The organism is Rhodoferax sp., from assembly GCF_012927445.1.
Taxonomy (GTDB): Bacteria; Pseudomonadota; Gammaproteobacteria; order Burkholderiales; family Burkholderiaceae_C; genus Rhodoferax.
Genome location: NZ_JABBPD010000004.1, coordinates 457,667 through 514,339 on the forward strand (window position 1 = coordinate 457,667; position 56,673 = coordinate 514,339).

Genomic DNA, 56,673 nt, shown 5'->3' on the forward strand with positions numbered 1-56,673 from the left:
TTGGCCAGCACCGCAAACGGATTGCGTTTTTCAGCCGACGCGACTTCAAAACCGGCATCCGCCACTTCCAGCTTAACCTCAACGGGGCACTCTTCATGACGGGGAACCACGGGCATCGCCATCAGCACTTCGTCCTCGATCAGATCCGCCAGGTTAAATTCCTGGCTCAGGGCCAGCACATCTTCTTCCGACTCTTCGTCTTGCGCCTCGGCAGCCTCTTCGCTGCCGACAAAGCGAAACGACTGCTTCACAGACACCGCAATGTCGACAGGCCCCAGACAGCGCTGGCACATCAACGGCAAACTGACCTCCGCCGTCAAATGCAACCAGATTTGTTCTGCGCCCGCTTCATCGGCCCGCAACTCCCCTTGCGCCGACCAATTAAGAACGTGATCGGCACCCAGCCCCTGCACCTCCTGCATTAAACGCTCATATTTTGATAGCAAATCATGTCCAGCGAGGGTACTTGCAGCATGCGCAAACGCCTTGACATCCAAATGGGTGGGGGGAGACTCTTGTTTCATGCACGCAGTGTAAGAGAATCACGGCATGTCTGAACCTACTCACCGAAAACTCATCCTGGGCTCCACCTCGCCCTACCGCCGTGAACTGTTAGCGCGTCTGCGCATTCCGTTTGAAGTCGCCGCGCCTGATGTTGATGAAACAGCCCAGGCGTCCGAGACACCGAAACAGCTGGCATGTCGGCTGGCCATGGCCAAGGCCCGCGCCGTAGCCACACAATTTCCCGCCTGTGTCGTGATCGGATCCGACCAGGTGGCCGAGCTGGACGGCCAAGCCCTCGGCAAACCGGGCAACCACGCACGCGCCACCGCGCAGTTGCAGCAAATGCGCGGAAAAACCGTGATTTTCCAGACGGCCGTCGCCGTGGTCTGCCTGGAAACGGGGTTTGCGCAAATGGACCTGGCCCAGGTCAAAGTGAAGTTTCGCGCGCTTTCTGACGCTGAAATCGAGGCTTACCTGCAAGCAGAGACCCCTTACGACTGCGCGGGCAGCGCCAAAAGTGAAGGCTTGGGCATCGCCCTGCTGGAGTCGATTGACAACGACGACCCGACCGCGCTGGTGGGCCTGCCTTTGATCCGAACCTGCCGCATGATTCAGGCCGCAGGCGTCAAGGTGCTATGACCATGACAACTACATCCACTCACACCGCGCAATCCCATAAGGGCACGCTGTATCTGGTCCCCGCACCGCTCGATTTCGGCTGTGACAGCCAGGTGGACCTGCAAAACACGATGCCCCAGGGCACCCTGATCGTGGCGGCAAAGCTGCAATACTGGGTCTGCGAAAACGCCAAGTCAGCGCGCGCTTATTTAAAACGGGTGAATGACATCACCCCGCTCAGCGGCCCGCTGCAGTCCCTGCAGATTCAGGAACTGCCCCGCGAAGTGCATAAAAAAGGTGACCACACCGGCAACTTTGATGCCCGCCACCTGCTGACGCCCGCGCTCGAAGGCCATGACATGGGGCTGGTCAGCGAAGCTGGCATGCCGGCGGTGGCCGACCCGGGCTCCTCGGTGGTGCGCGCGGCCCATGACTTGGGAATTGAAGTGCTCCCGCTGACCGGCCCGGTCTCGCTGTTGCTGGCGCTGGCCGCCAGTGGACTCAATGGCCAAAATTTTGCGTTTGTGGGCTACTTGCCGCAAGAAGCCACTGAACGCGCCAAGCGCGTGCGCGAGCTGGAATCACTGGCACTGAAAACCGGGCAGACCCAACTCTTTATTGAAACGCCTTACCGCAATGCGGCCATGCTGCAGACGCTGTTGCACACCTTGCAACACACCACCCGGCTGGCCGTGTGCAGCGGGCTAACGCTGGCCCGGGGTGTCTGTCGCAGCGACAGCATCAAAGACTGGCGACAAAAGACGTCGCCACTGGACAACTCGACCCCGGCGGTGTTTGCCCTGGGTCGCTAATTTCATTGTCAATACGGGTCAGCGGACGGCGGGAATCGATTGAATGGCGTGTACCGCGCCAGCACCAATGGAGGCACCAAAACGCTTGACCAAACGCTCCGCCACATTTTCGCGGCGGGTGTAGTCAATGATTTCTTCGGCCTTGACGACTTCGCGCGCCACGAAGTCGAGGTTGCCCAACTGATCGGCCAGCCCCAGTTCAATCGCTTGCTGGCCACTCCAGAACAGGCCACTGAAGGTCTCGGGCGTTTCCTTCAATCGGGAACCCCGGCCGGCCTTGACCACGTCGATGAACTGCTTGTGAATCTGGTCCAGCATGGTCTGGGCAAAAGCCCGTTGTTTTTCGGTTTGCGGGCTGAACGGATCCAGAAACCCCTTGTTTTCACCGGCCGTCATGAGACGGCGCTCCACGCCCAGCTTGTCCATCAGACCGGTAAAGCCAAAACCGTCCATCAACACGCCAATGCTGCCCACAATGCTGGCTTTGTCGACAAAAATCTTGTCGGCCGCCACGGCAATGTAATAGGCTGCCGAGGCACAGGACTCTTCCACCACGGCATACACCGGCTTCTTGTGTTTGGCCTTGAGACGCTTGATCTCGTCGTTGATGATGCCGGCCTGCACCGGACTGCCGCCGGGTGAATTGATCAACAGAACCACCGCCTGGGCGCCTTCGTCTTCAAACGCACCGCGCAAGGCGACCACAATCAATTCAGCACTGGCATCCGCACCTGAGGCGATTTCACCCTTGATTTCGACCACCGCCGTGTGCGGCGTCGAGGCATCCTGCGACGGGCCATTGCGACTGATCAGCACCCAAGCCGTGAGCACAAAAAAGGTTAGCCAGGCCAGCCGCACAAAATTGCGCCAGCGGCGGGCATGCCGTTGTTCGGTCAATGACGCAAACACCAGTTTTTCCAGTGTGGCGCGCTCCCAGCCAGGACTGGCAGAAGCATCCTCTTTTGCTACTTTTTTAGTAGCATTTGCCGCATTATTGACGGGGGCTGCAGCCTGATTTTCTGTTACAGCAGACTCGGGAGTGGCATTCGGTTGTTCGGGAATAAGAGGATCAGTCATTTCAAAACTCAAAAGGTTTCAGGTTATGGGCAGTATGCCAGTGCACGACGCCATCGAGCTCGGACGCCTCAATCTTGATCAAGCCACCCCGGCAGGGGCCACCGCGGCAGGCACCGGTCTGCGGCTGATAGATGGCGCCATGCGTGGCACACATCAGCCAGTGGCCCGTGCTGTCGAAAAAGCGGTTGGGCTGGTAATCCAACTCCATCGGCACATGGGCACAACGGTTCAGGTAGGCATAGGCCTGGCCCTGGTAACGAATGGCAAAAGCCCGGCAGGTCTGACCGCAATACATCACATCGAAGGAAACGGCTTCAGCGCTGTTGACCAGATCGGCGGAATTGCACAGGGGAACGCGTTGCGACATGTGAAAGCTTTCGCCGGTCAGGCGTTGCGCAGCAGCCAGTCGTGCAGTTCACGCACGGAATGGGCCACATAGCGGGGGTTCAGGGCATGGAACGCATCAGGTTCATGGGCGCCATAACTCACCCCCACGCTCGGGCAACCGGCGTTGAGGGCCATCTGCAAGTCGTGCGTGGTGTCGCCAATCATCAGCGTGCGCGCCGGTGTCACGCCAAACTCGCGCATCAGCTCCTGCAACATGCGGGGATGCGGCTTGCCCGCTGTTTCATCCGCCGTGCGCGATCCATCGAACAGGCCTTTGAGCTCGACCGCCTGCAGCGCTTCATCCAGGCCATGGCGGCTTTTGCCGGTGGCCACGGTCAGGCAGTGCTGGCGAGACTTTAAATCGGCCAGCATCAGCAGCACCCCTTCAAACAGGCTGATGTCGTTCTGGTGAGCGCTGTAATGGTGGCGGTAACGCGCACCAAGCTCCGGATACTTATCTTCTGACACGTCGGGCGCGGCATGCGCCAGTGCCTGCATCAAGCTCATGCCAATGACATAGGCCGCCTCCCGGTCACTCGGCACCGTGCCGCCCACGTCCCGCACCGCATTCTGAATGCTGCGCGTGATGATGGCGGTGGAGTCAAACAGCGTGCCATCCCAGTCAAAGGCAATCAAATCAAACTGCCGGGATGGGGACGTGTCAGGAAGGAGAGGGTGCAGCATGGGTCGCAAACGCTTCAAGTTCAGGAGGTAAATGGGCCAGCAATTCCACCCGTTCGCCGCTGGCCGGATGGTTGAACTGCAAGCGCCAGGCATGCAGGAACATTCGCTTGAGGGCGGGCAATTTGCCAGACCGCAGCAGCGTCTTGTTCAGGTCGAAATCGCCGTATTTGTCATCGCCCGCAATCGGATAGCCTTCGCTGGCGAGGTGAACCCGGATTTGATGGGTGCGTCCGGTCTTGATGGTGACTTCGAGCAAGGTAAAAGCGGTGGCTGTGGTGGCCCGGACTTTCACCAGGGTGACGGAAGGCATGCCATTGGGATCGTCCTTGGACACCACTTTGACGCGCCGCTCGCCTTCAGAGCCATCTTTATTGGCAAGCAGGTATTTGTGCAGCGGTTTGTCCAGCACTTTTTTGTTGCCCGGCCAGTGGCCGACCACCAGCGCCAGATAAGTTTTGCCAGTTTCCCGTTCGCGAAACTGGTCTTGCAGGTTGGTCAGGGCGCTTCTCTTCTTGGCAATCAGCAAAATACCGCTGGTGTCGCGGTCCAGGCGGTGCACCAATTCCAGAAATTTGGCTTGGGGCCGGGCCATGCGCAATTGTTCAATCACGCCAAAACTCACACCCGAGCCGCCATGCACCGCCACGCCCGACGGCTTGTCAATGGCGATCAGGTGCTCGTCTTCAAACAGAATGGGAAAGTCCCGGGCCGGGACGCCACGCGCCATGCTTTGCGCCATGGCTTCGGCTTTTTCGGCCACCCGTTCAGAAATCCGCACCGGCGGCAAGCGCACCGTATCGCCGGCCTGCACGCGGGAATCGGCGGACGCCCTGCCTTTGTTGACCCGCACTTCACCACTGCGAATGATGCGGTAGACGTGGGTTTTCGGCACGCCCTTGAGGTGGCGCATGAGGAAGTTATCGAGCCGTTGCCCCGCAGAGTCTTCATCTACAAGGACCGACTTGACCTGGGGAATTTGCGGGGCTGGATTGCCCCCTATAATGTGTTTCACTAGCGATGCGCTGTAAGTGGTTGATTTAACGACAAGTTAACTCATCGTTTAGGTGGAGTTTAGTTCACCCGCCATCACCAGCCCCAATAGTAAGTCGATGCCGCCGGGCGCCATGCACGCAAACCGCAAACCAGATGTTTGGGGTGGCCTGCAAAACGAACGGTCAAGACGACGCGTTGAAATACTGATACGGAATACCCAAAGTTCACAGACAAGTTGTCTGTGAACGGAATAAAGCGAGATGTTTGTGTTGATGAGCCTGATTCAAATATGCCAACGGTGCGTTTTCGTCCCGTTTTTTGGCATGGATCGGCCATCAGCGCCCGCACAACGGGCGCAACCAGCTATTAATTCAATAGCAATTCCACAACCCAAACTCCTCGCTCCCCTCCACGCGCCAACGCCAAGACTTATCACTTAAGTTTCGGTTCTCCGGCAATTCCTCCTCACTTCAAAGCGTCAGTTCTGGTATCAAAAGCTCGTCAAGAGCATGTTTGTTATTTGAATTGAAGGATGCTACCCATGAAACGGATGCTGATTAACGCCACACAGGCTGAAGAACGCCGCTTGGCCATCGTCGACGGACAAAAACTCCTCGACTACGAAATTGAAATTGAAGGGCGCGAACAGCGCAAGGGCAACATCTACAAGGCCGTCGTCACGCGCGTCGAGCCTTCGCTGGAAGCCTGTTTTGTCGACTACGGCGAAGACCGCCACGGCTTCTTGCCATTCAAAGAAATCTCACGCCAGTATTTCCAGCAAGGCGTGGCTGTGGGCCAAGCCCGCATCCAGGACGCCATCCGCGAAGGCCAGGAACTGCTGGTTCAGGTCGAAAAAGAAGAACGCGGTAACAAGGGCGCTGCCCTGACCACGTTCGTGTCGCTGGCTGGCCGCTATGTGGTGCTGATGCCCAACAACCCACGGGGTGGTGGTGTGTCGCGCCGCATTGAAGGTGAAGACCGCGCCGAACTCAAAGAAGCGCTGGAACAGCTCGAATACCCGAATGGCATGAGCATCATTGCCCGCACCGCCGGCATTGGCCGTAGCGCGCCGGAACTGCAATGGGACTTGAACTACCTGCTCAAACTGTGGAGCGCCATTGACGGGGCCGCCAAGGGTGGCAAGGGCGCTTACCTGATTTACCAGGAATCATCGCTGGTGATTCGCGCCATTCGCGATTACTTCAACAACGACATCGGCGACATCCTGATCGACACCGACGACGTGTACGAGCAGGCCCAGCAGTTCATGGCCCACGTCATGCCCGAGCACGCCGCCCGCGTCAAGCGCTACCGCGATGACGCGCCGCTGTTCAGCCGCTTCCAGATCGAACACCAGATCGAATCGGCCTATGCCCGCACCGTGCAGTTGCCGTCAGGCGGCGCGATTGTGATTGACCATACCGAAGCGCTGGTGTCGGTGGACGTCAACTCGGCCCGCGCCATCAAGGGCGGCGACATCGAAGAAACCGCCACCCGCACCAACCTGGAAGCTGCTGACGAAGTGGCGCGCCAGATGCGTCTGCGCGATTTGGGTGGCCTGATCGTGATCGACTTTATCGACATGGAAGAAAGCCGCAACCGCCGCGACGTCGAAAACCGCCTGCGCGATGCGCTGCGGCAAGACCGCGCCCGGGTGCAGTTCGGCACCATCAGCAAGTTTGGCCTGATGGAAATGAGCCGCCAGCGCCTGCGTCCCGCTTTGAGCGAAGGCGCGTCCATCCCCTGCCCACGTTGCGGCGGCTCCGGCCACATCCGTGACACCGAATCCAGTGCGCTGCAAATCCTGCGCATCATCCAGGAAGAGTCCTTGAAAGACAACACGGCCTCGGTGCTGTGCCAGGTCCCGGTCGAAGTGGCCTCGTTCCTGTTGAATGAAAAGCGTACCGAGATCGCCAAAATCGAACTCAAACAGCGCATCAACGTGCTGATGGTGCCCAACAAGACGCTGGAAACGCCGAACTACAAGCTGGAACGCCTGAAACACGACGATCCGCGTCTGGACAACATTGAAGCCAGCTACAAAATGGCTGAAGAAATGGAAGATCCGACTTCAGTGACGCGTCGTTCGCAAGAGCCCACCAACAAGCAGACCCCGATCATCAAGGGCGTATTGCCCGATGCACCGGCACCTGTCGCCATCCCCAAGCCAGAGCCTGTCAAGCCTGTGGCGACGGCCCCGCGCGCTGCGCCGAGACATGCCCACGCTGTGCCAGCGACTGCCCCGGCAGAAAAAGGCTTGTTTGGCTGGATCAAGCAATTGTTTGCGCCCGCGCCAGCACCTGCGCTGAAACCCAAGCCAGTGGAAGAAGTCAGCAAAGACGACAAACGCGAAGGTCGCGGTGGCCGTGATGGCGCGCGTCGCAATGAACCGCGCGGCGAAGCTCGTCCCGAAGGGCGCGATGAAGCGCGTGGTGGCCGTGGTGGTCGTGGCGAAGGTCGCGGTGATGGCCGTGGCGGTCGGGGTGGTCGAGGTGGTCGTGGTGACCGTCCGGCGCAAGGCCAACGTGAACGTTTCGATGCCGAAGGTAAACCCGTCATGGCGGAGGCTGGCAACGGCTTCTCACAGGCCCCTATGAATGGCCCAGGTCAAGATGCCCAAAGAAATGAGCCAGGGCAAGACCGCCCAGCCCGCAATGCCGAACGCGGCGGGCGTGGTGAGCGCAACCCCCGTGGTGACCGTGGCCGCAACGAACGCACTGACAACGTCGAACAGGGCGCGCCGGCAGAACGCGGTGAGCCTCGAGCAGACGGACGCAATGAGCGCCGGCCTGACCGCAATCGTCGTCCAGATGAAAATGCGCGCAATGAATCCGCCAACGCTGACACCATGGCAGCGCCGGTCGATCGCATGGCCCCTTCCGCACAGGCGATGGCAGCTAACACCGACCTGGGCAACGGCCCTGTTGCTGGTGAACAAGAAGCCCGTCCTGACGGCGTCGAGACCCGTGAAAAACGCTCTCGCGACCGCTATGGTCGTGAGCGTGGACCCCGTGGTGACCGCGCTGAGCAAGGTGATCGCCAGGAACGACCTGCGCGTGACGTGCAGCCGGTAGCGGAAGAGTCGGCTGAAGAACCCCGCCGCTCCTACTTCGCGACCAGCACGGAAGCCCCCGCAACGATGGCCGTTGCGCCAGCAGTGGCGCCGGTCGCAGAGGCAGCGCCAGTGGTTGTGCCCGTCGCCGTTGCGCCAGTAGTGACACCCGCACCCGCTCCAGCACCGGTCATTGCAAAACCTGTGGCGGCGCCTGAAGCAGTGCCCGTTGCAGCGACCACCGGCATGCCCAAACTGCAGCCGTTTGCGTTGCCTCTGGCCGAATTGGCGCAGGTGGCTCAGAGCTCCGGCTTAAGCTGGGTGAACTCGGACGCTGAGAAAATTGCAGCCGTCCAGGCCGCTATCGCGGCTGAGCCGAAACCAGTTCGTGTGCCACGCGTGCGCCCAGCGGCGGTGCAAGTGGACGCAGGACCGCTGGTTCTGGTGGAAACAAAGCGCGATTTGCGCAACATGACCCTGCCGTTTGAGGAAAAAGACGCGCAGTAAGTCAAGCCGGTGTCCTCACGGACACCCGCAAAAAAGGGCACCGAGGTGCCCTTTTTTTATATTCCGCGATGACTCAAGTGAGATCAATCTCAGCGGCAAGAATGGGTTCAGCGAAGAACCCGCGGCGTACCAAACCAAGGTGGCTGCTCACTTTGTTGTGACCGCTGCGCTGGACAAAATCAACCGCACTCAACGTTTTTACCAGTGCGCTGTCAGGGGAATCATCTGCCATCACGCTGGTAAAACCACAACTGACCGTGACATGCCCGACCTGCGGAAAAATGGTTTTTTCAACATTCGTGCGAAAACGCTCAAACGCAGCCAGCACCAAGGCTTCATCCGGGCAGTGCATCAACACCCCGAAATGTTCATCATTGAAATGATAAAGACGGTCATAGGTACGAAACGTGTTGTTCATCACCCGCGTCACCAGCACCAGCACTTCTTCGGCGATCTGACGCCCATGCTTCTCCTTGATGAGGGCAAAGTTGTCAATCAACGCCGAGCCCAGCCAGTAATTGGCGGGGACCCGGTGGCGACGTTCCTGGGCCATGCCGTTGGGCGTCGACGCAATGAGCGGATCACTGCTGACACCGTCAAGCTCTTCCAGAACCGCACTGTAAAAAGCATCGTCCAGCGACTTGCGATTCAACAGGCCGGTCAGGGCGTCACGGTCGCTGTATTCCAGCAGGGAATACATGTTGCGGTAAATGCGGCGTAACTGCTCGATGGTCAGAAGCTCGTCCTGGGTCAAGCTTGCATTCGTATGCACCTCGATCACGCCTTCGTCGTCCTTGCGTGAATCAGAGAACAAGGGGAGCATGTTGATACGGGGTCCCTCTTCCCCGGCCCAGGCAATTTCAATTATTTCACGCCGCTGCAGACACTTCAGCCGATCGGGCGCGTCGTCCAGATGCGGCAGCGTCATGAAGTCCACCCGCATCGGGTCCACGACTTTGCCACCGCCCTTGGCATCCAGCCGGGCCACTTCGAGCCAGCGTTTTTCACCCTCAAAACTCATGACGCGTGAAATACTGATGCGCTGGATGGGCAGCAGATCAATCAGCGCTTTGGAGAGCGTGAGCTCCAGTAAATCCCGATCCCGATGGTCGGTCAGCTTCAGGATATGTTCGATCAAGGTACTCATAGGCTCTTGATAATAGCCCCGAATCTCACGCCAGTCGCGTTGTTCCCGTCTTGGCTGCGTTTTGCCAGGCTTGCGTTGAAGCCGCAACATCACCGCGCTGCTCGGCCAATTCGGCCAGCGCAGCCCAGGCATTTCGCGCCAGCCCCGCATCCTGCAAGCGGGTCAATGACTGCTTGAGCAGTTGCTGCGCCTTGCCCCACAACTGCAAGCGCATGCAGGTGATGCCGGCCAGGTATTGCAAAGCGGAGTCACCGGGATTGGCCATCTGCGCCTGCTCGATCCGGATCAGCCAAGCCGCTTCGGGCGCACCCGACGCCAGCGCAAAACCATTTTCCAGCGCATGAATGAGACTGATGCGCTGGGCCTCGGTCAAAGCCCCGGCTTGTCCGACCATGCGCTCCCAGATGGGCAGCAACCAGCTGCGGGCCAGATCGACATCGCCGTCCAGCTGCAGCATCCGGTTGGCGGCTTCAATCGCGACTTCCGGCGTCAAGCGTTCCGAGGCTTCCAGCTGGTGCCACACGGCCTGCAACTGGTCCGGGTCATAGGCGGTTGACACCAACTCCAGGGCCAGACCACGCAACAGTCCCTGCGCGGCCACCTCGGAGAAGGCACGGTGCTTGGCCAACAGACGCGCCGTTTCCAGCGCCAATGGCGTTTGCCGCGCCATCCGCGCTGCCTTCAAGCGCAAGCGCAAGGCAATCGTGCGGCGGGCAGCACCTTGCGGCATGTCGTCCAGCCACTGCAGGGCCCCCTGCGCATCATGGTCTTCCAGCGCCCAGCGGGCTGCCCGTAACTGCAAACCCTCGCGGGTTCCTTGCGCGTCATGATGCAAAGCCTGATCCAGGGCCTGTTGAAAATGTTCCTCGCGCGCCGCTTTGTCCTGCAAGGCTTGCGCACTTTCGGCCGCCAACAAATGCGACAGGGCACGCAGCCGTCCCGCATAAACCAGGGTTTCGCCACCCCGCGTCATGGCACTCTCGCGCGCCAGCACGACTTCGGCCGCTTTTCTGGCCCGAATAAAGCGACCGGCCACCAAATGGGACAAGGAGTCAAGCAAGGCGAGGTGCATTGCGCGCTCCTGGTGCTGCAGGCGCCAGGAATGCGCGTGGCCCGGAATGGCAAACAGTGCCGCCAATGCACGCAAAGCCACATGCAGAACCAAAAACAACAGCGCCAGCAACAGCAGCACCAGATTGAGCGACAGGTCGACCCGGTAAGGTGGCCAGAAGACGGTGATCGTGCCCTGGTTATTGCCTGCGAACAGGGCAATGGCCACTGCCATGGCGAACAATCCTAAAAACCATAAAGCAGCCCGCATGTCTACTTTCCAGCGGCCGCGGTAGCGAGGGCGGCAAAGGTTTCATCCACGCGGGGCAGTTGCAAGGTCTTCATCTGCGCCTGCACCTGCTGCAACAAGGTCGCGGCCGTCTGCGTTTTGCGCGAGGTGACATCAAAGTATTTATTGAGCGACTGCGAAGCATCCGCTAGATCCGCCCGTGACGACTCCAGCTGTCGAGCCAGCAGCCCCATCCGGGCGTTCAGCAACTTGAGTTTGAAGTTTTCCCGCAGGAAAAAAGACTGCTCCGGTGACAGCAATGCCGCCTCCGGTCGTTCGATCCGGCTGACCCGCAACAGGCTTTGCGCCTCGTCGCGCACCAGCTGCAAACTGCGTTGCCACCATTTCGGCAATACCTCGGCGCTCTGCTTCTTCACCAAACTGAGACCATTCGCGGATGCGACCGCATTCGCCAGCACCAGCTCATCCGCCATGTGCAGCAGTTCATCCAGCTTGACCAACAAGCCCGGGGTATCGCTCACCGCGGCCGACTTGATGCGGTCGATGTCCCGCGCAATGGCGCGCTGCAACAATGTGAGTCGGGGCTGCGCTGCGCGTGTCACCCGCAGGTCCGCACTTTTCAGTGCGGCCAGCAAAGGCTCGACACTGCCCGTCAGTTGGGCCTGCTGCTGTGCCAGACGAATGGCGGCTTCAATATCCACCACCAGATTTTCATCACGGGAGCGCGACAAACTTTTCATTAACTCGTCAAGTTGCGTGCGTTGCAGGGAGACCTCGCTCAAACGCGCCTCAAAGACCGCCACCCGGCCCGCTGTCTCGCGCGCCAGTTCCTGCGCCTGTTTGGCAACGCTGCGGGCCTCCACCGACTGGGCGCCGGCATCGGCACTTTGGCGAGCCAACTGTTCCTGAATCGATGACAACTTTTGCCACAGAAAACCACTGGCCAGCAAGGCAGCGACCGCCACGGTACCCGGACTCAGGACAAACCCGCGCGACACGCTTTTGGTCTTGACCGGGATCACAGAGTCATCCGCTGGCGTGGGCAGGGCCGGCGCCGCCAAGGGAACGTCTCCTCCCGTGGGGGTCGGTGTTTCGGCGTTGGGATCGGAGTTCATGGAAGGATTCTAAAGTGTTGGAGATGGCGCTGGTCTGCCGCTCAGGCTGCAGTCTGTTCCATCGCGTGCAGCGCAGCCACGACGTCGGGCAGCGTGGGGCGAGACTGACAAACCACACCAAACCCGGCTTTTTGCGCGGCCAGGGCAATGCGCGGATGGGTCGCCAGCGCGCGCGCGGTAGCCCAGTTTTGCGCGGGTAGCCAGGCGCTCAGGTTGGCCACCGCCTCCGTGCTGCTGAACAGCCAAACCGAGCCATCACTGGCCGCCTGCTGTGCCAAATCCGATGCCTGCGCGCTGAAGTCGGGCGCGCAGCGCTGGTAGGCGACGACAAACTCAGCCAGGGCGCCCGCTTGGCGCAAGCGGTTGGCAAACCACTCGCGCCCAACCCCTGGCCCGGCAGGCGTGCTGCCGGCGCGATCGCAGCCGCGCACGATCAGGACCCGGTCACCGGGTTGCACCTGCGTGCCCACCACCTGCCACAAGGCTTCCGAATCAAATTGACCGGCGTCCAGTGATGGCACATCCAGCCGGTCAGGCGCAACGCCCGCCCGCAACAAGGCCCGGGCGGTTCCGGGACCGGTCGCCCATGCTCTTGTTTTAATAGCTTCTTGCGCAATGAATTCGGGGGCTAGAGGCGGTTTTGATGCAAAGAAATAGTCGACGGCATTGCCGCTGACAAACATCACACCGACATAGTCAGCCAGCTGTTTCCAGACGCGAACCAGGTCGGCCGGGTCGGCCACCGGGCCTACTTCAATCAGCGGCAGCGCCAGCGCTTCCAGGCCGAGCGCGGTTAAATCCAGCACCCATCGTTGCGCCTCGCGTTGGGGGCGGGTAACGATGACCCGCATGCTCAGGTCGTGCCCAGGGGCTCACCCGGCGCCAGAATTGAGCCACCTTTTGCCACCACCCCGGCCCGCAGATCGACCGCCAGCCGTGTGCCCAATGCGGCAGCGCTGGCCAGATCCGTCACCGGCGCACTCAGCCGCACGCACACCAGTTCCAGTACACCGTCCGGGTCGCCCCAGGCAGCATCAATGGTCAGCGTGTCGCCGCTGAGGGTGGCGAAGGCCGCCAGCGGCATGGAGCAGCTGCCGCCCATGGCCCGGCTGACCGCCCGCTCGGCCGCCACCGCCAGCCAGCTGGTGGAATGCGCCAGTGGCGCCAGGGCATCGATCACTTCCTGGCGGTTGGAACGAACCTCAATCCCCAGTGCCCCTTGCCCGGCGGCGGGCAGCATGATGGTCGGCTCAAAAATTTCACGAATCCGTTCGCCCAAACCCAGACGCTTGAGACCGGCCGCCGCCAGCACGATCCCGTCATACAGTCCGTCATCCAGCTTGCGCAGCCGCGTGTCCAGATTGCCCCGCAAGGGCTCAATCTTCAGGTCAGGGCGCCGGGCGCGCAGCAGGGCCATTCGGCGCAGGCTGGAGGTGCCGACGACAGCCCCCTGCGGCAGACTGGCCAGCGTCGGGTAGCGGGTCGACACAAACGCATCGCGCGGGTCTTCGCGCTCCATCACGCAGGCCAGCACAAACCCTTCCGGCAGCTCCATTGGCACGTCTTTCAGCGAGTGCACGGCCAGGTCCGCGCGGCCTTCTTCCAGCGCTGTTTCCAATTCTTTGACAAACAGGCCCTTACCGCCGACCTTGCTCAAAGAGCGGTCCAGAATCTGGTCGCCCTTGGTGGTCATGCCCAGCAGGCTCACCTGGTGCCCGCGCTGCTCCAGCAAGGCCTTGACGTGCTCGGCCTGCCACATCGCCAGGCGGCTCTCTCGGGTTGCGATGGTGATTGTCAAATTGCTCATACGCTTTGGTTCAAGGCCGTAACCTGTTGGTAATCGATAGATAGCCGGGAATGCTAGCATGGCCGACGTCGCCAACGTGAGTAACCTCTTCTTAAGAACGCCATGATCCAAGCTCCCAAATCTGCACTGCCCGTGCGCGCCAAAGACAACGAACGCCCGCTGGTGGAGGACATCCGGCTGCTGGGCCGGATTCTGGGCGATGTCATCCGCGAGCAGGAGGGAGTGGCGGCGTTTGAGTTGATTGAGCAAATCCGCAAGCTGTCGGTGGCGTTCCGGCGCGATGCCGACCACGAGGCCGACAAGGCGCTCAAGAAGCTGCTCAAAGGGCTGAGCGGTGATCAAACCGTGAGCGTGATTCGGGCCTTCACCTACTTCAGCCACCTGGCCAATCTGGCGGAAGACCGGCACCACATCCGCCGCCGCGCCATCCACGAACGCGCCGGCGACACGCAGGAAGGCAGCATTGAAGTCGCGCTGGCCCGCTTGCGCTGGGCCGGCATCTCGACCAAAACCATCGCCGACACCCTGGCCACCAGCTTTGTCTCGCCCGTGCTCACGGCCCACCCGACCGAAGTACAGCGTAAAAGCATTCTGGATGCCGAGCGCGACCTCGCCCAGTTGTTGACCGCCCGCGACGACATCAAGATCAAGGCGGCCTCGGTCAACGCCAACAAAGACGCCCTGACGCCGCGCGAACTGGCCGCCAACGAGGAACAGATGCGCGCCCGTGTCCTGCAGCTTTGGCACACCCGCCTGTTGCGCTTCACCAAACTCACGGTCGCCGACGAGGTCGAGAACGCCTTGAGTTATTACGAAACCACGTTTTTGCGCGAAATCCCCAAGCTCTATGCCGACCTGGAACGCGAACTGGGCCAGCACCCGGTGCACAGCTTTCTGCGCATGGGCCAGTGGATTGGCGGCGACCGCGACGGCAACCCCAATGTCAATGCCCAAACGCTGATCCACGCCCTGAGCCGCCAGGCCGACGTGGCGCTGCGCCACTACCTGACCGAGGTGCACTACCTGGGCGGCGAGTTGTCACTCTCGGCCCTGCTGGTCGACTGCCTGCCCGCCATGCAGGCGCTGGCCGACCGCTCGCCCGACACCAACGAGCACCGCAAGGACGAGCCATACCGGCGCGCCCTGATCGGCATCTACGCCCGGCTGGCCGCCGCCCTGACCGACCTGACCGGTGGCGAAGCCGCGCGCCACGCCGTCGCGCCCCAAAACGCCTATGCCAACGCCGAAGAATTTCTGGCCGACCTGCGCACCATCGAGGCCTCGCTGCTGGCGCAGCATGGCGCGGCGCTGGTGGCGCAACGCCTGCATCCGCTGATCCGGGCGGTCGAAGTCTTTGGCTTTCACCTGGCCACCGTGGATTTGCGCCAGAGCTCGGACAAACATGAATTGGTGGTGGCCGAGCTGCTGGCGGTGGCACGCATCGAGCCCGCCTATGCGCAGCTGGATGAAATGGCCAAACGCAGCCTGCTCCTTAAGTTGCTGAACGATGCCCGACCCTTGCGCGTGATGGGCACGGTCTACTCGGAGCACGCCCAGAGCGAACTGGCCATCTTCGAGACCGCCAAAGTCATGCGCGAGCGCTTTGGCGCCCAAGCGATTCGCCACTACATCATCAGCCACACCGAAACCGTGAGCGACTTGCTGGAAGTGCTGCTGCTGCAAAAAGAGGTCGGTTTGATGCGTGGCACGCTGGACACCCAATCCATCTGCGACCTGATCGTAGTGCCGCTGTTCGAGACCATTGAAGACCTGCGCAATGCCGCGCCCATCATGCGTGAGTTTTATGCCCTGCCCGGCGTCACCCAGCTGGTGCAGCGCAGCGGTGCGGAGCAAGACATCATGCTGGGCTACTCCGACAGCAACAAGGACGGCGGCATTTTCACCAGCAACTGGGAGCTGTACCGCGCCGAGATTGCCCTGGTGGAACTGTTTGACCAACTGGCACAAGACGCCAAAAAAATTCCGGGCACCAAAGCGATTCAACTCAGGATGTTTCACGGCCGCGGCGGCACTGTCGGCCGCGGCGGTGGCCCGAGCTACCAGGCCATCCTGGCGCAGCCCCCCGGCACCGTGCGCGGGCAGATTCGCCTGACCGAACAGGGCGAAGTCATCGGCTCCAAATACGCCAACCCCGAGATTGGCCGGCGCAACCTCGAAACGCTGGTCGCTGCCACGCTGGAAGCCACACTCTTGCAGCCCACCAAATCAGCGACCAAGCCCTTTTTGCTGGCCGCCGCCGAGCTGTCGCAAAACAGCATGGCGGCCTACCGCAAGCTGGTCTATGAGACCCCCGGTTTCACCGAGTATTTCTTTGATTCAACGCCGATCCGCGAGATTGCCGAGCTCAACATCGGCTCGCGCCCCGCTTCGCGCAAACCGTCACAAAAAATTGAAGACCTGCGCGCCATTCCGTGGGGCTTCAGCTGGGGCCAGTGCCGCCTGACGCTGCCGGGCTGGTACGGTTTTGGCTCGGCCATCGACCTGTTCTTGAGCCAGGACAACGCCGGCTCCAGCAAAAGCACGCACAAAGACAAACTGGCACTGCTGCAGCAGATGTACAAGCAATGGCCGTTCTTCAAAACGCTGCTCTCCAACATGGACATGGTGATGGCGAAAAGCGATCTGGCGCTGGCGGCGCGCTATTCCGAACTGGTGGCGGACGCCCGTTTGCGCAAGAAAATCTTCACCGCCATCGAAGCCGAATGGCAGCGCACCACCAGTGCGCTGGGCCTGATCACCGGCGACAAACAGCGCCTCACCACCAACGCGGCGCTGCAACGCTCCATCCGCCACCGCTTTCCCTACATCGACCCGCTGCACCACCTGCAGGTGGAGCTGGTGCGCCGTTACCGCGCCGGCCAGACCGACGAACGGGTGCAGCGCGGCATTCACATCTCGATCAACGGCATTGCGGCCGGGCTGCGCAACACCGGTTAGGCCCACTATTTATGCCATTTAGGCTTCTAGCCCCCGTCGCATAAGCGCAAGCAGCTATTTAATTAATAGCTGCTTGCTCAACTGGCCACCAGCGCCCGCACCGCCGCCAGTTGCCGGCGCGACACAAACAGCCGCTCCTCAATGCCGTCCAGCCGCACCGCCCAGCCCTCGCCTTCTTCCGCGTCGTAGTGCTTTTCCAGCGCCCGCACCGCCGGCTTGGCGATCAGGGCGTTGCGGTGAATGCGCATGAAGCGGGTGGGGTACTTTTCTTCCAGTTCGTTCAATGAACCTTCCAGGATATAGCTCTTGGCTTGCGTGCGCACCGTGATGTATTTGAGCTCGGCCTTGAGGTACAGCACTTGCGCCAGCGGCACCCGCTCGGTCCGGCCACGGTCCTGAATAATCAAAACTTCTTGCGGCAAATCAGGCGCTAGCCGCCGTTCTGACTGCATCAACCGCTCTACTTTTTGTAGCGCAGCCTGCAGCCGTTCCAGCCGCACCGGTTTGGTCAGATAGTCCACAGCGTCCAGCTCGAAAGCCTGCACCGCATGCTCGGCATGGGCCGTCACAAACACCACGGCGGGCGGATTCGGCAGCGTGCGCAGGGTTTGGGCCAAGCTCAGGCCGTCGGCGCCAGGCATGTGAATATCGATCAGCGCCACATCCACCGGCTGGCGCTGCAGCCACGCCACCGCCTGCGCGGCGTTGGCGGCCTCGGCCTCGACACTGGCCGTCGGCGCGCTGCAGTCGCCCAGCAGGGTGCGCAGACGCGAGCGCGCCAGAAGCTCATCGTCAACGATCAGCACCTTCAGACGCATGGGGAAAACTCGTTGGCCGTCATACGGGCACCTCGATCCTGACTTGAAAAATACCGTTCTTGAGACCGTACTGGAATTGGCCTTGCACATCGTGCAGCAGATGCAGCCGGTCCCGCACGTTGTCCAGCGCCACCCCGTTGCCGCGCTCGCCATGCCCGGCCGGCACCGTGTTGGTGACCTTGATCACCACACTGGCGCCCCGCCGTTGCGTGGAGATCCTGATTTGCGCCCCGGTCAGGCTAGGCTCCACGCCGTGCCGCACCGCGTTTTCCACCAGCGGCTGCAACAGCAAGGGCGGCAATTTGGCGGTGGAGGCGTCGGGGTCCAGGGCCCACTCCACCTGGATGCGCTCGCCAAAACGCACGGTTTCGATCGCCAGATAACGCTGCGCCAGGGCAATTTCATCGGCCAGCGTGACGAACTCGCCCTGCTCAATCAGCGCATGACGAAACAAATCACTCAAATCTTCCAGCAGGGCCTCGGCCTTGGCCGGCTCGGCCCGCACCAGCGCAATGGCGCTGTTGAGCGTATTGAACAAAAAATGGGGCCGGATACGCGCCTGCAGCTCACTCAAACGCGCCGCCGTCGCCGCCGGTGCGGTGCCCTTGGCCCGCAACACCAGCGCCGCCACCAGCAGCGCCGACATCAGGGCGCCGCTGAAAGCACAGGCCAGCCAGGGTGCCGGCTCCAGCAAACCCACCATGAACAAGACGCCGCAACCATACAGGCCGGCCCCGGCGCCCAAGGCCACACCGGCCAACTGCTGGACCACGGGATTCAGGCGCGCCAGTACTTTTTTCAGACTGCAAGCCGCAATCAACCACACCAGCGTCGCCGGCAAGGCGCCGCCGGTGAGCAAGGCCAGGCGGCTCAACCAATCCACAAAGCTGGACGCGCCAAACATGGCGCTCACCGCCACCACCGCCTCGACAAACAGCACGGCGCGCAACACCACGCCCACCTGGCAGGCGTCAAACAGCAACCGCCGTGGCAACCCCAGCGCGGGCGGCGCGGGGGCCAGATCCTGGAAGGCCGATAAAATTTGGGTGTCTCTCATTAATAGTGGTTCCGTGTGGACCCGATTATTGATGATCTGTTGCCTCAAAAGCATAACCCCAACACCCAGCCCGGCCCTCGAAAGCTGACGCTCATTTACATGCCACACAACCAATTCGATAAAAAATCAGAAGCCTGGTCTGCCCTCTTCTCCGAGCCCATGAGCGATTTGGTCAAGCGCTACACCTCCAGCGTCTTTTTTGACAAGCGTCTGTGGCAGGCCGACATTGCCGGCTCGCTGGCCCATGCCGAGATGCTGGCCGCGCAAAAAATCATCACACTGGAGGACCACCGTGCGATCCAAAACGGGATGGCGACGATTGCGGCGGAAATTGAATCCGGCGATTTTGAATGGAAACTGGATCTGGAAGACGTCCACCTCAACATCGAAGCGCGCCTGACGCAGTTGGTCGGCATTGCCGGCAAACGCCTGCACACAGGCCGCTCGCGCAACGACCAGGTGGCGACCGACGTGCGGCTGTGGCTGCGCGGCGAGATTGATTTGATCAGCGGCCTGCTGACCGACCTGCAAAAAGCGCTGATTGAAGTGGCCGAGAAAAATATCGAAGTGATCCTGCCGGGCTTCACCCACCTGCAGGTAGCGCAACCGATCAGCTTCGGCCACCACATGCTGGCCTATGTCGAAATGTTCAGCCGCGATGCGGAGCGCATGAGCGACGTGCGCCGCCGCACCAACCGCCTGCCACTGGGCGCCGCTGCGCTGGCCGGCACCAGCTACCCGCTGGACCGGGAGCGTGTCGCCAAAACACTGGGCATGGTCGATGACAAAGGCCTGCCCTGTGTCTGCCAGAACTCGCTGGACGCCGTGAGCGACCGCGACTTTGCCATCGAATTCACCGCCGCTGCCTCGCTCTGCATGGTGCACATCAGCCGCTTCAGCGAAGAACTGATTCTGTGGATGAGCCAAAACTTCGGTTTCATCCAGATTGCCGACCGCTTCACTACCGGCAGTTCCATCATGCCGCAGAAGAAAAACCCCGACGTGCCTGAACTGGCACGCGGCAAAACCGGCCGCGTGGTCGGCCACCTGATGGGCCTGATCACACTGATGAAGGGCCAGCCGCTGGCCTACAACAAGGACAACCAGGAAGACAAGGAGCCGTTGTTCGACACGGTCGACACGCTGAAAGACACGCTGCGCATCTTTGCCGAAATGGTCGGCGGGCAGCTCAACCCGTCAACCGGGGCGAAAGAAGGCGGCATCACCGTCAAACCCGAAGCGATGGAGCGCGCCGCCCTCAAAGGCTACGCCACCGCCACCGATCTGGCCGACTACCTGGTGAAAAAAGGCCTGCCGTTCCGTGACGCCCACGAGACCGTGGCCCATGCCGTGAAGGCCGCCATTGCGCATCAAGTGGATCTGTCGGAATTGCCATTAACGGTGTTGCAGCAGTTCAACCCGACCATTGAAAAGGATGTGTATGAGGTGCTGAGTCTGCGTGGTTCGCTCAATGCGCGCGACATTCTGGGTGGCACGGCACCGAATCAGGTGCGGGCGCAGATTGCACGGCATCGGGTGCGACTGGGCTGAGGTGATCGGGATTCGGGTTTTCCATGAGTTGAATTGCCCGACTCACTGCTAAAGTCGCCCTGGGCTTTAAGCCCCTGCGCTTCACCTCCCTGAGCGTAGCCCGAAAGGGATTGCACCCAGCCTCCGCGCTGGGTTTTTTTTGGCCGTGCCTAATAGTCAGTTAACTCGTGTGCCACGGTGCGGTGGTCTGAGGTCTTCATTCGCACTTATGGCGCCAACACAGCCTTCGACAGATGACACCAAACAGTACACGCGTGTTGGTAAAGTTGATTTCCCCCCCTGAAGCTAGACCAAACCCTCTAATAATTGCTGCATTGCAACAAAACAACTTCCACTTTCTCAGATTCTCCCTATAATTTGCTCAATGTTGCACTGCAGCATTAATTGGCCAACTTGGCATTCGCTGATGCAGGCCTCCGATTCGTCCATTAATGAAGGAAACCGAAATGAACAACACCGCCGCACAATTCGCCGAAACCAACAAAGCCAACCTGCAAGCCCTGGAAGGCTTCACCACGCAGGCTTTTGCCGGTGTCGAGAAGCTGGTCGAACTGAACCTGGCTGCAACCAAGTCCCTCTTGGGCGAGTCTTTCAGCCATGTCCAGGCTGTTCTGGGTGCCAAAGATGCACAAGAACTGCTGGCGCTGCAATCTGGCTTGGCCAAACCTTTGGCTGACAAAACTGCAGCCTACGCTCAACACGTTCAAACCATCGTGACCGGCAGCGGTGCAGAATTGGCCAAGGCTTTTGAAGCCAAGACCGCCGAAGCTCAAAAAGCTTTCGCTGGTGCCGTTGAAAACCTGACCAAGAACGCACCTGCTGGCAGCGAATCCGCTGTGGCCGCTTTCAAGAACGCTTTGACCGCTGGTCAAAACGCTATCGAGTCCGCTCAGACTCAAGCTAAAAAAGCGGTGGAAACGGCTCAGACCAACTTCACGGCAGCCGCTACCCAAGCCGCTGATGCGGTCAAGAAAGCTACTAAAACAGCTTAATTGCCCATTGCCCTGCGGGGCAGTCAGCAACAAACGGCACCTTCGGGTGCCGTTTGTGTTTTAGCCGCGGATCAAGCCTTGTTGATCGGGATGTAGATTTCCCCGCCGGCCTTTTTGAACTCCTCCGACATGCTGTCCATGCCCGATTGAAGCGCCTGCTCGTCGCTCACGCCCTTGATCTTGGCGTACTCGCGCACCTCCTGCGAAATCTTCATCGAACAGAACTTCGGCCCGCACATCGAACAGAAATGCGCCACCTTGGACGAGTCTTTCGGCAAGGTCTCATCGTGGAAGTTGCGCGCCGTGTCGGGGTCAAGTGACAGGTTGAACTGGTCCATCCAGCGGAACTCGAAACGCGCTTTCGACAACGCGTCATCGCGCGCCCGCACACCGGGGTGACCCTTGGCCACGTCGGCCACATGGGCGGCAATCTTGTAGGTGATGATGCCGACCTTCACGTCGTCGCGGTCCGGCAGCCCCAGATGTTCCTTGGGCGTGACGTAGCACAGCATGGCGGTGCCGAACCAGCCAATCATGGCGGCACCGATGCCGCTGGTGATGTGGTCGTAGCCGGGCGCAATGTCGGTGGTCAGCGGTCCCAGTGTGTAGAACGGCGCTTCGTGGCAATGCTTGAGCTGCTCGGTCATGTTGGCCTGCACCATGTGCATCGGCACATGGCCGGGCCCTTCAATCATCACCTGCACATCCTGCTGCCAGGCTTGCTGCGTCAGCTCACCCAGCGTGCGCAATTCGGCGAATTGCGCTTCGTCGTTGGCATCGGCGCCGGAGCCGGGGCGCAGGCCGTCGCCCAGCGAATAGCTGACGTCGTAGGCCTTCAGGATTTCGGTCATTTCATCGAAGTGGCTGTAGATGAAATTTTCTTTGTGGTGAGCGATGCACCACTTGGCCATGATCGAGCCGCCGCGCGACACGATGCCGGTCATGCGGTTGGCTGTCAGGTGGATGAAGGCCAGGCGCACGCCGGCGTGCACGGTGAAGTAATCAACGCCCTGCTCGGCTTGCTCGATCAGCGTGTCGCGGAAGATTTCCCAAGTCAGGTCTTCGGCCACGCCGCCGACTTTTTCCAGTGCCTGGTAAATCGGCACGGTGCCGATCGGCACCGGCGAGTTGCGCAGAATCCAGTCGCGCGTGGTGTGGATGTTGCGGCCGGTGGACAGGTCCATCACGGTGTCGGCGCCCCAGCGCATCGACCACACCAGTTTTTCGACTTCTTCTTCAATGCTCGACGTGACCGCCGAGTTGCCGATGTTGGCGTTGATCTTGACCAGAAAGTTGCGGCCAATCGCCATCGGCTCCACTTCGGGGTGGTTGATGTTGGCGGGGATGATGGCGCGGCCACGGGCAATTTCATCACGCACGAACTCGGGCGTCATCACGCGCGGAATGCTGGCGCCAAAGCTGTTGCCAGCCAAGCGCGCTTCACGCTCGGGGTTGCTCAAGTACTGCTCCATCCACGCCTGCTTCTGGTTTTCGCGGATCGCCACGTATTCCATCTCGGGGGTGATGATGCCTTTGCGGGCGTAATGCATTTGCGAGACGTTAGCGCCCGCTTTCGCGCGGCGCGGCGTGCGCTGGAGACCGGCCGCCTGCAAGCGCAGACTGGCCAGCGTTTCGGACTCGCCATTTTTCAGGCCATCATCGAGCGCAAACGGCGTGCGGCCGGTGTAGGACTCGGTGTCGCCACGCGCCTCAATCCAGGGACTGCGTACCGAAGGCAAACCCTGGCGCACGTCGATCGTGGCGTTGGGGTCGGTGTAAGGGCCGGAGGTGTCGTACACCACCACTGCCTCGCCGTTGCTTTGCATGATTTCACGCATCGGCACCTGAATATCGACCTGCGAGCCAGGCACGTAAATTTTGCGCGACGCCGGTAAAGGCTCGCGCGTGAGGCGCATTAATTCGGTAAATTTGTCGGGGGCGTTCATCGCGAGTCTCCTGAAGATATAAGGAAGTGCTCCGGAGAACAGTCCATCAATCACGCGAACAGGGAGGCCGGCACGAAACCCGAGATGCCCGTCAAGGGGCCATGGGACTGCAAGTCTGGCTCTTCTTCCGCCGGTATGAACCGGATCAAGTTCGCGGGTTTGGTGACCATCTCAGCGCATCCATAGCGCACCCCGGGCAAGGCGCAGTTTAAGCGATCCAGGCAAATAGTTCTTGCAAGGCAGCCGACACACCTGGTTAGCGCCTGAAACGGGCACCGCCCACGGATTGGCGCCATCGAGCGCAACTAACGGACGACAATGGCGACAAGGGGCGCAAATCTAACAGACCCCGGGCATGAAGTTGGGGAGCAAATTTTCCAGGAGCGTTGACTATGGCAATTTCTCATGTGGCCGCTGGCCAATCCATCGATGTGGCACCTTATGGACCTGCGCTAATCGATGCGCGCACGGTAGCGCTGTTCAAGACCGAGCAGCTTGAAGTCATCCGCCTGGTGCTGATGGCCGGAAAATCGTTCCCCCCGCACAAAGTGGCGGGTGAAATCACGATTTTGTGCCTGGAGGGACGCCTTGACGTCACGGCGGAGGAATCATCCCAAACCTTGCAGGCCGGTCAACTCATGTATTTGTCAGGCCATGTTCTGCACAGTCTCGTCGCGCTCGAGGACGCATCGGCCCTGGTGACGATTGTGTTGCGCAAGTAGCGCCATTCGCGCAGCAACGCGGCGCCCAGCGCATCGGTTTGTTCCAAAAAATTTCAACCTGCCCGCAGCAGATTTCAAACCAGCCCTGTGGGGCAGCCCTTACCATTCAGGCAAATAAAAGGAAACCTTGATGTCCGTGATCACCAATATCGAAGACCTGCGCGTTCTGGCAGAAAAGCGCGTGCCGCGCATGTTTTACGACTACGCCGACTCTGGCTCCTGGACCGAAAGCACCTACCGCGCCAATGCCGCCGATTTCCAGACCATCAAGCTGCGCCAGCGCGTGGCCGTGAACATGGAAAACCGCAGCACGGCCACCACGATGATCGGACAAAACGTGGCCATGCCGGTGGCGATTGCCCCCACTGGTCTGACCGGCATGCAGCATGCCGACGGTGAGATTCTGGCGGCCCGCGCGGCCAAGAAGTTTGGCATTCCGTTCACCCTCTCCACCATGAGCATCTGCTCGATTGAAGACGTGGCCAGGGAAACCGGCAACCACCCGTTCTGGTTTCAGCTCTATGTGATGAAAGACCGCGACTACATCGAGCGGCTGATTGACCGGGCCAAGGCCGCCCACTGCTCGGCACTGGTCTTGACACTCGATTTGCAGATCATCGGCCAACGCCACAAGGACCTGAAAAACGGCCTCTCGGCGCCACCCAAGCTCACCGTGGCCAACATCCTCAACATGATGACCAAGCCGCGCTGGGGACTGGGCATGCTCGGTACCAAGCGGCACGGCTTTGGCAACATCGTCGGCCACGTCAAAGGCGTGGAAAACATGGGCTCACTCTCCGAGTGGACCGCCAAGCAATTCGACCCGGCACTGAACTGGGGCGATGTGGAATGGATCAAGAAGCGCTGGGGTGGCAAGCTCATCCTGAAGGGCATTCAGGACGTGGAAGATGCGCGCCTGGCGGTCAACTCCGGCGCGGACGCCCTGATCGTCTCCAACCACGGCGGGCGCCAGCTGGACGGGGCGGAGTCGTCGATCCGCGCCCTGCCGAAAATTGTGGACGCAGTCGGCAAAGAAATTGAGGTGCACATGGACGGCGGCATCCGCTCGGGCCAAGATGTACTCAAAGCCCGCGCGATGGGTGCGCAAGGCACCTACATTGGCCGCGCCTTCCTTTATGGTCTGGGCGCCATGGGCGAAGCCGGTGTGAGCAAAGCACTGGAAATTATCCGCAACGAGCTGGACCTGACCATGGCGTTTTGCGGCCACACCAACATCAAAACGGTGGACAAAGGCATTCTCTTGCCTGGCACTTACCCAACCTGAGACCTTGGGGGGACAGACCCACCATTGCAAAGCAATTTTGGTCTGTCCCCAACTGATTAGAGCAGCTGCGAAACCAGCTTGAAATCAGCATCTTCAGAAAATGGTTTCACATGGAAGCCCAAGCCCCGCATCAGCTTCAGCATGGTGGGGTTGTTGGCCAGGACCAGGCCCTCAATCTCGGTCAGCCCTTTTTCGCGGGCGAAGTCCATGATGGACAACATCAGGCGTGAACCCAGTCCTTTGCCCTTGAACTCATCCGCCACCACCAGCGAGAACTCGCAACTGGAGCGGTCCGGGTTGGTGATGTAGCGCGACACGCCGACGATGCGGGTCACCTCGGTGGCGATGCCGTCGGCGTCCACTTGCCGTTCGCGCGTCACCGCCACCAGCGCCATTTCGCGGTCGTAATCGATCAACGTGAAACGCGCCAGCATGGTGGCCGGCAACTCCTGCATGCTGGAGACAAAGCGGAAGTAGCGGCTCTCGGGCGAGAGATGGCGCACAAATTCCTGCAGCATGATGGCGTCATCCGGGTGAATCGGCCGCACGGTGTATTCACCGCCACCCGGCAGCGGCCACAACTGCTCGTACTGCGCCGGATAGGGCAGGATGGCCAGGTGGTTGTAGCGGCGCGCCGAAGGCGGCGCGTTGTCGATGACAATGCGCGCATCCACGGCCAGGGCACCGGACTCGTCCACGATGATGGGGTTGATGTCCATCTCGCGCAGTTGTGGCAACTCGCACACCATCTCCGACACCCGCAGCAGCACCTGCTCCAGCGCCACCATGTTGACGGGCGCAGCGCCACGCCACTCGCCCAGCGTCTCGGCCACACGGGAGCGTTCGATCAGGCGACGCGCCAGAAACTGGTTCAAGGGCGGCAACTCCATGGCGCGGTCATTGATCAACTCGATCATGGTGCCGCCCGCCCCAAACGCAATCACCGGACCAAACGGATCATCGGTGACCAGGCCGACACAGACTTCACGTCCCCGTTTCTGGCTGGACATGTTCTGGATGGTGACGCCATTGATCCGCGCGTCCGGCATCAACTTGGCCACCGCCTGCATCATCTCGACATAGGAATCGCGCACCCCGACGGCGTTGACGATATTGAGCACCACGCCCTGCACATCGGACTTGTGGCTGATGTCGGGCGAGTCAATTTTGAGCGCGACCGGGAAGCCCAGCTGGGTCGCGATCATGATGGCTTCGTTGACGCTGCGCGCCAGGATGGTCTTGGTCACCGGAATGTGGAACGCCGCCAGCAGCGCCTTGGACTCCATCTCGGTCAGCACCTTGCGGCGCTCGGCCAGCACGCTCTCAATCAGCATGCGGGCTCCCTCGACATCGGGCTTGGCCAGATCGGACAAGGGCGGTGGCGTTTGTTGCAGTAGCTGCTGGTTTTGGTAGAACGACGCGATGTTGCCAAACGCCCCCACCGCCGCTTCCGGCGTGCGAAAGGTCGGAATGGCCGCCTCGTTCAAGATCAGCCGCGCCTCGCCGACACTGGCGTCGCCCATCAAACACGTCAGCAAGGGCTTGCCAATGTGCTTATGGCTTTCTGCCAGCGCAGTAGCAATGGTCGCGCTGTCCATGCCGATCTTGGGTGAATAAATGGCCAGCACACCATCGACCTGGCGTGCTTTGCCCGCCGCTTCAATCGCGGCCTTGAAGTGCTCGGGGCCCGCGTCCTCCGAGACGTCGATCAGGTCACACAAGGACGCCAGTGGCGGCAGTTGGGTTTTGAGCGTTTGCGCCTGTTCGTTGGTCAGGCACGCCAGCTGCAAATTGATTTCACTGACCCAGTCGGCGGCCAGCACGCCCGGTCCGCCGCCGTTGGTCACAATCGCCAGCCGTCGCCCCACCGGCCGGTAACGCGAGGCCAGGCATTTGGCCGCAGAGAACAGCTGCACAAACGAGCGCACGCGCACCGCGCCGGCCCGGCGCAAGGCGGAATCAAACACATCGTCGCTGCCGACGATGGAGCCCGAATGCGTCAGCGCGGCCCGGTTCCCGGCCGGCTTGCGGCCGGCCTTGAGCACCACCACCGGCTTGGCGTTGGCAGCGGCGCGCAGGGCGCTCATGAAGCGGCGCGCATTGCTGATGCCTTCCAGGTAAACGACGATGCTGTGGGTATTGGCATCGGCCGCCAGAAAGTCGAGCACCTGCGCCATGTCCACCGCGGTATTGGGACCCAGCGACACCACGGTCGAAAAACCAACGCCATTCTTTTTGGCCCAGTCGAGAATCGACGACGTGAGGGAACCCGATTGTGAGACCAGCGCCAGGGGTCCGGGCGCACTCAAGACGCCCGCCACGCTGGCATTGAGCTGCAAATGCGGGCGCTGAAAGCCGAGGCAATTCGGCCCCAGCAGATGGATGCCATCGCGTCGCGCTATTTTGTGCAACTCGGCCGCCAGCGTCGCGTCAATGCCGCTGGAGATCACCAGGGCGGCGCGGCACTTGATGCGACCCGCGATCTCCAGCGCCGAGACCACCTCGCCGGGCGGCATGGCAATCACCGCCAGATCGGCCTGGGTGTGGGCCAGCTCAGCCAAGGTGCCAATGGTGTGGATATCCAGAAACACCAGCGAGCCGGTAAACCGCTGCGCCACCAGGGCGCGGTGCAGCGCCTGTGCCTGCAGCGTTTGCGAGGCCGGATCGTCCACCTTGCCTGCAAACACAACAATGGATTTGGGCGAAAACAGGGGGGTGAGGAAGTGCTTATCCATATTGATTTAAATTAATTTTTGATCGCAGACGCCAGCTTAACCCGTCCACAAGTCAGCGACGTTGACTTGGCGCAGGACCTGTTCGCGCTATCCTCACGGCATGAGCAAACCCTTTCTCTGGCTTGGGCCGGCGCGACTCCCTTTTTTGGTGCTGACACCGGCCTGCGTGCTGCTGGGCGTCGCCTGTGTGCAGTGGACGCACGGGCACGTCAACCTGCTGGAAGCGGCGCTGGTGCTGCTGGGGGCAATGGCCGCCCACGTCAGCGTCAATGCCTTCAACGAATACCAGGATTTTCACAGCGGCCTGGACGCGATGACGCAACGCACCCCCTTCAGCGGGGGCAGCGGCGTGCTGCCCGCTCACCCGGAACTGGCCGGCACCACCCTCGCCTTGGCGGTCGGGTGTCTGGCGGTCAGCATGGGAGTCGGCTTGTATTTTGTGGCGCTGCGCGGACCCGCTTTGATGCCGCTCGGCATCGCAGGCGTGACGCTGGTGCTGCTCTACACCCAGTGGATCACGCGCCACCCGCTGTTGTGCCTGATGGCACCCGGCCTCGGTTTTGGCCCCTTGATGATTCTGGGTACCCATGTAGCGCTGACCGGCGAATACTCGGGAACCGCCGTGGCGGCTTCGCTGGTGCCCTTCTTTCTCGTCAACAACCTGCTGCTGCTCAACCAGTTCCCGGACGCCGAGGCCGACCGCCGCGTCGGTCGGCGACATCTCCTCGTCACCGCAGGGGCAGCCGTGGCGGCCCGGTGGTATGCAGCGTTGACGGGGCTGGCTTTTCTCAGCCTCCCGCTGGGCGTGCTGCTGGGCCTGCTGCCGGCCGGCGCCCTGCTCGGCCTGTTGACGCTGGCACTCGCCCTGCCCACCGTGCGCGATGTACTGACCCACGCGCGGACGGTCGAGCGTCTGCTGCCGGCCATGGCGCGCAACGTGCTGATTAACCTGCTGACGCCGGTGCTGATGGCGATTGGGATCGTGATGTCGTGAGCGCACCGCCGAAAAACCGGATGCGCCGCATCGCCCACCTCGACATGGACGCGTTTTATGCGTCGGTCGAACTGCTGCGCTACCCGCAACTCAAAGGGTTGCCGGTGGTGATTGGCGGTGGCCGCCGCGACGTCGATGAAGCCCTGCGACTGGCGCAAGGTGACCGACCCCTGGCCAAAATTTCAGTGGACGAATTCCCGCGCTTGAAGGACTACACCGGCCGCGGCGTCATCACCACCGCCACCTACGCGGCGCGCCAGTTTGGCGTCGGCTCGGCACTGGGCCTGATGAAAGCCGCCAAACTGTGCCCGCAAGCGATATTGCTGCCGGTCGACTTTGCCGAATACCGCAAATACTCGCGCGCCTTCAAGGCCATCATTCTGGACATTGCGCCGCTGATGGAAGACCGTGGCGTCGATGAGGTCTACATTGACTTCACCGAGGTGCCCGGCGGCCAGCGCGAAGGCGGTCGGGTGCTGGCGCGCCTGATGCAGAAAACCATTTTCGAGCAGACCGGCCTGACCTGCTCGGTCGGCGTTGCGCCCAACAAACTGCTGGCCAAAATGGCCAGCGAGTTCAACAAACCCAACGGCATTGCCATTGTTTTTGAAGACGATTTGCAAACCCAGATCTGGCCGCTGGCCTGTCGCAAGATCAACGGCATTGGCCCCAAGTCCGACGCCAAACTGAAAAGCCTGGGCATTGAAACCATTGCGCAGCTGGCCAGTCAAGAGCTGCAATGGCTGATCGACCACTTTGGCCAAAAAACCGGCGCCTGGCTGCATGACGCCGCCCATGGCCGGGACGAACGGCCGATCGTGCTGGAAAGCGAACCGGTGTCGGTCAGCCGCGAGACCTCCTTTGAGCGCGACCTGCACGCCGTGCGCGACAAGGCCGAACTCGGCGCCCTCTTCACCCAGCTGTGCAACAAGGTCGCCGATGACCTGCAACGCAAAGGCTATGTCGGCAAAACCATCGGCATCAAGCTGCGTTACGACGACTTCAAAAGCGTCACCCGCGACCAGACGCTCGACCACTACACCGCCGACGCCAAAACCATTCGCCAGATTGCAGGCCTTTGCCTCAAACGGGTGCCGCTGACCCAGCGCCTGCGCCTGCTCGGCGTGCGCGTGGGTTCCCTCGCCAAGGCCGGCAGCCCCCCAACTTATGAGAAAAATGGGGCTCTAGCCCCCGTACCTTCTGCGCAACAAGCTACTAATTTAATAGCAAAAACCAGTCAGCTCTTTTAAAGAGCGAAGGCGCTGAAGCGCGACAGCCAGCCAGCCACTGGACTGGCGGTATGCAAGTGCGCGTTGACAAACACTTACGTGCAACTTACAGTAAAACCTTCCTGCCGGAGGTTCCCATGATCCCTCACCTGCCCCCTCATCTCACCCTGTCCAAGCTTCAGCGGATCAAGAAATGGCATGTGGCGCACCGGTCAGAACATCCGCTGGAATACCAGCTGTGGGACGTGATGCTCATTTTGTGGGTCATGGGGCGGGTAGGCTGGCTGCCCGCCTACACGCTGGACGCGCCGTGGGCCTATCCGCTGTGTCTGCTGGCCGTGCTGGCCCCGAGCCTGTATGTGCGCTGGCGCCAGCAGGCGCATGCGAGGCAGCGTCTCCGGTGCGACTGGCTGAACACCGTCGACTGAATGGCGCACACGAGAGCGGAGGGACCCGTTTCGCGCAGGTGACTGTCACCGGGGCCGCAACTGCACTACAGTTTGCGCATGAACATACCCGCCACACCACTGAGCTGCTTTTCGCTCACCCTCACCGACCACATCGCCCACCTGGTACTGAACCAGCCCGAAACGCTGAACACCATGCACCCGACCTTCTGGCGCGAGCTGGACGAGGTGCTCACCGGGCTGCACAAAGACGGCGCCGCCCGCGTGCTGCTCATCAGCAGCACCGGCAAGCATTTCAGCGCCGGCATGGCCCTGGACACCTTTGCCGGCGCCGTGCTACTGGACGACCAGAGCCCCGAAGGCCGGGCCGCCATTTTTGACCTGCTGACCGACATGCAGGCCACCTTCACCAAGCTGGAAACGCTGCGCATTCCGGTGATTGCCGCCATCCAGGGCGGCTGCATTGGCGGCGCGGTGGACATGGTGACGGCCTGCTGCATCCGCTACGCCACCGCCGACGCCTTCTTTTGCATTCAGGAAATCAACATCGGCATGGTGGCCGACGTCGGCACGCTGCAACGCCTGCCCAAACTCATGCCCTTGGCCGTGGTCAAGGAACTGGCCTACACGGGGCGCCGCCTGAGCGCCCCCAAAGCCTTGGGCTATGGCCTGGTGAACGAAGTGTTCGACACGCCCGAGGCCCTGCTGGCCGCCGCCCTGCAATGCGCGACCGAGATTGCCGCCAAACCGCCGATCGCCATCTGGGGCACCAAACAGGCGATCCACTATGCGCGGGACCACTCGGTCGATGAATCGCTCAAACAAATGGGCTGGCTGCAGGGCGCCATCTGGAGCAACCAGCAAGTGCGGGAAGCCGTGACCGCCATGAAGAGCAAACGTGCGGCTGATTTCGCGCCCTTGCGCGACCTGCAGCGCTTCCGTGATCTGGGCTAGCCCTGCGACCAGCCCGGCTTTGTGCCATTTCGATATTTAACTCCCGCGGGCCGTCGGCCGGCCCGTGATCTGGCGTAAAGTTTGGCTTCGCCCTATTTAGCGCTAAATCATTCTTTTTTGGAAATCTCATGCTACTTGACACCTTGATGCGCCGTTTCACCATCCGTTTTCGCATGCTGAGCGCCATTGCCGTCGTGGTGCTGGCCTTGGGCTCCATGGGCGTCATTGGGGTGGCTGCGCAGTTGTATTCGAGCGCCATCACCACCGATCTGGTCAAGCGCAACGTGAGCTCGCTGGCCGAAGTGGCCCGCTTGCAGCAAGCAATGAGCAGCCAGAACCCGGATGACAAGGCCAATGGAACCCTGACCACGCTAATCAGCGATCTGCAACGCGCCACAGAAACCGAACAAAAAAAATTACAAAGCTCGGTCGACCAGGTGGTTTGGCTGATGACCGGGGCCACCCTGTTCTGGCTGGCCATCATCGGCCCGCTGACCTTGTTGAACATGACGTCCATTTGCAAGCCCATTGACCGGGCCGAGCAAATCGCCAAAGCCATTGCGCAGGGCGACCTGACCGACCATCACATTGACGTCGAAGGCAGCGACGAAGCAGCCCGCCTGCTGCGCTCGCTGGCCGCCATGCAGCATTCGCTGGGGAGCCTGGTCGGGCAGGTGCGGCAATCCACCGACAGTATTTCGACGGCCAGCTCCGAAATTGCCACCGGCAATCAGGACCTGAGTGCGCGCACCGAGCAAACCGCCAGCAACCTGCAGCGCGCCGCCTCCAGCATGGAACAACTGACCACCACCGTGCGCCAGACCGCCGAGGCTTCCCGCCAGGCCAACCAACTGGCCTCTTCCGCCGGTGAAGTCGCGGCCCGCGGCGGCTCGGTGGTGTCGCAGGTGGTCAGCACCATGAACGACATCAATACCAGCTCGAAGAAGATCAGCGACATCATCAGCGTCATCGATGGCATCGCCTTCCAGACCAATATCCTGGCCCTGAATGCCGCCGTCGAGGCGGCCCGCGCCGGCGAGCAGGGCCGCGGGTTTGCCGTGGTGGCGAGCGAAGTGCGCAGCCTGGCAGGCCGCTCGGCCGAAGCGGCCAAGGAAATCAAGAGCCTGATTGGCGACAGTGTGGAGCGCATCGAAACCGGCTCCCGGCTCGTCACCGATGCCGGCCAGACCATGACCGACATCGTGTCCTCGGTGCAACGGGTCTCCGACATCATTGGCGAGATCACCGCCGCCGCCACCGAGCAAAGCCGGGGCATCAGCGAGGTCAACAGCTCGGTGCTGGAATTGGACCAAATGACGCAACAGAACGCGGCCCTGGTCGAGCAATCCGCCGCTGCCGCCGAGAGTCTGCGCGAACAGGCCGAGCGACTGGCCCAGGTGGTCGGCACCTTCAAACTCAGCAACTCGGACGCAGGCGGCCTGGCGATGCGTCGTCGCCCGTCCTTGCCCGCTTTGTCAGCCTAGCCCGGTACTGCCTGCGTAAATAGCTATTAATTTAATAGCGTAATTACTGCCGCGCCGTGCGGGTATTGCCCGGCAGCGCCTGCGGATAACTGGTGCGAAACGGGTTGATGTCCAGCCCACCCCGGCGCGTGTAGCGCGCATACACCGACAGCCGCACCGGCTTGCAGCGCGTCCAGATGTCCATGAAGATGCGCTCCACGCACTGCTCATGAAACTCGTTGTGGTTGCGGTAACTCACCAGGTATTGCAGCAAGCCCTCCTGGTCAATCGGCGCGCCGCTGTAGCTGATCTGCACACTGCCCCAGTCCGGCTGGCCGGTGACCAGGCAGTTGCTCTTGAGCAGGTTGCTGACCAGCACTTCACTCACGGGCGCTTCCTCCGCCTGCACCGTCAGCAAGTCGGGGGCCGGCGTGTAGCGGCTGCATTCGACGTCGAGGCGGTCCAGGCTCAGGCCATCCAGCTCGTAAATCGGTTCACGGTCAAACAGCTCGGGCAGCACAATTTTGACGCCGATCGAGGCTGGCGCGGCGCCACTGGTCGCTACCTCGCCCGAGGTGTCGCGCCACACTGCTTCACTCAGATCAGCGCGCAGCCGGGCTTTCACTTCGTCGGCATCGGCGAATGGGGTGTTGTTGAAACTGTTGAGGTAGAGCTTGAAGGACTTGCTCTCGATGATGTTGCGGCTCTCGCATGGCACGGTGAAGTGCGCCAGCGCCACCTGCGGTTTGCCGCGCAGATTGAGCCAGCTCAGCTCGTAGGCGGTCCACATGTCGGCGCCAAAAAATGGCGCCGCCGCCGTGATGCCGATCTCGGCGCGTTTGCCAGCGCGCGCGATCGGGAACAACAGCGAGGCGTCGTAGTGGTCGATGTAGGCGGAGGCTTTGCCTAATTGGGAATTTTCAGGATGGTTCATACAGTGGGGGCGCTTAAGTGGGGGTGGGGGTGTGCGTCATGGCGGGGGCGTCGGCCGCCTTCAAATGGGGCAGCAGCGCGTCCAGCAACCGCGCCACGACGCCGGACGGCAGGTCGTGGCCCATGCCCGCGATCCCCACCAGTTTGGCGCCCGGAATGCGCCGGGCCGTGTCTTCGGCGCAGGCATAGGGCAGCAGCGGATCGTCCTTGCCGTGCAGCACCAGCGTGGGCGAAGTGATGCCCGGCAACTGCGCCGCCCGGGTGATGTCGGCCATCACCGCCAGCGTTTGGCGCAGCGTGCCGATCGGATCAAAGCCGCGTGCCGCGCTCAGCTGAATGTTGGCGCGCAGCTGCGCTTCCGGTATCGGGAACGCGGGACTGCCAATGACCTGGAACAGCTTGACGTAATGGTCCACCACCGCCTGCGGGCTCGTGCCGTTTGGGCGGCTCAGCAGCACGCGCATCACTTCCGGCTTGGCAAGCGGCAGCCCCTTGGCGCTGCTGGTGCTCATCACGCTGCTCAGGCTCAGCACCCGCTCAGGGGCGGCCAGCGCCATGCGCTGCGCAATCATGCCGCCCATGCTGACGCCCACCACATGCGCTTTGGAGATGCCGAGCGCATCGAGCACGCCCAGCGCATCGGCCGCCATGTCGCTCACGCTGTAGGGGGCGCGCGGCGCCAGCCCCAGCTTGTAGCGCAGGCTCTGCCAGAGCAGATTCGGTTTGCCCAGACCCGCCAGGTGCTGGCTCAAGCCGACGTCGCGGTTGTCATGCCGGATCACCCGGTAACCGGCCGCCAGCAGCGCCTGCACCAGTTCCGGCGGCCAGGCCACCAGCTGCATGCCCAGCCCCATGATCAGCAACACGGCGGGCCGGTACTGGCCGCCGGAGGCGGGGCCCGAGCCCCAGCCGGAGCCGGTGTCTTCAACTTCAATGTCAATGCCGTTTGCTCTTATTTTCATAGCTACTTGCGCTTAATATACGGGGGCTAGAGGCCTATTTGTTATAAATTTCAAACGTTTGAGCGGCGCCGGAACACCAAACGCTCGGGGCTGGAAACGGCGGCGGCAAACGCGTAGCCTTCGGTGTCAAAGCCCTGCAGCTGCTGCGGCGTGAGCACCCGGTGCGTGGCGGCATAGCGCGCCATCAGGCCGCGCGCCCGCTTGGCGTAGAAGCTGACGATTTTGTACTGGTCGCCTTTCAACTCCTCAAACACGCATTCCACCACGCGGGCCTTGAGCGCCTTGACGTCCACCGCCTTGAAATACTCCTGGCTGGCCAGGTTCACCACCACCGGCGACAGGTCGCGCTGCAGCCGCTCGTTCAGGTAATTGGCAATTTGCGTGCCCCAGAACTTGTAGAGGTTGCTGCCGTGTTCATTTTCGAGTTTGGTGCCCATTTCCAGCCGGTACGGTTGCATGTAGTCCAGTGGCCGCAGCACGCCGTACAGGCCGCTCAAGATGCAGAGGTGGTCTTGCGTCCAGGCCAGCGCCTCGGGTGGCAGGCTCTTGGCGTCCAGGCCTTCGTAGACATCGCCATTGAAGGCCAGCACCGCTTGTTTCGCGTTGTTGGCGGTGAATTTGGGGCGCCAAGCGGCATAACGCGCCACGTTCAGGCCCGCCAGGCTGTCGCTCAGGCTCATCAGGGATGCAATTTGTTGCGGCGATTTTTCTTGCAGCAGGTCGATCAGCGCGGCCGATTGCTTGATGAACAGCGGCTGCGTGTGCGGTATCTCACTCGGCGGCGGGGCAAAGTCGAGGGATTTGGCGGGAGACAGAAGAAACAGCATGGCGAAATCACTTGAAATGGCGTGTTGGAGGCGCGGCCAAAAGGAAATGCTTTCGGACCAGACCGTCATTATCGTGACTGTCGGCCGGTCGAATAAAATCACCCTCTTCCAGCCTTACCTCCACAGCGGCATCTTTTGAACGGTGCCGCTCATCGCATCCAGCGCCCCACCTCGGGCACTGGGGCAACTAAGCCAAAGACACCATGAACGACGAACTGCAACAACCCAGCCTCAACAGCCTGTCCAAATCTTTTGAGCCCGCCGCGCTGGAGGCCCATTGGGGACCGGAGTGGGAGCGCCGCAACTACGCGCACGCGGGCTACCGGGGCACCGGCGTGCCAAAAGACGGCGCCGAGGCGTTTGCCATCCAGCTGCCACCGCCCAACGTCACAGGTACGCTGCACATGGGACACGCCTTCAACCAGACCATCATGGACTCGCTGACGCGCTACCACCGCATGCGCGGCGACAACACGGTGTGGATTCCGGGCACCGACCATGCCGGCATTGCCACCCAAATCGTGGTGGAACGCCAGCTGCAGGAGCAAAAAGTCAGCCGCCACGACCTCGGCCGCAAAAACTTTGTATCAAAGGTGTGGGAGTGGAAAGAGAAATCGGGCAACACCATCACCACCCAAATGCGCCGCATGGGTGACAGCGTGGACTGGAGCCGCGAGTACTTCACGATGGACCCGAAACTGTCCAAAACCGTGACCGAAACCTTTGTCCAACTGTATGAACAAGGCCTGATCTACCGTGGCAAACGTCTGGTGAACTGGGACCCGGTGCTGCAAAGCGCGGTGAGCGACCTCGAAGTGGAGAGCGAAGAAGAAGACGGCTTCATGTGGCACATCAGCTACCCGTTTGCCGATGGTCCACAACTGGTCGGTGGCGAAATGGCCACCGGCCTGGTGGTCGCCACGACCCGGCCGGAAACCATGCTGGGCGACGTGGCGGTGATGGTGCACCCGGAAGACGAGCGTTACATGCATTTGATCGGCAAGCACGTCACCCTGCCCTTGTGCGACCGCACCATCCCCGTGATCGCCGACGATTACGTCGACAAAGCCTTCGGCACCGGCGTGGTGAAAGTCACGCCCGCGCACGACCAGAACGATTACGCCGTCGGCCAGCGCCACAAGCTGCCGATGATTTGCGTGCTGACGCTGGACGCCAAGATCAACGAACTGGCACCTGCGGTTTACCAGGGATTGGACCGCTTTGTCGCCCGCAAGAAAGTCGTGGCCGATCTGCAAGCACTGGAACTGCTGGTCGAGATCAAAAAACACAAACTGATGGTGCCGCGCTGCGCCCGCACCGGCCAGGTGATCGAGCCGATGCTGACCGACCAGTGGTTTGTCGCCATGACCAAGGTCAGCCCGATCGACCCGACCGGCAAATCGATCGCGCAAAAAGCGATTGACGCCGTGCAGTCCGGCGACGTCAAGTTTGTGCCGGAGAACTGGGTCAACACCTACAACCAGTGGATGAACAACATCCAGGACTGGTGCATCAGCCGCCAACTCTGGTGGGGGCATCAGATTCCGGCTTGGTACCTTGAGGACGGCACCGTCATCGTGGCGCGCAACGAGGCAGAAGCGCAAGCCAAAGCCCCCGGCAAAACCCTGCGCCGCGATGAAGACGTGCTCGACACCTGGTATTCGTCCGCGCTGGTGCCTTTCAGCACCATGGGCTGGCCGGAAAAGACGCAGGATTTCGACCTGTACCTGCCCAGCTCCGTATTGGTAACCGGCTACGACATCATCTTCTTCTGGGTCGCCCGGATGATCATGATGACCAAGCACTTCACCGGCCAGGTGCCGTTCAAGCATGTCTACATCCACGGCCTGGTGCGCGACGCGCAGGGCAAGAAGATGAGCAAGTCGGAGGGCAATGTGCTCGATCCGGTCGATTTGATCGACGGCATTGCGCTGCCCGAGTTGCTGGTGAAGCGCTCCGAAGGCCTGCGCAAGCCCGAGACCGCACCGGCCGTGCGCAAGAACACCGAGAAAGAGTTCCCGGTCGGCATCCCGGCCTTTGGTGCCGATGCGCTGCGCTTCACCTTTGCCTCGCTCGCCTCCCTCGGTCGCAGCATCAATTTCGACTCCAAGCGCTGCGAGGGCTACCGCAATTTCTGCAACAAGCTGTGGAACGCCAGCCGTTTTGTCCTGATGAACTGCGAAGGCCAGGATTGCGGCTTGAACGAACACACCAAAGAGGAGTGTGCCGTCGGCGGCCCGGCCGCGGCCTACCTCGATTTCAGCCAGTGCGACCGCTGGATCGTGTCGCTGCTGCAGCGCACCGAGGCCGAAGTGGCGAAAGGTTTTGAAGAATACCGCCTGGACAACGTCGCCAGCACGATTTATGACTTTGTCTGGAACCAGTTCTGCGACTGGTACCTGGAAATTGCCAAGGTGCAGATTCAACAAGGCACGGACGCGCAACAACGCGCCACCCGCCGCACCCTGATTCGCACGCTGGAAACCATCCTGCGCCTGGCGCACCCGGTGATTCCGTTCGTGACCGAAGAGCTGTGGCAAAAAGTGGCGCCGGTCGCGGGTCGTGCCGGTGCATCGGTCTCGATTGCCGAGTACCCGGTCTGTCAGCCCGAGCGCATTGACGACGCGGCACTGGCCTATGTCGGCAAGCTCAAGCTGCTGGTGGATGCCTGCCGCAACCTGCGCGGCGAGATGAGCGTGTCGCCCGCCACCCGCTTGCCGCTGTTTGTGATTGCCACCGACGCGACGGAGGCCGCGTTCCTGAAACAATCGGCACCGGTCTTGCAAGCGCTGGCCAAGCTCAATGAAGTGCGGGTGTTTGACGACGAGGCCACTTGGGCCGCTGCCGCGCAAGCGGCACCGGTGGCGGTGGTGGGCGAAGCGCGCATCTGCCTGTTCATGGAAATTGACGTTGCCGCTGAAAAACTGCGCCTGGGCAAAGAAGTGGCGCGACTGGAAGGCGAAATCACTAAAACCGAAGGCAAGCTCGGCAATGAAGCGTTTGTCGCCCGGGCACCGGCCGCCGTCATTGACCTGGAACGCAAACGGATGGCCGACTTTGGTGCCACCTTGCTCAAGGTGAAGGATCAGTTGGCACGCCTGGGCTAATTCCAGCGGATCAAGCACAAAAAAACGGCGGCCTCCAAGACTGGAGGCCGCCGTTTTTTATGGTTTCAGCTCAGCGGCGGCGCATAACGTGGATAAAGTCGGTCCCCACCGTCTGCTGCTCCAGCAGTTCGTTGCCGGTCTGCTTGGCAAACGCCTGAAAGTCACGTACCGAGCCGGCATCGGTCGAGACCACGCGCAGGGTCTGCCCGCTGTGCAGGTCGGCCAGCGCCTTCTTGGCTTTCAGAATGGGCAGCGGGCAGTTCAGGCCGCGAGCGTCGAGCTCTTTGTCGATGTGCATCAAAGTTCCTTGAAATTAGGGTAATTTTAGAGACCTTGGCGTCAGTCCCGCGGCGGGAACGCCATAAATTGCGGCGCATGCCCGCGCGCGCGCAACCAGTCGGCCAGCGCATAGCCGGTGCCCGACGGCCAGCACTTCACCTGATCGAACTCAAAAAGCCGGTAGTCCACCAGTTCCGGGGACAGCTTCACGTCACCCTGGCACAGCGCATGGTAGGCAATGATGACCTGGTTCATACGCTGAAAGTCGTAGACCCCAATCAGGTCCAGTGCAATGGCCTCCAGACTGGTTTCTTCCTTGATTTCACGCGCAATGCCGTCCTGCGGCGATTCTCCCGCTTCCATGAAGCCGGTGATCAGGGCAAACATCTTGCCCGACCAGGCCGCGTTTTGCGCCAGCAGAATTTTGCCCTGGTACTCCACCACGGCCGCCAGCACCGGCGTCGGATTGTTCCAGTGGCTGAAGCCGCAGGCCACGCAGCGCAGGCGCTCTTTGTCGCCCCCATCTTCAGCCTGCGTAACCAGCGCCAGGGGTGCAGCGCATTGTGGACAAAACCTGAAACCCTCGGTCATGAAGAACCCTTATTGCTACACATTAAATAGCTTACTGCGCTTATTCCAAGAAGGCTAGCGGTCATTTTTATTAAAATCAAGCGGGGAAGACGCCGGTGGAAAGGTAACGGTCGCCGCGGTCGCAGACGACGAACACGATGGTGGCATTGGCCTCCCGCTTGGCAATCTCTTGCGCCACCCAGCAGGCACCCGCCGCCGAAATGCCGGCAAAAATACCTTCTTCGCGCGCCAGTCGCCGGCACATGTCTTCGGCGTCTTCCTGGCTCACATACATCAACTCATCGACATTGGCGGGGTTGTAGATTTTGGGCAAATACTCCTGCGGCCACTTGCGAATGCCCGGAATGCGCGAGCCTTCGTTGGGCTGCACGCCAATGATCTGGATCGCCGGATTCTTCTCTTTCAGAAATTGCGACACGCCGGTGATGGTGCCGGTGGTGCCCATGGCGCTGACAAAATGCGTCACCCGTCCCTGGGTGTCGGCCCAGATTTCCGGGCCGGTGGTTTCAAAATGAATGCGGGGGTTGTCGGCATTGGCAAACTGGTCGAGCACAAACCCTTTGCCGTCGCGCTGCATCTGCCCGGCCAGATCTCGGCAGTACTCCATGCCGCCGCTCTTGGGCGTCAAAATCAATTCCGCGCCAAACGCTTTCATGGTTTGGGCGCGCTCGATGGAAAGATCTTCCGGCATGATCAAAATCATGCGGTAGCCCTTGATCGCTGCCGCCATGGCCAGCGCAATGCCGGTGTTGCCCGAGGTCGCTTCGATCAAGGTGTCGCCCGGTTTGATCTCGCCGCGCTCCTGCGCCCGCTGGATCATGGACAAAGCCGGCCGGTCTTTGACCGAGCCGGCCGGGTTGTTTCCCTCCAATTTGCCCAAAATGACGTTGCCACGGGCGGAATATTCCGCCGTACCGATGCGTTGCAGCATCACTAAAGGTGTTTTTCCGATTGAATCTTCAATAGTTGGGTATTTCATAGCCCACACTGTGCCATAATTTCGTTCTTCGCTTCTTCCTGCCCGGGTGGTGAAATTGGTAGACGCAGGGGACTCAAAATCCCCCGCCGCAAGGCGTGCCGGTTCGATTCCGGCCCCGGGCACCATAGCTTCTCAGCTATGGGATTGGAAGCAATTTCCGCATCAACAATCAGCATTGTTTTTGCCGGAATCCTTGTTCTGATCATTTTTCTGATCGACTTAGCTTCAAGTCATTCCCCAATTTTTTCATTTCTGGCGGTTGGCAGACTTTCGTAAAAATAAAATTAAAAAAATATTTAGACGGTCAACTGCAAAAAAATATGTTCTTTTGACCTTGCTCCCACCACGGCGCGGTGCAGCAGGCCTGCTGATGTCGACTCTTGTTAACCTTCCTTTATGAATTCAACTCTGAACAACCCATCCGATACGTCATCCAGCAAAAATTTCCCCAGGATCAATCTGGCGCTTCAGGGCGGCGGTTCGCATGGTGCGTTCACGTGGGGCGTGCTGGATGCGCTGCTCGAAGATGGTCGCATCGACCTGGAAGGCATCAGCGGCACCAGCGCCGGGGCGATGAATGCGGTGGCGCTGGCGCACGGGTTTGCCCAAGCCCAGACACAAGCCAAGAGTGATCCACGCGAGGCGGCGCGCGAAGCACTGGCCAACTTCTGGAACGGCATTGTCGACATGGGCGCGATGTCCGAGGCGCAGCGCACACCGTTTGATATTTTGTTCGGCCGGGATATCGACGGCAACTCGCCCACCGCCGTGTGGGCCAATGCCATGACCAGCTTCTGGTCGAGCGCCGTGTCACCGTACCAGAGCAACCCGTTTGACATCAACCCTTTGCGCAAGTTTTTGGAGAGTCAGATCGATTTTGAGGGTTTGGCCCGTCTGCAAACGCTCAAGGTATTTGTGGTGGCCACGCGTGTTTCCACCGGCAAGGCCGAGGTTTTCACAGGCAAGCGCCTGACGGCAGACGCCGTCATGGCCTCCGCCTGCCTACCGATGGCCTTCAAGGCGGTCGAGATTGAAGGCGACCATTTTTGGGATGGCGGCTATTCAGGCAACCCGGCCATGCATCCGCTGATCTATAACTGCCAGAGCCGCGATATTTTGCTGGTGCAGATCAACCCGATCAAGCGCGACAAGCTGCCGACCACCAATGCCCAGATCGTGGACCGCATCAACGAAGTCACCTTTAACGCGGGCCTGATCGCCGAGATGCGCGCCATTGATTTTGTGAAACGTTTGCTGGCCGAAGGCAAACTCGACCCCGCGCACTACAAAGACATTCTGATGCACCGCATTGACGGTGGCGAGGCGCTGGAGGCTTTCGCGGGATCAACCAAAACATCAACCAGCGCAAGCCTGATTCACGCGCTGCGCGACCTGGGTCAGTCCCATGCACGCGCTTGGCTGGCCAAGCACTACAGCGCCTTGGGGGTGGAATGCACCGTGAACATCAGGCAGGATTACCTGGACGATTTGCGCGTGCCCGTGCAGGCAAATCCCTGACAAGGAGCGGGGATGGCTCAACTGTTGTTCTTCGCGGCTCACAGCACATAGCGCCAGATCGCAACGTAATGGGCGGCGCTGCCCGCCAGTACAAACAGGTGCCAGATGCCATGCGCGTGGGTGAGGCGGGTGTCCAGTACATAAAAGACGATGCCGACCGTATAGAACAGTCCCCCAGCCGCGACCCAGGCAAAGCCGGTTGACCCCAGCACCTTCAGCATGGGGACCAGGGCCACCAAGGCCACCCAGCCCATCACGACATAGATCAGCACGGACAGCGGCCGGGCCCCACGTTGCGGCCTCAGTTCCAGCAGGCTGCCCAACGCGGCCAGCCCCCAGACCAAGCCGAGCAGCGACCAACCCCAGGGGCCGCGTAACGTCACCAGGCAAAACGGGGTGTAACTGCCAGCAATCAAGAGATAGATACTGTGGTGGTCCAGCTGGCGCAGGATGTCCTTGGCGCGCCCGCGAAAGCTGTGATAAGCCGCCGAGAAGCTGTAGAGCAACACCAGCGTCACGCCGTAGATGGAGAAGCTCACCACTTTCCACGGGTCGCCGGTTTGCCCGGCCAGCACGATGAGCACAATGGTGCCGACCAGCGCCAGCACAGCGCCGACGAGATGGGTCAAAGCGTTGAACTTTTCCCCGTAATACATTTGATTGGCCGCATCCTGTAGATCGCACTAGCCCCGCTAGAACGGGGCAGCGCTGGTTGGGCCGAACTGATTCAGCACGAAACCATGATAGCGCGCAGGCGCAATTTTTGCGGTTGTCCTGACGGCCAGAAGATGCGTTGATGCCCGATGGGGGATCGACTCAGCGCCCGCGCCTTATGCTTTTTTGCCGACGGCCATGTGCGCCACTTTTTGATCCAGCATCACTTCAGGCGCATCCGCTTCAGTCCAGGTCTCGTTGTTCAAACCGGCATGCAGGCGCTGGGTGTCGAGTTCACCGGTCCATTTGGCGACCACAAGGGTGGCGACGCCGTTGCCAACCAGATTGGTCAGCGCGCGCGCCTCGGACATGAAGCGGTCGATACCCAGAATCAGCGCCAGGCCGGCGACGGGAACGGTACCTACCGCCGACAGGGTGGCGGCCAGCACAATGAAACCGCTGCCCGTGATGCCCGCGGCTCCTTTGGAGGTGAGCATCAGCACCGCCAGCAGCGTCACTTCTTGCATCAAGGTCATGGGCGTGTTGGTGGCCTGGGCAATGAAAACCGCGGCCATGGTCAGGTAAATGGAGGTGCCATCCAGGTTGAACGAATAGCCGGTAGGAATCACCAAACCAACGCAGGTTTTCTTGGCGCCCAGGTTTTCCATCTTCTCCATCATGCGTGGCAACACGGACTCCGAAGAGGAGGTGCCCAGCACAATCAGCAGTTCTTCCTTGATGTACTTGACGAACTTCCAGATGCTGAAACCATGCAAGCGGGAAATGGTGCCCAGCACGACAAAGACAAATATCAGGCAGGTCAGATAAAACGTGCCCATCAGCTTGCCCAGTGAAAACAGGGAACCGACGCCGTACTTGCCAATGGTAAAGGCCATCGCGCCAAAGGCGCCCACCGGGGCCAGCTTCATGATGATGCCGACAATATCAAACAGCACATGGGATGTTTTCTCAATCAGATCAAACACCATCGTGCCGCGTCCACCAAACTTGTGCAGTGCAAAGCCAAACAACACCGCGAACAGGAGCACCTGCAGGATCTCACCTTTGGCAAAGGCATCGATCACCGAGGTCGGAATGATGTTCAGCAGAAAATCAACGGTACCCACCATCTTGCCGGGCGCCGTGTAGGAAGCAATGCTCTTGGTATCCAGGGTTGCGGCATCAATGTTCATGCCCGCACCAGGCTGGAGCAAATTAACGATGACCAGACCCACAATCAGCGCCAGCGAACTGACCACCTCAAAATAGAGCAGGGCCAAACCACCCGTTTTGCCGACCTTTTTCATGTCTTCCATGCCGGCAATGCCGATAACGACCGTGCAGAAAATGATGGGCGCGATGATCATCTTGATCAGCTTGATGAAACCATCACCCAGCGGCTTCATATCGGCCCCGAGTTGCGGGTAAAAATGCCCCAGCAAGACGCCCAAGACCACGGCCGTCAGCACCTGAATATAGAGGGATTTATAGAGGGGACGCTTTTGCGCCGCTTTGGATGAAGTCATGAGCTGGGCCGGTTACGTTGATGAAATAACACTGTAAGCCCCAGAATTGTCAATTTCAATTGTGGAAACCCACATGCATTGAAGCGGTGGGTCAGAGAAAAAACCACTGCATCAGACTTTTAACTTCTGGGGCGGATTGGCGTAAAGACACCACCCTTGACTGCAGTCAAGTCACAAACCAAGCCAGCCACTGCCAAAGCGCAAAGCATCAACATAAAAATAGATGTACCGTTGCCTGGAACCACTGCTCCATGCCCCCAAGCACCGCCATGATGGACCCCACTCCACCTGATTCTTCCGTCAAGAAGTTTGGCGTACACCCCGATGTCCTCAAGTTGGGGTTGGTGAGCTTTTTGACCGACCTGAGTTCCGAGATGATTTTCTCGGTCTTTGCGGTTTTCTTCACCACGATGGCAGGGGCCTCGGCGGCTTTGCTGGGCATGATCGAGGGACTGGCCGACTTGTCCGCCTCCTCCTTGAATTACTTCGCGGGCTGGCTGTCAGACCGGACCGGAAAACGCAAAGTCTTCGCGCTGGCCGGCTATGGATTTTCGACACTGGCCAAAATTATTCTGCTGATCAGCAGCTCTGTTGCGGGCCTCAGTGTCTTTCGGGTCATTGAGCGCTTGGGCAAGGGCTTCCGGGGACCACCGCGTGATGCCTGGCTATCGGCCGTGGCCGACAAGGACACCCGGGGCTATTCGTTCGGCGTGCACAAGGCACTGGACAAGTCCGGCGCGGTACTCGGCCCGCTGGTCGCGTATGGTCTGCTGTCGTGGCTTGGCGACGGGGCTTCGACGTTTCGGGTGCTGTTCTGGGTGGCGCTGGTTCCGGCCCTGCTCAGCATCGTGGTGTTGAGCCGCATCAAGGATCAGCCCGGGGTGCAGCACCCGCGCGAAAACATGTTCGACACCTGGGCGGTGCTCAGCCCGGGGTTCAAGCGCTACCTGATCCCGGCCGGGATTTTTTCGTTGGCCTATTTCAGTTTCGGATTTCTGCTGTTGCGCGCCCACAGCGTCGGCTTTGCCGTCAAGGACATCGTGCTGCTGTACGCCTTGTTCAATATTGCATTCGTCGTTGCAGCACCGCTGATAGGCAAGCTGGGCGACAGGGTTGGAAGGGCCCACATGATCATGCTGGGCTACCTGATTTATTTGCTGATGAGCCTCGGCTTCGCATTCGCCGCCGCGCAATGGCAGCTTATTGTCCTGTTTATCACTTATGGCGTTTTCTTTGCCATCGATGAAGCCCAAAGCAAAGCATTTATCGCGGATCTGGAGCAGGAGCGCCGCGCGTCCGCGATTGGACTCTACAATTTTGTGACGGGCCTCTTGTACCTGCCGGCATCGTTGCTTGCTGGCGCGTTGTGGCTGCTGCACCCGGCCAGCGCGTTCCTGCTGGCGGCCGGTCTCGCCTTTGCCGCGCTGACCGTGTTTATTCTTATGCGCCCAGACCAACAAACGCGGGCCTGACGCCGCCCGCTATTTCATCTTGGAGGGCAGCTTGATCGTTTCGCCCGCCACCATGAAAACGCCCTTGCCCCGGTGATGGAGCGTACGCGGCTCTTTGCAGGCCGGGTCGATCCAGGCCTTGAGCACCTCCAGCACGAAGAAGTTGTAGCGATTCAACAGCCGCGTATCGACCACCCGGCATTCCAGATTGGCGTAGCACTCGGCAATCAGCGGCGCGGTCACCAGCGCCGCTGGCACGGGCGTCAGACCAAAGGCTTTGAACTTGTCCAGACTTTGGCCCGAGGTATTGCCGCAGCCCACCACCTGGGTGGCCAACTCTGCGGTCGGGATGTTGAGCACGCACTGCCGCGTCGCCTTGAGCGCAGCAAAACTAAAGTCGTTCCCGCTGACGATGCACCCCACCAGCGGCGGCTCAAACTCCATCATGGTGTGCCACGACATGGGCATCACGTTGGCCTTGCTTTTGTGCATCGTGGTGAGCAATACCACCGGGCCCGGCTCAAGAAGACCGTAGACCTTGGACAAGGGATAAGAGCGCTTGGCCATTTCGACACCTCCGTTTAAGAGTCTTGCTCTGACTTTTCATCTTGATCCGACGCGGCCCGCTCGAACTTGAGATCAATCATGGCGCTCATGTTTAACGTTCGCCACGCAGTTACGCGGTGAGTCAGGCTTTCACGGTGATCGATGAAAACTGCAGATGGTGCATGAACTCGCGCAGGATCAGAAGCGTTGCAGCGAAGGCGGCGCTGGCGGGCATGCCTTCGCTCGAAGCCGGCCTGCCGAGCGTGACCTGCGCCAGCCGTTCAAATGTTCGTTCCATCACATCGAGTGACAGGCTCAATTCTGCTTGATCAGGGACGCCCGCGATCAGTGCGATCTCGCGGATGGCGGCATCCGTCGTCACAAGGATTGAATCGTTGGCGATCAGTGTTCGCGCGCGGGTCACCTCATCCTCAACCGCCATGATGGCATTTTCCAGTTCAGCCGGCGTGGGCGGATGGTGCTTGAAAAAATCGGCCGCTGTTTTTTCAGCCCCGATGGCGAGTTGCAGCGTCGCGGCCGGTTCTTCGCCAGTTCCGGCAGCAATGGTGGTTTGATTTGCGCCAATATGCAGCACCGTGATGGGCGTGCCCTGCGGCACGCCCGATCTGAGGGCGCGGTAGCGCAGACGGATGCTGGTTTCGATCGGGGTCTGGGCGCTGACCCATGCAAGAAAGTCCGCTTGCATCGTTGCACTGATCTCATGCGCAATCGGATAGAGGTGGATCGCATGGGCCACGCCCAAGTTGCTTAGCCATTGGTCCGAGCGCTGCGCCCACATCACCGGCAGCTTGCTGTCGTACTCGCCGTGCGCAATGAAACTACGCAGGTGCGCCAGTTGCGCTTTCTTGGCGAGGTGCGGTTCGAGCTCGGGCAAGATCCGACCCGACAGAACCGCGAAGCCGGCGACCCGCTCGGGCGCGCTCAGTGCCACGCTGGCGCTGAGAATGCCGCCTTGGCTAAAGCCGGCGATCAACGTGTTCTGCGGGGCGATACCGTAGGCCGTCTGCAGCTGCCCGACGAAGCGGATCAAGGCCTGGCGGCTTTGTTCGGCTTCTGCGGCCACGATGCGGGGGCCGCTGGCGCTGAAGGTGACGCGAAACCAGCCGAACTGCCCCGATGCAAATTCCAGCGGACCGCGTGGCAGCACGACCAGCGTGTCCGGGTCCATCGACGCTGCCAGGTCCGCGAGATTCATCTCGCTGCCGCCCACGCCGTGTAGCAGCAGCACGCACGCCTTCGGCTTGACGGGCACGGGCTGCCGCAGACGAAAGGCCAAGTCAAAGGCCGCATCTTGCTGCAACGAACTGATCGAGTTGTGCAAACTGGTCATGGTGAAATTCCTGTTCAAGAGATGATTGTGGCGGCATGCCCATTCGGCAAGCCCCAGACATAAGACTCCATCGACAGCACGCCGTTGGTGATGCCGCCCTCGATGACGTGCGCGACTTCCGCGTTACCACGCGCCCCCAAGGCGACCAGCAAGGGCAGGTAGTGCTCTTCGGTGGGATGGGCCCGTTCAGCATGCGGCGCCAGTTGACGGTAGGCCAGCAATTGCTCGACTTGGTGATTGACGACGGCTTGGCGAGTCCAGTGCGTGAACTCGCGGGCATAGGCCGCCTCGCTCGTTCCCGACTGGCGAAACTCGTAGAGGTTGTGCGTCAGACTGCCAGAGGCCACGATCAGCACGCCGCGTTGCCGCATCGACGCCAGTGCCTGGCCGAGCTTGAAGGCACTGGCCGTGTCCAGCGCATGGGGCATCGACACCTGAAAAACAGGCACCTTGGCCTCGGGCAACAGGTGGCGCAACGGCACCCAGGCGCCGTGATCCAGACCGCGCCGCTCATCCACAGCAACGCCATAACCGGCCTCCGAAAGCAACTGGACCGTTTCTCGGGCTAACGGCGGGTGACCGCTGGCGGGGTATTGCAGTTGGTAGAGCTTGGCGGGAAAACCGCCAAAGTCGTGAACCGTCTCCGGGGCGGCCGTCGTCATGACGGTGACGTCCCGGGTCTGCCAGTGCGGCGATACCACCAGCACCGCCGTGACGCCCGACAGTTGCTGACCCAAGGCCTGCAGGTGGGGGCCGAGCACGCCGGGTTCGAGGGCAAAGGTCGGCGCACCGTGGGAGATAAAAAAAACTGGAGCCAGGTTCATAAAGTGTCCTTGGGTTGTCGTTGAACCATCGGTTGAGCGACGGTGAGGCAAGCTTTTCATGCAGTGACCGAACTTTATTCGTCTTTTAAGCTGAGATAAACAGCCTAAAATTAGATACATTGTTTCAATAAAAAGCACAATGGACCGATTCCTGGAAATGCAAACCTTCAATGCCGTCGTCGACGCCGGCAGCTTCGTCAAGGCGGCCGATGCGCTGGACGTCTCCAAAGCGGCGGTATCGCGCTACGTCGCCGACCTGGAAACGCGCTTGGGGGTGCGGCTCTTGCAGCGCACGACGCGGCGGCTCTCCCTGACCGAAGAAGGCCAGGTGTTTTACGCGCGCAGCAAGGAACTGCTGGCCGGGGTCGACGAGGCCGAGGCTGAAATCACCTCGCGCACCGGTGCTGCCAGCGGTCTGCTGCGGGTCAACGCACCGGTCACCTTCGGCATCCGCCATCTGGCGCCACTGTGGGGGATGTTTCTCAGCCGCTATCCGAACGTCTCGCTGGATGTGACCCTGGCGGACCGCGTGGTGGATCTGGTCGAAGAGGGTTACGACGTGGCGATCCGGATCGCGACCTTGCCCAGTTCAACGCTGATCAGCAAACGTCTGGCCAGCACCCTCATGGTGCTCTGCGCTTCTCCCGTCTACCTCAAGGTGCATGGGGTGCCACGTCATCCCGCCGAGCTGGCGGAACACACGGTGATTTCCTACCGCTACTGGTCCACCAAAGACGAGTGGCATTTCGACGGGCCGCAAGGGCTGGTCAGCGTGAAGACTCGGCCCTGCATGCACACCAACAGCGGCGACACCTGCCGTGCAGCGGCACTGGCGCATCAGGGCATTATTTTGCAGCCAACTTTTCTGGTGGGGGACGATCTCGCGGCGGGCACGCTGGTGGAACTGATGCCCGAATTTCGCTCCCTCGAGCTGGGAATTTACGCGATCTACCCGACCCGCAAGTACGTCTCGCCGAAGGTGCGTGCGCTCATCGATTTCCTCGCCGAGCACTTTGCCCAGACACACTCAGCGTGGTGAAGGCGGGCTTGCAGTTGAAGAAGCCGCGAGTTCGCGTGCGACGACCAGACTGGATTGAACCTGTTCGACCAGACGGTTATCCGCAGCGCCAAACTGCACGACCTGCTCCCAGTACTTCACTGCACTGGCGTAGTCCTGTTTTTCAAACGCATAGGCACCCGCCAGCGACAGCGCCTTGAGATTGTGCGGATCGCTCTTGAGGGCGCGCGCCACCCACTTCATGGGCTCACCCGCCAGGCGGCGATTGTTTTTGACGGCCAGGGCATCCGCGTAATCCGCCAGCAACACGGCGTCATCGCCACTCAAGGCAATTGCTTTTTCATAGCTGTTGATGGCCTCGGGGTTGCGGCCCAGCATGCTGTAGGAGCGCGCCAACATGGCCCAGCCTTCGGCATCCTGCGGCTTGTCCTGCAGTCTCGCTGCCAGCTTCTCGGTCATCGCGCTGATCTGGTCAACATCGCTGGCATGGGTTTTTTCCCCGGCGGCCGCAGCCCCACCGCCGGTGCTGTCCGTCAAGCGGGCGGATGAGTAACCGGTCCAGCTGTAGCCGAGGATAGCCACGAGAAGCACCACCCCCGCCAGCGTGGCCCACAACTGCCATGAGGGTCGCGTCAGCGGCTGAACTGTTGGAGCCCCAGCACGCTCAACCGCTGGCGCCTCCTGGAGCACCCCATCCAGAATGCGGCGCTCAAGTCGCGTCCGGCCTTCCTCGTAAAACTCTCGTGACAAGGCCCCCGAGGCGTGGAGTTCCTGAAGCTCTTGTAGTTGTCGTTTGACCGCCGTGATGTCAAACGCGACGGGGGCAGCTGAAGTCGTCATGGAGGCCTTAGGAAATCTGGTGACTGAAATAAAAGAACGGCTTCAATGGCGAGGCGCTGCTGGGCCGGGCGTCTCGGGTTCATCTGGATCGAAGGCCTCAGGCGGCAGGCGGCTGCGTCGCCGCAAGACCACAAACAGGGCGGCCAAACTGATCAGCAGCAGCAGCCCGGGGCCAAACCACAGCACCACGGTACTCGCCTTCAAGGGCGGCCGATACAGCACAAAATCTCCATACCGGGCGGTCATGTAATCGATGATCTGTTGGTCACTTTGGCCCTGCTGCAGCTGCTCCATCACCTGGTTGCGCAAATCCACCGCCAGCGCGGCGTGCGAATCGGCAATGGTCTGGTTCTGACAGACCAGACAACGCAATTCGGAGGTGATGCGCACCATGCGAGCATCCAACACCGGGTCTTTTGCTACCAGCACGGCTTCCTTCGCGTGGCCGAGCAGGGCAAAAGCCGAAAAAAACAAAACCCACATCAACTTAGCCATTGAGTTGCCTCACCAAAGGTTCGATGCGCGAGCGAATGACATCCGGCGTGAGTGGCCCGATGTGTTTGAAACGAACCACGCCCTGACGGTCGATGATGAAAGTCTCCGGCACGCCGTACACCCCCCAGTCAATGCCAACACGCCCGTCCTGGTCAAACAAAGAAGCGTCATACGGATTACCGAACCGCGCCAGCCACTGCAAGCCCTCGGGCCGACTGTCTTTGTAGTTCAAGCCGTAAATGGGGAGCAACTTGCTTTGTGCAAATTTAACCAGCAGCGGGTGCTCCTGTCGGCAGGCAACACACCATGAAGCCCAGACATTGAGCATCCACACCTTGCCCAGCAAATCGTCCCGGCGAATGGTTTGGGCCGGATTCTCCAGTTGCGTCAAGGAAAAAGCCGGCGCGGGCTTGTCGATCAAAGGCGAAGGCACTTCCCTGGGGTTGAGCTTGAGACCCGCCGCCAGAAAAGCGACCAGACCCAAAAACACGCCCAAGGGCAACAGAAACTTCAGGTATCTCATGTCGTCGCGCCAGCAGCGGCCCCCAGCGCCGGCAGCGCACTGCGCTGCTTTGACCGGTAGCGCCGGTCGGTTACCGCCAACAAACCACCCAGGGCCATCAGCAGGCAACCGCCCCAGATCCAGTCAATAAACGGTTTGACATAGACCCGCACAATCCACGCGTCACCTTCCACCGGCTCACCCAGAGACACATACAAATCACGCGTTAATCCGACATCGATGGCGGCTTCGGTCATGGGGTTTTGCTGGACTCGGTAGACCCGCTTCTCAGGGCTCATGTCGAACAGCTTGCGGCCCTCGCGGCTGACTTCCACCAAACCCCTGACGGCGGCGTAGTTGGGGCCCTCCAGCTCGCTCGTTCCCTTGAACGTGAAGGTGTAACCCTTGACCGTGGTGCTGTCACCCACCGTCATCTTGACGTCGCGTTCCACTTCATAGGTTTTAACCATCGCAACACCAAAACAAAAAGCCGCCACTCCCAAATGCGCCAGCATCATGCCCAGCAAGGCCCGCGGCATTTGCTTGAACCGTCGCGGCACATCGCGCCAGGCGCCACCGGCAGGGCGCATCCGCCCCCACACATCGGTGGCAACGGAACCCACAATCCAGTACGCCATCAACAAGCCAAAGCTGGTCACAAGATTGATCTCCCCGGCCAGCCAGCCGGTTGCCAGCGCCGCCAGCACGGCCACGCCGGCGGCCCAGAGCAGCCGCCGGGCCAGCGCGGGAACGTGATCTTCTTTCCAGCGCGCCAGCGGGCCGACCCCCATCAAAAAGATGGCCGGCGCCATGAGCGGCATGAAGACCGTGTCAAAGTAAGGCGGACCCACCGATAGCTTGCCCAGACCCAAGGCGTCAAGCAACAGCGGGTACAGCGTGCCAAGCAGCACCGCGGCGGCCGCCACCACCAGCATGACGTTGTTGCCCAGTAACGCCGACTCTTTGGACACCAGGGCAAAGCGCGACCCCAGACCCACCCTGGGCGCCCGCCATGCGTACAGGGCCAATGACGCGCCCACCACCACGGTGAGGAAAACCAGAATGAACAGCCCCCGCCGGGGGTCCGTCGCAAAGGCATGCACCGAAGACAGCACGCCCGAGCGCACCAAAAATGTACCGAGCAAGGACAGCGAAAACGCCAGAATGGCCAACAGCACCGTCCAGGACTTGAAGCCCCCGCGTTTTTCAGTCACCGCCAGCGAGTGGATCAGCGCCGTGCCCACCAGCCAGGGCATGAACGACGCGTTTTCCACCGGGTCCCAAAACCACCAGCCGCCCCAGCCCAACTCGTAGTAGGCCCACGAGCTGCCGAGTGCGATGCCGATGGTCAGAAACATCCACGCCACGGTGGTCCAGGGACGCGTCCAGCGGGCCCAGGTCGCGTCCAGGTCACCCCCGATCAAGGCGGCAATCGCAAAGGCAAACGCCACCGAGAAACCGACATAACCCATGTACAGCAGCGGCGGATGCGTCACCATGCCCATGTCCTGCAGCAACGGGTTCAGGTCGCGGCCATCGGGCGGCACCGGAAACAGGCGGTCGAACGGATTGGAGGTCAGCAGCATGAAGAGTAAAAAGCCGACGGCAATCAGACCCATGACCGCCAGAATGCGCGCCAGCACCGGCAACGGCAGATGCTGGCTGTAACGTGCCACGGCCACCATCCAGACGCACAGCATCACCACCCACAACAAGAGCGAGCCTTCATGGCCGCCCCAAACCCCGGCAATGCGGTACTGCAAGGGCAGCGCCGTGTTGGAGTTGGTCGCGACATACAACACCGAAAAGTCATGCCGGACAAACGACGCCACCAAACAGGCAAAGGCGATGGCCACCAGTACAAACAAGGCATAGGCCGCAGGACGAGCCAGTTGCATCCAGTCGGTGCGGCCACGCTGTGCACCCATCAAAGGCAGAGTGCCCAGCAGCAGGGCCACGCCGAGCGCGAGCCACAGCATGAAATGACCAATTTCAGGAATCATCAACGCTTCTCCAGCACCACGGAGGCGGCTACTTTTTCTTTACTCTGCGCGGCTCGTTTGAGCGCCTCCGCCGCTTCAGGTGGCATGTAGTTTTCGTCATGCTTGGCCAGCACTTCACGCGCCTCAAACACACCGCCACGCATGCGCCCCTGGGCGACGACGCCCTTGCCCTCTTTGAACAGGTCGGGCAAGATGCCTTCAAACCGCACGGGCACGGTCTGGACGGTATCCGTCACCCTGAAATTGACCGCTACACCCTCGCGTTTGACGCTGCCTGCGACCACCAGCCCCCCCAGCCTGAAGGTGCGCTCCGCAGGGGCTTCGCTGGCGGCGATCTGGGTCGGCGTGTAAAAAAATACCAGGTTACTCTGGAAGGCATTGAGCACCAGGGCGACGGCAACGCCGACCACGGTGATGACGCCGGCAGCGATGGCCAGGCGTTGGTAACGAGGTTTCATGTTGATCTCCTGCTAGCCAGCATCGTGGATTTGGCTTAAGGCCCGCTTAAGACGGCGTCTCGCCGACAGAGGCTCCAGCACGGCTACAACAGCACACAGGCCATAAGAGCCCCACACGTAAAGACCATAGCCACCCATGGCCCAAAACTCGCCCCAACTGTTCCAGTTCATTCCCCTGCTCCCGCACGCTGACGCGCCAGCGCCAAAACCCAATCCGCATCCCGCTCACGCTCCAGGATGATTGCCCGCGTCCGTAAGAACACCACGGCAAACGCGTAGGCCCAAAAGGCCACCGTCATCAGCAGCATGGCGCTGAGCATGGTGTGGGCCATCGTGGGTGCCGCGCTCATGCTGATCGAGGCGCCCTGATGCAGGGTGTTCCACCAGCGCACCGAAAAATAAATGACCGGCACATTGACCGCACCCACCAGTGCCAGCAAGGCGCCCGCGTAGTCGGCACGCCGGGTATCGTCAATCGACTCCACCAGGGCGATGTAGCCCAGGTACAAAAACAGCAAGATCAACTCCGACGTCAGCCGTGCATCCCACACCCACCAGGCGCCCCAGGTCGGCTTGCCCCAAAGCGCCCCGGTCCACAAGGCGAGTACCGTAAACAGCGCCCCGGTAGGGGCCAGCGCCCGGGCTACCATGGACGCCAGGCGGGCGTTGAAAGCCCAGCCCACCGTCGCCCAACCCGCCATGACCAAGTACAACACCATCGACATCCAGGCGGCGGGCACGTGGATGAAAATAATCCGGTACGCCTGCCCCTGGGTGGCATCGGTCGGGGCGACAAAAAAACCAACATACAGGCCCACCAGTCCGACCAGGCCGGTCAGGCCGAAAAGCCACGGAATCAAGCGCCCGGCCAGTGCATAAAAACGCGGAGGCGAAGCGTAGGTAAAAAATCGCAGAGAGCTTGTCATGGCAATGGAAACGTTGAGGAGGGAAGTCTTCAGAGCACTGAAATGCGCAGCGCGGCCGCCGCGGCCGGTGGGGCACCCACCAGCGCCAACAATAGCAGCGCACCCAGTAGGGACAAGTGGCCCGCCGGAGACATCCCCATCTCCACGGCGGATACGGCACCGGCGCCAAAAATCAATACCGGGATGCACAGGGGCAGCACCAGCAACAAGAGTAAGGCACCACCACTGCGCAAGCCCAGCGTCAGCGCGGCCCCCACACTGCCGAGCAGGCTCAACACGGGCGTGCCCAGCAGCAAGGTCAGGGTCAGCGTAGCCAGGCCGCGTGGACTCATGTCGAACATCAAGCCCAGCACGGGCCCGGCTACCACCAATGGCAAACCGGTCAGCACCCAGTGCACCAGGGCTTTGGCCGCCGCCAGCAGCACCAGGGAATGACCCGACAGCAGCATCTGATCGAGAGAACCGTCGTTGTAGTCACTGGTATAGAGCGTGTTGAGGGCCAGCAGGGTCGACAACAACGCGCAAACCCAGACAACGCCGCCGCCAATCTGGCGCAAGGTTTGCGGCTCGGGCCCGACGCCCAACGGAAACAGACTGGCCGCCACCGCAAAAAACACCACCGCCAGCCAGGCGTCCACCGGTCGGCGCCACGCCAGCCGCAAATCGCGCGCTGCCAACGCGACAAAACCATTGCAACTCATGGCGCCCTTCCGTGCGGAAAATCAAGCGGACGGACAAGAGACGCGTCCAGACTCAAGGGCAGGTGACTCGTTAGAAAGACACAGCCGCCGCGCGCCGTGTGCTCCAGCAGCAGGCGGTTGACGACCCTGATGCCGTCGGCGTCCAGCGCATCAAAGGGTTCATCCAGCACCCACAGCGAGGGCGTACGCTCCAGCGCCAGCCGGGCCAGGGCCACACGGCGACGCTGGCCCTGCGACAGGGTGCGAACCAGTACCTGCGCGCGATGCTGCATGGCAAGCGTGTGCAGCGCGCTGGACACCGACAACGGCGAGCTGTCCCGGTTGTGCAAACGGGCCAGAAATTGCAGCGATTCGGTCACCGTCAAGTCATCTTTCAGGCCGTTGGTGTGACCGATGTAAACCAGCTTTTCCTTGAAGTCTGGCGCCTCACGCAGCGGCTCGCCATGCCAGGTGAGCGTCCCCCGGTCGGGCTCGGCCAGACCGACGAGCAAGCGCAGCAGGCTGGTCTTGCCGCGGCCATTCTGCCCTTGCAGCCAGAGGAGTTGCCCCGGACAAATCTCAAACGACATGTCGGCGAACAGCCACTCGCCGCCGCGGCGACAGGCCAGTTCATGCGCCTTCAAAATCGGCTCGGTGCGGCTGTTAAAAATCGTGGTGTTCCCCAAGGTAGTCATTCAAGCGGGCCGATGATGGCACAGTGGCGGGGCCGGACTGCCGCTCAGAGGCCGGTATCGACCGTCGGGTAGCGCAATTTCAGCCGCAGTTCGCTTTTCAGGCGGGTGTTGTCCATGCGCCGCGACTCGCTCATAAAGCTCAACAGCATCAAGGACAGTTGCTCCTTGGCCGTGCTCCTCGGCACGCGGGGCGGCCGCGGCAAGCCGTACAAATCGGCCGCCAGATCAAAATAATCCCCCATCTTGAGGCAGGTATCGTCGTTCACGTTGTAGATGCGCTGTGCCTTGCCACGCCACAAGGCGGCGATGCAGGCGCGCGCCAGATCGTCCGCATGAATATGGTTGGTGTAGACATCATCGGCAGCCTGCAGCACGGGCGTGCCCTTGAGCAGGC

At 61.0% G+C, this 56,673-nt stretch carries 52 protein-coding genes, 1 tRNA gene and 1 riboswitch (2 of these 54 only partly in view); of the genes, 18 read left to right on the forward strand and 35 right to left on the reverse strand.

Going from position 1 to position 56,673, the window contains the following annotated elements; genetic code table 11:
• Positions 1-524, reverse strand: the 5' portion of a protein-coding gene (locus tag HHJ17_RS07710; protein WP_296501550.1) for a YceD family protein. Its footprint begins 25 nt before the window's first position; 524 of the gene's 549 nt are visible here — the first part of the coding sequence; it begins with the start codon at positions 522-524; its stop codon lies off the left edge, out of view.
• A gap of 25 nt (positions 525-549) precedes the next feature.
• Here HHJ17_RS07710 and HHJ17_RS07715 point away from each other — a divergent pair, with 25 nt between their 5' ends.
• Together HHJ17_RS07715 and HHJ17_RS07720 are read left to right on the forward strand one after the other, a co-directional pair.
• Positions 550-1,143, forward strand: a complete 594-nt coding sequence (locus HHJ17_RS07715) for a Maf family nucleotide pyrophosphatase (protein WP_296501549.1) — start codon at positions 550-552, stop codon at positions 1,141-1,143.
• Between the two features lie 2 nt (positions 1,144-1,145).
• Entirely contained in the window at positions 1,146-1,934 is a 789-nt protein-coding gene (locus HHJ17_RS07720) for an SAM-dependent methyltransferase (RefSeq protein ID WP_296501548.1), read from the forward strand.
• An 18-nt stretch (positions 1,935-1,952) separates the two neighbouring features.
• Here the strand turns inward: HHJ17_RS07720 and HHJ17_RS07725 are convergent, their stop codons facing one another.
• The 4 genes from HHJ17_RS07725 to HHJ17_RS07740 are packed head-to-tail and all read right to left on the reverse strand — an operon-like array spanning position 1,953 to position 5,094.
• Positions 1,953-3,011, reverse strand: a complete 1,059-nt coding sequence (locus HHJ17_RS07725) for a S49 family peptidase (protein WP_296501547.1) — start codon at positions 3,009-3,011, stop codon at positions 1,953-1,955.
• Between the two features lies 1 nt (position 3,012).
• Complete coding sequence (locus HHJ17_RS07730) at positions 3,013-3,378, reverse strand: Rieske 2Fe-2S domain-containing protein (protein WP_296501546.1); 366 nt, start codon at positions 3,376-3,378, stop codon at positions 3,013-3,015.
• A 17-nt stretch (positions 3,379-3,395) separates the two neighbouring features.
• Entirely contained in the window at positions 3,396-4,082 is a 687-nt protein-coding gene (locus HHJ17_RS07735; protein WP_296501545.1) for an HAD-IA family hydrolase, read from the reverse strand.
• The gene (locus HHJ17_RS07740) at positions 4,060-5,094 is read right to left on the reverse strand and encodes an RluA family pseudouridine synthase (RefSeq protein ID WP_296501544.1); all 1,035 of its coding nucleotides are present in this window, start codon (positions 5,092-5,094) and stop codon (positions 4,060-4,062) included. Before HHJ17_RS07740 ends, HHJ17_RS07735 begins: the two co-directional genes overlap by 23 nt.
• Before the next feature lie 522 nt (positions 5,095-5,616).
• Between HHJ17_RS07740 and HHJ17_RS07745 the strand changes: the two genes are divergently transcribed.
• Positions 5,617-8,634, forward strand: a complete 3,018-nt coding sequence (locus HHJ17_RS07745; protein WP_296501543.1) for an Rne/Rng family ribonuclease — start codon at positions 5,617-5,619, stop codon at positions 8,632-8,634.
• A gap of 73 nt (positions 8,635-8,707) precedes the next feature.
• On the opposite strand, the gene HHJ17_RS07750 is transcribed toward HHJ17_RS07745, so the two are convergent.
• From HHJ17_RS07750 to hemC, 5 genes are read right to left on the reverse strand one after another with little or no spacing between them, the layout of a single operon-like run.
• Entirely contained in the window at positions 8,708-9,781 is a 1,074-nt protein-coding gene (locus tag HHJ17_RS07750; RefSeq protein ID WP_296501542.1) for a diguanylate cyclase, read from the reverse strand.
• Between the two features lie 25 nt (positions 9,782-9,806).
• The gene (locus HHJ17_RS07755; RefSeq protein WP_296501541.1) at positions 9,807-11,102 is read right to left on the reverse strand and encodes a heme biosynthesis HemY N-terminal domain-containing protein; all 1,296 of its coding nucleotides are present in this window, start codon (positions 11,100-11,102) and stop codon (positions 9,807-9,809) included.
• A gap of 2 nt (positions 11,103-11,104) precedes the next feature.
• The gene (locus tag HHJ17_RS07760) at positions 11,105-12,196 is read right to left on the reverse strand and encodes a uroporphyrinogen-III C-methyltransferase (protein ID WP_296505476.1); all 1,092 of its coding nucleotides are present in this window, start codon (positions 12,194-12,196) and stop codon (positions 11,105-11,107) included.
• Positions 12,197-12,237: 41 nt separating this feature from the next.
• On the reverse strand, positions 12,238-13,047 hold the full coding sequence (locus HHJ17_RS07765; protein ID WP_296501539.1) for a uroporphyrinogen-III synthase: 810 nt from the start codon (positions 13,045-13,047) through the stop codon (positions 12,238-12,240).
• A gap of 2 nt (positions 13,048-13,049) precedes the next feature.
• On the reverse strand, positions 13,050-14,003 hold the full coding sequence (gene hemC / locus HHJ17_RS07770; RefSeq protein ID WP_296501538.1) for a hydroxymethylbilane synthase: 954 nt from the start codon (positions 14,001-14,003) through the stop codon (positions 13,050-13,052).
• Positions 14,004-14,105: 102 nt separating this feature from the next.
• Between hemC and ppc the strand changes: the two genes are divergently transcribed.
• The gene (ppc, locus tag HHJ17_RS07775) at positions 14,106-16,961 is read left to right on the forward strand and encodes a phosphoenolpyruvate carboxylase (RefSeq protein WP_296505477.1); all 2,856 of its coding nucleotides are present in this window, start codon (positions 14,106-14,108) and stop codon (positions 16,959-16,961) included.
• A 77-nt stretch (positions 16,962-17,038) separates the two neighbouring features.
• Here ppc and HHJ17_RS07780 read toward each other — a convergent pair whose 3' ends face one another.
• Together HHJ17_RS07780 and HHJ17_RS07785 are read right to left on the reverse strand one after the other, a co-directional pair.
• Entirely contained in the window at positions 17,039-17,779 is a 741-nt protein-coding gene (locus HHJ17_RS07780) for a LytTR family DNA-binding domain-containing protein (protein ID WP_296505478.1), read from the reverse strand.
• A 19-nt stretch (positions 17,780-17,798) separates the two neighbouring features.
• Complete coding sequence (locus HHJ17_RS07785; RefSeq protein ID WP_296501535.1) at positions 17,799-18,836, reverse strand: histidine kinase; 1,038 nt, start codon at positions 18,834-18,836, stop codon at positions 17,799-17,801.
• 99 nt (positions 18,837-18,935) lie between these two features.
• Between HHJ17_RS07785 and argH the strand changes: the two genes are divergently transcribed.
• Entirely contained in the window at positions 18,936-20,387 is a 1,452-nt protein-coding gene (argH, locus tag HHJ17_RS07790) for an argininosuccinate lyase (protein WP_296501534.1), read from the forward strand.
• 446 nt (positions 20,388-20,833) lie between these two features.
• Positions 20,834-21,379 (forward strand): phasin family protein, encoded by a 546-nt coding sequence (locus HHJ17_RS07795; RefSeq protein ID WP_296501533.1) that lies wholly within the window; start codon positions 20,834-20,836, stop codon positions 21,377-21,379.
• Positions 21,380-21,450: 71 nt separating this feature from the next.
• Here the strand turns inward: HHJ17_RS07795 and thiC are convergent, their stop codons facing one another.
• Entirely contained in the window at positions 21,451-23,325 is a 1,875-nt protein-coding gene (gene thiC, locus HHJ17_RS07800) for a phosphomethylpyrimidine synthase ThiC (protein WP_296501532.1), read from the reverse strand.
• A gap of 104 nt (positions 23,326-23,429) precedes the next feature.
• Positions 23,430-23,530: riboswitch (TPP riboswitch) on the reverse strand.
• A 187-nt stretch (positions 23,531-23,717) separates the two neighbouring features.
• Between thiC and HHJ17_RS07805 the strand changes: the two genes are divergently transcribed.
• Entirely contained in the window at positions 23,718-24,047 is a 330-nt protein-coding gene (locus HHJ17_RS07805) for a cupin domain-containing protein (RefSeq protein WP_296501531.1), read from the forward strand.
• Positions 24,048-24,177: 130 nt separating this feature from the next.
• Positions 24,178-25,332 carry an alpha-hydroxy acid oxidase gene (locus tag HHJ17_RS07810; RefSeq protein WP_296501530.1) on the forward strand — a complete coding sequence of 385 codons (1,155 nt, stop codon included), beginning with the start codon at positions 24,178-24,180 and terminating at the stop codon, positions 25,330-25,332.
• A 56-nt stretch (positions 25,333-25,388) separates the two neighbouring features.
• Here HHJ17_RS07810 and HHJ17_RS07815 read toward each other — a convergent pair whose 3' ends face one another.
• The gene (locus HHJ17_RS07815) at positions 25,389-28,067 is read right to left on the reverse strand and encodes a bifunctional acetate--CoA ligase family protein/GNAT family N-acetyltransferase (protein ID WP_296501529.1); all 2,679 of its coding nucleotides are present in this window, start codon (positions 28,065-28,067) and stop codon (positions 25,389-25,391) included.
• Positions 28,068-28,167: 100 nt separating this feature from the next.
• Here HHJ17_RS07815 and HHJ17_RS07820 point away from each other — a divergent pair, with 100 nt between their 5' ends.
• From HHJ17_RS07820 to HHJ17_RS07840, 5 genes are all read left to right on the forward strand, one after another.
• Positions 28,168-29,061 (forward strand): prenyltransferase, encoded by an 894-nt coding sequence (locus HHJ17_RS07820; RefSeq protein ID WP_296501528.1) that lies wholly within the window; start codon positions 28,168-28,170, stop codon positions 29,059-29,061.
• A 20-nt stretch (positions 29,062-29,081) separates the two neighbouring features.
• Positions 29,082-30,311, forward strand: coding sequence for a DNA polymerase IV (gene dinB / locus HHJ17_RS07825; RefSeq protein WP_296501717.1), 1,230 nt, complete (start codon positions 29,082-29,084; stop codon positions 30,309-30,311).
• A 116-nt stretch (positions 30,312-30,427) separates the two neighbouring features.
• Positions 30,428-30,718, forward strand: coding sequence for a hypothetical protein (locus HHJ17_RS07830; protein ID WP_296501527.1), 291 nt, complete (start codon positions 30,428-30,430; stop codon positions 30,716-30,718).
• A gap of 78 nt (positions 30,719-30,796) precedes the next feature.
• Entirely contained in the window at positions 30,797-31,651 is an 855-nt protein-coding gene (locus tag HHJ17_RS07835) for an enoyl-CoA hydratase-related protein (protein ID WP_296501526.1), read from the forward strand.
• 128 nt (positions 31,652-31,779) lie between these two features.
• Positions 31,780-33,135 (forward strand): methyl-accepting chemotaxis protein, encoded by a 1,356-nt coding sequence (locus HHJ17_RS07840; RefSeq protein ID WP_296501525.1) that lies wholly within the window; start codon positions 31,780-31,782, stop codon positions 33,133-33,135.
• Between the two features lie 43 nt (positions 33,136-33,178).
• Here HHJ17_RS07840 and queF read toward each other — a convergent pair whose 3' ends face one another.
• Genes queF through yaaA form a run of 3 tightly spaced genes read right to left on the reverse strand, consistent with a single transcriptional unit; the run spans position 33,179 to position 35,836 of the window.
• Positions 33,179-34,048: an NADPH-dependent 7-cyano-7-deazaguanine reductase QueF gene (gene queF / locus HHJ17_RS07845; RefSeq protein WP_296501524.1), complete on the reverse strand. Its 870-nt coding sequence runs from the start codon at positions 34,046-34,048 to the stop codon at positions 33,179-33,181.
• Positions 34,049-34,061: 13 nt separating this feature from the next.
• Positions 34,062-35,009 carry an alpha/beta fold hydrolase gene (locus HHJ17_RS07850; RefSeq protein ID WP_296501523.1) on the reverse strand — a complete coding sequence of 316 codons (948 nt, stop codon included), beginning with the start codon at positions 35,007-35,009 and terminating at the stop codon, positions 34,062-34,064.
• A 50-nt stretch (positions 35,010-35,059) separates the two neighbouring features.
• Entirely contained in the window at positions 35,060-35,836 is a 777-nt protein-coding gene (gene yaaA / locus HHJ17_RS07855; protein ID WP_296501522.1) for a peroxide stress protein YaaA, read from the reverse strand.
• Between the two features lie 203 nt (positions 35,837-36,039).
• Between yaaA and HHJ17_RS07860 the strand changes: the two genes are divergently transcribed.
• Positions 36,040-38,943: a valine--tRNA ligase gene (locus HHJ17_RS07860; RefSeq protein WP_296501521.1), complete on the forward strand. Its 2,904-nt coding sequence runs from the start codon at positions 36,040-36,042 to the stop codon at positions 38,941-38,943.
• A gap of 70 nt (positions 38,944-39,013) precedes the next feature.
• Here HHJ17_RS07860 and HHJ17_RS07865 read toward each other — a convergent pair whose 3' ends face one another.
• From HHJ17_RS07865 to cysM, 3 genes are all read right to left on the reverse strand, one after another.
• Positions 39,014-39,241, reverse strand: a complete 228-nt coding sequence (locus HHJ17_RS07865; RefSeq protein WP_296501520.1) for a sulfurtransferase TusA family protein — start codon at positions 39,239-39,241, stop codon at positions 39,014-39,016.
• A 41-nt stretch (positions 39,242-39,282) separates the two neighbouring features.
• Positions 39,283-39,813 carry an NUDIX hydrolase gene (locus tag HHJ17_RS07870; protein ID WP_296501519.1) on the reverse strand — a complete coding sequence of 177 codons (531 nt, stop codon included), beginning with the start codon at positions 39,811-39,813 and terminating at the stop codon, positions 39,283-39,285.
• Positions 39,814-39,889: 76 nt separating this feature from the next.
• Entirely contained in the window at positions 39,890-40,792 is a 903-nt protein-coding gene (cysM, locus tag HHJ17_RS07875) for a cysteine synthase CysM (RefSeq protein ID WP_296501518.1), read from the reverse strand.
• A 40-nt stretch (positions 40,793-40,832) separates the two neighbouring features.
• Between cysM and HHJ17_RS07880 the strand changes: the two genes are divergently transcribed.
• Positions 40,833-40,917: transfer RNA gene (locus HHJ17_RS07880), tRNA-Leu, on the forward strand.
• Positions 40,918-41,188: 271 nt separating this feature from the next.
• Positions 41,189-42,310, forward strand: coding sequence for a patatin-like phospholipase family protein (locus HHJ17_RS07885; RefSeq protein WP_296501517.1), 1,122 nt, complete (start codon positions 41,189-41,191; stop codon positions 42,308-42,310).
• Positions 42,311-42,348: 38 nt separating this feature from the next.
• Here the strand turns inward: HHJ17_RS07885 and HHJ17_RS07890 are convergent, their stop codons facing one another.
• The gene (locus HHJ17_RS07890; protein WP_296501515.1) at positions 42,349-42,966 is read right to left on the reverse strand and encodes a hemolysin III family protein; all 618 of its coding nucleotides are present in this window, start codon (positions 42,964-42,966) and stop codon (positions 42,349-42,351) included.
• Positions 42,967-43,140: 174 nt separating this feature from the next.
• On the reverse strand, positions 43,141-44,490 hold the full coding sequence (locus tag HHJ17_RS07895) for a dicarboxylate/amino acid:cation symporter (RefSeq protein ID WP_296501513.1): 1,350 nt from the start codon (positions 44,488-44,490) through the stop codon (positions 43,141-43,143).
• 251 nt (positions 44,491-44,741) lie between these two features.
• On the opposite strand from HHJ17_RS07895, the gene HHJ17_RS07900 reads away from it, so the two are divergent.
• Positions 44,742-45,962, forward strand: a complete 1,221-nt coding sequence (locus HHJ17_RS07900; protein ID WP_296501512.1) for an MFS transporter — start codon at positions 44,742-44,744, stop codon at positions 45,960-45,962.
• A gap of 9 nt (positions 45,963-45,971) precedes the next feature.
• Here HHJ17_RS07900 and HHJ17_RS07905 read toward each other — a convergent pair whose 3' ends face one another.
• From HHJ17_RS07905 to HHJ17_RS07915, 3 genes are all read right to left on the reverse strand, one after another.
• Positions 45,972-46,508, reverse strand: coding sequence for a flavin reductase family protein (locus HHJ17_RS07905; RefSeq protein ID WP_296501510.1), 537 nt, complete (start codon positions 46,506-46,508; stop codon positions 45,972-45,974).
• 121 nt (positions 46,509-46,629) lie between these two features.
• On the reverse strand, positions 46,630-47,838 hold the full coding sequence (locus HHJ17_RS07910; protein WP_296501508.1) for an alpha/beta hydrolase-fold protein: 1,209 nt from the start codon (positions 47,836-47,838) through the stop codon (positions 46,630-46,632).
• A gap of 14 nt (positions 47,839-47,852) precedes the next feature.
• Complete coding sequence (locus tag HHJ17_RS07915; RefSeq protein ID WP_296501506.1) at positions 47,853-48,662, reverse strand: class III extradiol ring-cleavage dioxygenase; 810 nt, start codon at positions 48,660-48,662, stop codon at positions 47,853-47,855.
• Positions 48,663-48,801: 139 nt separating this feature from the next.
• On the opposite strand from HHJ17_RS07915, the gene HHJ17_RS07920 reads away from it, so the two are divergent.
• Positions 48,802-49,701: a LysR family transcriptional regulator gene (locus tag HHJ17_RS07920; protein ID WP_296501505.1), complete on the forward strand. Its 900-nt coding sequence runs from the start codon at positions 48,802-48,804 to the stop codon at positions 49,699-49,701.
• Here HHJ17_RS07920 and HHJ17_RS07925 read toward each other — a convergent pair.
• The 10 genes in view from HHJ17_RS07925 to HHJ17_RS07970 are tightly spaced (at most 44 nt apart) and all read right to left on the reverse strand, a layout consistent with a single transcriptional unit that may run on beyond the window.
• Positions 49,690-50,520, reverse strand: a complete 831-nt coding sequence (locus HHJ17_RS07925) for a tetratricopeptide repeat protein (protein WP_296501503.1) — start codon at positions 50,518-50,520, stop codon at positions 49,690-49,692. The genes HHJ17_RS07920 and HHJ17_RS07925 overlap by 12 nt on opposite strands.
• A 42-nt stretch (positions 50,521-50,562) precedes the next feature.
• Entirely contained in the window at positions 50,563-51,015 is a 453-nt protein-coding gene (locus HHJ17_RS07930) for a cytochrome c-type biogenesis protein (RefSeq protein WP_296501501.1), read from the reverse strand.
• Positions 51,008-51,538 (reverse strand): DsbE family thiol:disulfide interchange protein, encoded by a 531-nt coding sequence (locus tag HHJ17_RS07935; protein WP_296501499.1) that lies wholly within the window; start codon positions 51,536-51,538, stop codon positions 51,008-51,010. Before HHJ17_RS07935 ends, HHJ17_RS07930 begins: the two co-directional genes overlap by 8 nt.
• The gene (locus HHJ17_RS07940; RefSeq protein WP_296501496.1) at positions 51,535-53,520 is read right to left on the reverse strand and encodes a heme lyase CcmF/NrfE family subunit; all 1,986 of its coding nucleotides are present in this window, start codon (positions 53,518-53,520) and stop codon (positions 51,535-51,537) included. The genes HHJ17_RS07935 and HHJ17_RS07940 overlap by 4 nt, the downstream gene beginning before the upstream one ends.
• A complete protein-coding gene (gene ccmE / locus HHJ17_RS07945; RefSeq protein WP_296501494.1) occupies positions 53,520-53,978 on the reverse strand; it encodes a cytochrome c maturation protein CcmE in 459 nt (152 codons plus the stop codon). Before ccmE ends, HHJ17_RS07940 begins: the two co-directional genes overlap by 1 nt.
• A 12-nt stretch (positions 53,979-53,990) precedes the next feature.
• Complete coding sequence (gene ccmD, locus HHJ17_RS07950) at positions 53,991-54,149, reverse strand: heme exporter protein CcmD (RefSeq protein ID WP_296501491.1); 159 nt, start codon at positions 54,147-54,149, stop codon at positions 53,991-53,993.
• Positions 54,146-54,904 carry a heme ABC transporter permease CcmC gene (gene ccmC, locus HHJ17_RS07955; protein ID WP_296501489.1) on the reverse strand — a complete coding sequence of 253 codons (759 nt, stop codon included), beginning with the start codon at positions 54,902-54,904 and terminating at the stop codon, positions 54,146-54,148. Before ccmC ends, ccmD begins: the two co-directional genes overlap by 4 nt.
• Positions 54,905-54,933: 29 nt before the next feature.
• On the reverse strand, positions 54,934-55,605 hold the full coding sequence (gene ccmB, locus HHJ17_RS07960) for a heme exporter protein CcmB (RefSeq protein ID WP_296501487.1): 672 nt from the start codon (positions 55,603-55,605) through the stop codon (positions 54,934-54,936).
• Positions 55,602-56,279: a cytochrome c biogenesis heme-transporting ATPase CcmA gene (gene ccmA, locus HHJ17_RS07965; RefSeq protein WP_296501484.1), complete on the reverse strand. Its 678-nt coding sequence runs from the start codon at positions 56,277-56,279 to the stop codon at positions 55,602-55,604. Before ccmA ends, ccmB begins: the two co-directional genes overlap by 4 nt.
• Before the next feature lie 44 nt (positions 56,280-56,323).
• Positions 56,324-56,673, reverse strand: partial view of an NAD-dependent epimerase/dehydratase family protein gene (locus HHJ17_RS07970; protein ID WP_296501483.1) — the 3' end only. The gene runs 643 nt beyond the window's last position; 350 of the gene's 993 nt are visible here — the last part of the coding sequence; its start codon lies off the right edge, out of view — the gene reads right to left on this strand; the stop codon is at positions 56,324-56,326.

Bases quoted from the DNA above. Each gene is read 5' to 3' on its own strand.
- thiC (WP_296501532.1), bottom strand. From the start codon at position 23,325: ATGAACGCCCCCGACAAATTTACCGAATTAATGCGCCTCACGCGCGAG.
- HHJ17_RS07910 (WP_296501508.1), bottom strand. From the start codon at position 47,838: ATGACCAGTTTGCACAACTCGATCAGTTCGTTGCAGCAAGATGCGGCC.
- HHJ17_RS07865 (WP_296501520.1), bottom strand. From the start codon at position 39,241: ATGCACATCGACAAAGAGCTCGACGCTCGCGGCCTGAACTGCCCGCTG.
- cysM (WP_296501518.1), bottom strand. From the start codon at position 40,792: ATGAAATACCCAACTATTGAAGATTCAATCGGAAAAACACCTTTAGTG.
- HHJ17_RS07860 (WP_296501521.1), top strand. From the start codon at position 36,040: ATGAACGACGAACTGCAACAACCCAGCCTCAACAGCCTGTCCAAATCT.
- dinB (WP_296501717.1), top strand. From the start codon at position 29,082: ATGCGCCGCATCGCCCACCTCGACATGGACGCGTTTTATGCGTCGGTC.
- HHJ17_RS07920 (WP_296501505.1), top strand. From the start codon at position 48,802: ATGGACCGATTCCTGGAAATGCAAACCTTCAATGCCGTCGTCGACGCC.
- argH (WP_296501534.1), top strand. From the start codon at position 18,936: ATGCCACACAACCAATTCGATAAAAAATCAGAAGCCTGGTCTGCCCTC.
- HHJ17_RS07750 (WP_296501542.1), bottom strand. From the start codon at position 9,781: ATGAGTACCTTGATCGAACATATCCTGAAGCTGACCGACCATCGGGAT.
- hemC (WP_296501538.1), bottom strand. From the start codon at position 14,003: ATGAGCAATTTGACAATCACCATCGCAACCCGAGAGAGCCGCCTGGCG.
- HHJ17_RS07915 (WP_296501506.1), bottom strand. From the start codon at position 48,662: ATGAACCTGGCTCCAGTTTTTTTTATCTCCCACGGTGCGCCGACCTTT.
- ppc (WP_296505477.1), top strand. From the start codon at position 14,106: ATGATCCAAGCTCCCAAATCTGCACTGCCCGTGCGCGCCAAAGACAAC.
- HHJ17_RS07870 (WP_296501519.1), bottom strand. From the start codon at position 39,813: ATGACCGAGGGTTTCAGGTTTTGTCCACAATGCGCTGCACCCCTGGCG.
- HHJ17_RS07780 (WP_296505478.1), bottom strand. From the start codon at position 17,779: ATGCGTCTGAAGGTGCTGATCGTTGACGATGAGCTTCTGGCGCGCTCG.
- yaaA (WP_296501522.1), bottom strand. From the start codon at position 35,836: ATGCTGTTTCTTCTGTCTCCCGCCAAATCCCTCGACTTTGCCCCGCCG.
- HHJ17_RS07830 (WP_296501527.1), top strand. From the start codon at position 30,428: ATGATCCCTCACCTGCCCCCTCATCTCACCCTGTCCAAGCTTCAGCGG.
- HHJ17_RS07715 (WP_296501549.1), top strand. From the start codon at position 550: ATGTCTGAACCTACTCACCGAAAACTCATCCTGGGCTCCACCTCGCCC.
- HHJ17_RS07940 (WP_296501496.1), bottom strand. From the start codon at position 53,520: ATGATTCCTGAAATTGGTCATTTCATGCTGTGGCTCGCGCTCGGCGTG.
- HHJ17_RS07905 (WP_296501510.1), bottom strand. From the start codon at position 46,508: ATGGCCAAGCGCTCTTATCCCTTGTCCAAGGTCTACGGTCTTCTTGAG.
- queF (WP_296501524.1), bottom strand. From the start codon at position 34,048: ATGAACCATCCTGAAAATTCCCAATTAGGCAAAGCCTCCGCCTACATC.
- HHJ17_RS07840 (WP_296501525.1), top strand. From the start codon at position 31,780: ATGCTACTTGACACCTTGATGCGCCGTTTCACCATCCGTTTTCGCATG.
- HHJ17_RS07760 (WP_296505476.1), bottom strand. From the start codon at position 12,196: ATGAACTCCGATCCCAACGCCGAAACACCGACCCCCACGGGAGGAGAC.
- ccmE (WP_296501494.1), bottom strand. From the start codon at position 53,978: ATGAAACCTCGTTACCAACGCCTGGCCATCGCTGCCGGCGTCATCACC.
- HHJ17_RS07795 (WP_296501533.1), top strand. From the start codon at position 20,834: ATGAACAACACCGCCGCACAATTCGCCGAAACCAACAAAGCCAACCTG.
- HHJ17_RS07815 (WP_296501529.1), bottom strand. From the start codon at position 28,067: ATGGATAAGCACTTCCTCACCCCCCTGTTTTCGCCCAAATCCATTGTT.
- ccmB (WP_296501487.1), bottom strand. From the start codon at position 55,605: ATGAGTTGCAATGGTTTTGTCGCGTTGGCAGCGCGCGATTTGCGGCTG.
- HHJ17_RS07810 (WP_296501530.1), top strand. From the start codon at position 24,178: ATGTCCGTGATCACCAATATCGAAGACCTGCGCGTTCTGGCAGAAAAG.
- HHJ17_RS07850 (WP_296501523.1), bottom strand. From the start codon at position 35,009: ATGAAAATAAGAGCAAACGGCATTGACATTGAAGTTGAAGACACCGGC.
- HHJ17_RS07885 (WP_296501517.1), top strand. From the start codon at position 41,189: ATGAATTCAACTCTGAACAACCCATCCGATACGTCATCCAGCAAAAAT.
- HHJ17_RS07730 (WP_296501546.1), bottom strand. From the start codon at position 3,378: ATGTCGCAACGCGTTCCCCTGTGCAATTCCGCCGATCTGGTCAACAGC.
- HHJ17_RS07835 (WP_296501526.1), top strand. From the start codon at position 30,797: ATGAACATACCCGCCACACCACTGAGCTGCTTTTCGCTCACCCTCACC.
- HHJ17_RS07895 (WP_296501513.1), bottom strand. From the start codon at position 44,490: ATGACTTCATCCAAAGCGGCGCAAAAGCGTCCCCTCTATAAATCCCTC.
- ccmC (WP_296501489.1), bottom strand. From the start codon at position 54,904: ATGACAAGCTCTCTGCGATTTTTTACCTACGCTTCGCCTCCGCGTTTT.
- HHJ17_RS07925 (WP_296501503.1), bottom strand. From the start codon at position 50,520: ATGACGACTTCAGCTGCCCCCGTCGCGTTTGACATCACGGCGGTCAAA.
- HHJ17_RS07900 (WP_296501512.1), top strand. From the start codon at position 44,742: ATGCCCCCAAGCACCGCCATGATGGACCCCACTCCACCTGATTCTTCC.
- ccmA (WP_296501484.1), bottom strand. From the start codon at position 56,279: ATGACTACCTTGGGGAACACCACGATTTTTAACAGCCGCACCGAGCCG.
- HHJ17_RS07785 (WP_296501535.1), bottom strand. From the start codon at position 18,836: ATGAGAGACACCCAAATTTTATCGGCCTTCCAGGATCTGGCCCCCGCG.
- HHJ17_RS07755 (WP_296501541.1), bottom strand. From the start codon at position 11,102: ATGCGGGCTGCTTTATGGTTTTTAGGATTGTTCGCCATGGCAGTGGCC.
- HHJ17_RS07935 (WP_296501499.1), bottom strand. From the start codon at position 51,538: ATGAGATACCTGAAGTTTCTGTTGCCCTTGGGCGTGTTTTTGGGTCTG.
- ccmD (WP_296501491.1), bottom strand. From the start codon at position 54,149: ATGAACTGGAACAGTTGGGGCGAGTTTTGGGCCATGGGTGGCTATGGT.
- HHJ17_RS07735 (WP_296501545.1), bottom strand. From the start codon at position 4,082: ATGCTGCACCCTCTCCTTCCTGACACGTCCCCATCCCGGCAGTTTGAT.
- HHJ17_RS07805 (WP_296501531.1), top strand. From the start codon at position 23,718: ATGGCAATTTCTCATGTGGCCGCTGGCCAATCCATCGATGTGGCACCT.
- HHJ17_RS07765 (WP_296501539.1), bottom strand. From the start codon at position 13,047: ATGCGGGTCATCGTTACCCGCCCCCAACGCGAGGCGCAACGATGGGTG.
- HHJ17_RS07890 (WP_296501515.1), bottom strand. From the start codon at position 42,966: ATGTATTACGGGGAAAAGTTCAACGCTTTGACCCATCTCGTCGGCGCT.
- HHJ17_RS07725 (WP_296501547.1), bottom strand. From the start codon at position 3,011: ATGACTGATCCTCTTATTCCCGAACAACCGAATGCCACTCCCGAGTCT.
- HHJ17_RS07745 (WP_296501543.1), top strand. From the start codon at position 5,617: ATGAAACGGATGCTGATTAACGCCACACAGGCTGAAGAACGCCGCTTG.
- HHJ17_RS07820 (WP_296501528.1), top strand. From the start codon at position 28,168: ATGAGCAAACCCTTTCTCTGGCTTGGGCCGGCGCGACTCCCTTTTTTG.
- HHJ17_RS07930 (WP_296501501.1), bottom strand. From the start codon at position 51,015: ATGGCTAAGTTGATGTGGGTTTTGTTTTTTTCGGCTTTTGCCCTGCTC.
- HHJ17_RS07720 (WP_296501548.1), top strand. From the start codon at position 1,146: ATGACAACTACATCCACTCACACCGCGCAATCCCATAAGGGCACGCTG.